At 45.3% G+C, this 57,671-nt stretch carries 57 protein-coding genes and 1 pseudogene (1 of these 58 running past the window's edge); 39 read left to right on the top strand and 19 right to left on the bottom strand.

Going from position 1 to position 57,671, the window contains the following annotated elements:
* A protein-coding gene (locus C4S60_RS10775; protein WP_103880357.1) for a class I SAM-dependent methyltransferase crosses the window boundary here: on the bottom strand, window positions 1-580 show its start. 611 nt of this gene lie to the left of the window's left edge; only the first 580 of its 1,191 coding nucleotides appear in the window; its start codon is at window positions 578-580; the stop codon falls past the left edge of the window.
* Window positions 581-729: 149 nt separating this feature from the next.
* Between C4S60_RS10775 and yccX the strand changes: the two genes are divergently transcribed.
* Complete coding sequence (gene yccX / locus C4S60_RS10770) at window positions 730-1,005, top strand: acylphosphatase (RefSeq protein WP_103880356.1); 276 nt, start codon at window positions 730-732, stop codon at window positions 1,003-1,005.
* Window positions 1,006-1,010: 5 nt separating this feature from the next.
* Here the strand turns inward: yccX and C4S60_RS10765 are convergent, their stop codons facing one another.
* From C4S60_RS10765 to C4S60_RS10740, 6 genes are all read right to left on the bottom strand, one after another.
* Entirely contained in the window at window positions 1,011-1,340 is a 330-nt protein-coding gene (locus tag C4S60_RS10765; RefSeq protein ID WP_103880355.1) for a TusE/DsrC/DsvC family sulfur relay protein, read from the bottom strand.
* A 122-nt stretch (window positions 1,341-1,462) separates the two neighbouring features.
* Entirely contained in the window at window positions 1,463-2,125 is a 663-nt protein-coding gene (locus C4S60_RS10760) for a Bax inhibitor-1/YccA family protein (RefSeq protein WP_103880354.1), read from the bottom strand.
* A gap of 214 nt (window positions 2,126-2,339) precedes the next feature.
* Window positions 2,340-3,089, bottom strand: coding sequence for an amino acid ABC transporter ATP-binding protein (locus C4S60_RS10755; protein WP_031496112.1), 750 nt, complete (start codon window positions 3,087-3,089; stop codon window positions 2,340-2,342).
* 21 nt (window positions 3,090-3,110) lie between these two features.
* Window positions 3,111-4,208, bottom strand: a complete 1,098-nt coding sequence (locus C4S60_RS10750; protein WP_103880353.1) for an amino acid ABC transporter permease — start codon at window positions 4,206-4,208, stop codon at window positions 3,111-3,113.
* Window position 4,209: 1 nt separating this feature from the next.
* Complete coding sequence (locus tag C4S60_RS10745; protein ID WP_103880352.1) at window positions 4,210-5,412, bottom strand: amino acid ABC transporter permease; 1,203 nt, start codon at window positions 5,410-5,412, stop codon at window positions 4,210-4,212.
* 70 nt (window positions 5,413-5,482) lie between these two features.
* On the bottom strand, window positions 5,483-6,511 hold the full coding sequence (locus tag C4S60_RS10740) for an amino acid ABC transporter substrate-binding protein (RefSeq protein ID WP_103880351.1): 1,029 nt from the start codon (window positions 6,509-6,511) through the stop codon (window positions 5,483-5,485).
* A 457-nt stretch (window positions 6,512-6,968) separates the two neighbouring features.
* Here C4S60_RS10740 and C4S60_RS10735 point away from each other — a divergent pair, with 457 nt between their 5' ends.
* Window positions 6,969-7,907 (top strand): NAD(P)-dependent oxidoreductase, encoded by a 939-nt coding sequence (locus tag C4S60_RS10735; RefSeq protein ID WP_103880350.1) that lies wholly within the window; start codon window positions 6,969-6,971, stop codon window positions 7,905-7,907.
* Window positions 7,908-7,959: 52 nt separating this feature from the next.
* On the opposite strand, the gene C4S60_RS10730 is transcribed toward C4S60_RS10735, so the two are convergent.
* Both C4S60_RS10730 and C4S60_RS10725 read right to left on the bottom strand, forming a co-directional pair.
* Complete coding sequence (locus C4S60_RS10730) at window positions 7,960-8,442, bottom strand: YajQ family cyclic di-GMP-binding protein (protein ID WP_103880349.1); 483 nt, start codon at window positions 8,440-8,442, stop codon at window positions 7,960-7,962.
* Between the two features lies 1 nt (window position 8,443).
* Window positions 8,444-9,508 (bottom strand): 3-deoxy-7-phosphoheptulonate synthase, encoded by a 1,065-nt coding sequence (locus tag C4S60_RS10725; protein WP_103880348.1) that lies wholly within the window; start codon window positions 9,506-9,508, stop codon window positions 8,444-8,446.
* A 262-nt stretch (window positions 9,509-9,770) separates the two neighbouring features.
* Here C4S60_RS10725 and C4S60_RS10720 point away from each other — a divergent pair, with 262 nt between their 5' ends.
* Both C4S60_RS10720 and C4S60_RS10715 read left to right on the top strand, forming a co-directional pair.
* On the top strand, window positions 9,771-10,679 hold the full coding sequence (locus tag C4S60_RS10720) for a putative PEP-binding protein (RefSeq protein WP_103880347.1): 909 nt from the start codon (window positions 9,771-9,773) through the stop codon (window positions 10,677-10,679).
* A 128-nt stretch (window positions 10,680-10,807) separates the two neighbouring features.
* Window positions 10,808-11,287 carry a PaaI family thioesterase gene (locus tag C4S60_RS10715; RefSeq protein ID WP_103880346.1) on the top strand — a complete coding sequence of 160 codons (480 nt, stop codon included), beginning with the start codon at window positions 10,808-10,810 and terminating at the stop codon, window positions 11,285-11,287.
* Here C4S60_RS10715 and C4S60_RS10710 read toward each other — a convergent pair whose 3' ends face one another.
* Window positions 11,288-12,637, bottom strand: a complete 1,350-nt coding sequence (locus tag C4S60_RS10710; protein ID WP_103880345.1) for a hypothetical protein — start codon at window positions 12,635-12,637, stop codon at window positions 11,288-11,290. It abuts the gene before it with no gap.
* Between the two features lie 112 nt (window positions 12,638-12,749).
* Between C4S60_RS10710 and C4S60_RS10705 the strand changes: the two genes are divergently transcribed.
* Window positions 12,750-13,592 carry a CvfB family protein gene (locus C4S60_RS10705; protein WP_103880344.1) on the top strand — a complete coding sequence of 281 codons (843 nt, stop codon included), beginning with the start codon at window positions 12,750-12,752 and terminating at the stop codon, window positions 13,590-13,592.
* Window positions 13,593-13,871: 279 nt separating this feature from the next.
* Here C4S60_RS10705 and rsmF read toward each other — a convergent pair whose 3' ends face one another.
* The 4 genes from rsmF to C4S60_RS10685 all read right to left on the bottom strand — a co-directional run bounded on the left by rsmF (window position 13,872) and on the right by C4S60_RS10685 (window position 21,133).
* Window positions 13,872-15,293 carry a 16S rRNA (cytosine(1407)-C(5))-methyltransferase RsmF gene (rsmF, locus tag C4S60_RS10700; protein WP_103880343.1) on the bottom strand — a complete coding sequence of 474 codons (1,422 nt, stop codon included), beginning with the start codon at window positions 15,291-15,293 and terminating at the stop codon, window positions 13,872-13,874.
* Window positions 15,294-15,404: 111 nt separating this feature from the next.
* Window positions 15,405-18,041 carry a PqiB family protein gene (locus C4S60_RS10695; RefSeq protein WP_103880342.1) on the bottom strand — a complete coding sequence of 879 codons (2,637 nt, stop codon included), beginning with the start codon at window positions 18,039-18,041 and terminating at the stop codon, window positions 15,405-15,407.
* Between the two features lie 5 nt (window positions 18,042-18,046).
* Window positions 18,047-19,300 (bottom strand): paraquat-inducible protein A, encoded by a 1,254-nt coding sequence (locus C4S60_RS10690; protein WP_103880341.1) that lies wholly within the window; start codon window positions 19,298-19,300, stop codon window positions 18,047-18,049.
* Between the two features lie 36 nt (window positions 19,301-19,336).
* On the bottom strand, window positions 19,337-21,133 hold the full coding sequence (locus C4S60_RS10685) for an ABC transporter ATP-binding protein (RefSeq protein WP_103880340.1): 1,797 nt from the start codon (window positions 21,131-21,133) through the stop codon (window positions 19,337-19,339).
* 84 nt (window positions 21,134-21,217) lie between these two features.
* Here C4S60_RS10685 and C4S60_RS10680 point away from each other — a divergent pair, with 84 nt between their 5' ends.
* The 14 genes from C4S60_RS10680 (at window position 21,218) to rmf (ending at window position 42,504) form a co-directional block, all read left to right on the top strand.
* The gene (locus tag C4S60_RS10680) at window positions 21,218-21,691 is read left to right on the top strand and encodes a GAF domain-containing protein (RefSeq protein WP_103880339.1); all 474 of its coding nucleotides are present in this window, start codon (window positions 21,218-21,220) and stop codon (window positions 21,689-21,691) included.
* Between the two features lie 98 nt (window positions 21,692-21,789).
* Entirely contained in the window at window positions 21,790-22,419 is a 630-nt protein-coding gene (gene proQ / locus C4S60_RS10675) for an RNA chaperone ProQ (RefSeq protein ID WP_103880338.1), read from the top strand.
* Window positions 22,420-22,436: 17 nt separating this feature from the next.
* Window positions 22,437-24,440 (top strand): carboxy terminal-processing peptidase, encoded by a 2,004-nt coding sequence (gene prc, locus C4S60_RS10670; protein WP_103880337.1) that lies wholly within the window; start codon window positions 22,437-22,439, stop codon window positions 24,438-24,440.
* Between the two features lie 164 nt (window positions 24,441-24,604).
* The gene (locus tag C4S60_RS10665) at window positions 24,605-25,267 is read left to right on the top strand and encodes a hypothetical protein (protein WP_103880336.1); all 663 of its coding nucleotides are present in this window, start codon (window positions 24,605-24,607) and stop codon (window positions 25,265-25,267) included.
* 141 nt (window positions 25,268-25,408) lie between these two features.
* Complete coding sequence (gene pepN / locus C4S60_RS10660; protein WP_103880335.1) at window positions 25,409-28,018, top strand: aminopeptidase N; 2,610 nt, start codon at window positions 25,409-25,411, stop codon at window positions 28,016-28,018.
* A gap of 98 nt (window positions 28,019-28,116) precedes the next feature.
* Window positions 28,117-28,335, top strand: coding sequence for a DUF2835 domain-containing protein (locus C4S60_RS10655; protein ID WP_103880334.1), 219 nt, complete (start codon window positions 28,117-28,119; stop codon window positions 28,333-28,335).
* A 178-nt stretch (window positions 28,336-28,513) separates the two neighbouring features.
* Window positions 28,514-33,358, top strand: a complete 4,845-nt coding sequence (locus C4S60_RS10650; protein WP_103880333.1) for an NAD-glutamate dehydrogenase — start codon at window positions 28,514-28,516, stop codon at window positions 33,356-33,358.
* A gap of 211 nt (window positions 33,359-33,569) precedes the next feature.
* Complete coding sequence (gene pyrD / locus C4S60_RS10645; protein ID WP_103880332.1) at window positions 33,570-34,580, top strand: quinone-dependent dihydroorotate dehydrogenase; 1,011 nt, start codon at window positions 33,570-33,572, stop codon at window positions 34,578-34,580.
* Between the two features lie 165 nt (window positions 34,581-34,745).
* Complete coding sequence (locus C4S60_RS10640) at window positions 34,746-35,291, top strand: cell division protein ZapC (protein WP_103880331.1); 546 nt, start codon at window positions 34,746-34,748, stop codon at window positions 35,289-35,291.
* Window positions 35,292-35,842: 551 nt separating this feature from the next.
* Entirely contained in the window at window positions 35,843-37,966 is a 2,124-nt protein-coding gene (gene rlmKL, locus C4S60_RS10635; RefSeq protein ID WP_103880468.1) for a bifunctional 23S rRNA (guanine(2069)-N(7))-methyltransferase RlmK/23S rRNA (guanine(2445)-N(2))-methyltransferase RlmL, read from the top strand.
* 8 nt (window positions 37,967-37,974) lie between these two features.
* Window positions 37,975-38,226, top strand: coding sequence for a glutaredoxin family protein (locus tag C4S60_RS10630; protein ID WP_103880330.1), 252 nt, complete (start codon window positions 37,975-37,977; stop codon window positions 38,224-38,226).
* Window positions 38,204-40,126, top strand: coding sequence for an ABC transporter ATP-binding protein (locus tag C4S60_RS10625; protein ID WP_103880329.1), 1,923 nt, complete (start codon window positions 38,204-38,206; stop codon window positions 40,124-40,126). The genes C4S60_RS10630 and C4S60_RS10625 overlap by 23 nt, the downstream gene beginning before the upstream one ends.
* Window positions 40,127-40,131: 5 nt before the next feature.
* Window positions 40,132-42,165 (top strand): DUF3466 family protein, encoded by a 2,034-nt coding sequence (locus tag C4S60_RS10620; protein WP_103880328.1) that lies wholly within the window; start codon window positions 40,132-40,134, stop codon window positions 42,163-42,165.
* A gap of 165 nt (window positions 42,166-42,330) precedes the next feature.
* Window positions 42,331-42,504, top strand: coding sequence for a ribosome modulation factor (rmf, locus tag C4S60_RS10615; RefSeq protein ID WP_103880327.1), 174 nt, complete (start codon window positions 42,331-42,333; stop codon window positions 42,502-42,504).
* 153 nt (window positions 42,505-42,657) lie between these two features.
* Here the strand turns inward: rmf and fabA are convergent, their stop codons facing one another.
* Window positions 42,658-43,176, bottom strand: a complete 519-nt coding sequence (fabA, locus tag C4S60_RS10610) for a bifunctional 3-hydroxydecanoyl-ACP dehydratase/trans-2-decenoyl-ACP isomerase (protein WP_103880326.1) — start codon at window positions 43,174-43,176, stop codon at window positions 42,658-42,660.
* Window positions 43,177-43,247: 71 nt separating this feature from the next.
* Window positions 43,248-44,885, bottom strand: coding sequence for a S16 family serine protease (locus C4S60_RS10605; RefSeq protein WP_103880325.1), 1,638 nt, complete (start codon window positions 44,883-44,885; stop codon window positions 43,248-43,250).
* Between the two features lie 171 nt (window positions 44,886-45,056).
* Between C4S60_RS10605 and matP the strand changes: the two genes are divergently transcribed.
* Together matP and C4S60_RS10595 are read left to right on the top strand one after the other, a co-directional pair.
* Window positions 45,057-45,506: a macrodomain Ter protein MatP gene (matP, locus tag C4S60_RS10600; protein WP_103880324.1), complete on the top strand. Its 450-nt coding sequence runs from the start codon at window positions 45,057-45,059 to the stop codon at window positions 45,504-45,506.
* Between the two features lie 20 nt (window positions 45,507-45,526).
* Window positions 45,527-45,838 (top strand): DUF3634 family protein, encoded by a 312-nt coding sequence (locus C4S60_RS10595; RefSeq protein WP_103880323.1) that lies wholly within the window; start codon window positions 45,527-45,529, stop codon window positions 45,836-45,838.
* 91 nt (window positions 45,839-45,929) lie between these two features.
* On the opposite strand, the gene C4S60_RS10590 is transcribed toward C4S60_RS10595, so the two are convergent.
* Complete coding sequence (locus C4S60_RS10590; RefSeq protein ID WP_103880322.1) at window positions 45,930-46,181, bottom strand: hypothetical protein; 252 nt, start codon at window positions 46,179-46,181, stop codon at window positions 45,930-45,932.
* A 1,292-nt stretch (window positions 46,182-47,473) separates the two neighbouring features.
* Window positions 47,474-47,737 (bottom strand): helix-turn-helix domain-containing protein, encoded by a 264-nt coding sequence (locus C4S60_RS10585; RefSeq protein ID WP_103880321.1) that lies wholly within the window; start codon window positions 47,735-47,737, stop codon window positions 47,474-47,476.
* 144 nt (window positions 47,738-47,881) lie between these two features.
* Between C4S60_RS10585 and C4S60_RS10580 the strand changes: the two genes are divergently transcribed.
* From C4S60_RS10580 to C4S60_RS10545, 10 genes are read left to right on the top strand one after another with little or no spacing between them, the layout of a single operon-like run.
* A complete protein-coding gene (locus C4S60_RS10580; RefSeq protein WP_103880467.1) occupies window positions 47,882-48,112 on the top strand; it encodes a hypothetical protein in 231 nt (76 codons plus the stop codon).
* A gap of 2 nt (window positions 48,113-48,114) precedes the next feature.
* Window positions 48,115-48,453 (top strand): hypothetical protein, encoded by a 339-nt coding sequence (locus C4S60_RS10575; RefSeq protein ID WP_103880320.1) that lies wholly within the window; start codon window positions 48,115-48,117, stop codon window positions 48,451-48,453.
* Window positions 48,450-48,764: a hypothetical protein gene (locus C4S60_RS10570; RefSeq protein ID WP_103880319.1), complete on the top strand. Its 315-nt coding sequence runs from the start codon at window positions 48,450-48,452 to the stop codon at window positions 48,762-48,764. The genes C4S60_RS10575 and C4S60_RS10570 overlap by 4 nt, the downstream gene beginning before the upstream one ends.
* A gap of 8 nt (window positions 48,765-48,772) precedes the next feature.
* The gene (locus C4S60_RS23440) at window positions 48,773-48,967 is read left to right on the top strand and encodes a hypothetical protein (RefSeq protein WP_146060859.1); all 195 of its coding nucleotides are present in this window, start codon (window positions 48,773-48,775) and stop codon (window positions 48,965-48,967) included.
* Window positions 48,964-50,949 carry a hypothetical protein gene (locus C4S60_RS10565; RefSeq protein ID WP_103880318.1) on the top strand — a complete coding sequence of 662 codons (1,986 nt, stop codon included), beginning with the start codon at window positions 48,964-48,966 and terminating at the stop codon, window positions 50,947-50,949. The genes C4S60_RS23440 and C4S60_RS10565 overlap by 4 nt, the downstream gene beginning before the upstream one ends.
* 16 nt (window positions 50,950-50,965) lie before the next feature.
* A complete protein-coding gene (locus C4S60_RS10560; protein WP_103880317.1) occupies window positions 50,966-51,205 on the top strand; it encodes a hypothetical protein in 240 nt (79 codons plus the stop codon).
* A gap of 31 nt (window positions 51,206-51,236) precedes the next feature.
* Window positions 51,237-51,404: a hypothetical protein gene (locus C4S60_RS23660; RefSeq protein WP_167390974.1), complete on the top strand. Its 168-nt coding sequence runs from the start codon at window positions 51,237-51,239 to the stop codon at window positions 51,402-51,404.
* A complete protein-coding gene (locus tag C4S60_RS10555; protein WP_103880316.1) occupies window positions 51,394-51,864 on the top strand; it encodes a hypothetical protein in 471 nt (156 codons plus the stop codon). The genes C4S60_RS23660 and C4S60_RS10555 overlap by 11 nt, the downstream gene beginning before the upstream one ends.
* Window positions 51,842-52,312 (top strand): hypothetical protein, encoded by a 471-nt coding sequence (locus tag C4S60_RS10550; RefSeq protein WP_208623263.1) that lies wholly within the window; start codon window positions 51,842-51,844, stop codon window positions 52,310-52,312. Before C4S60_RS10555 ends, C4S60_RS10550 begins: the two co-directional genes overlap by 23 nt.
* Window positions 52,287-53,006, top strand: a complete 720-nt coding sequence (locus C4S60_RS10545; RefSeq protein ID WP_103880315.1) for a hypothetical protein — start codon at window positions 52,287-52,289, stop codon at window positions 53,004-53,006. Before C4S60_RS10550 ends, C4S60_RS10545 begins: the two co-directional genes overlap by 26 nt.
* Before the next feature lie 33 nt (window positions 53,007-53,039).
* Here C4S60_RS10545 and C4S60_RS10540 read toward each other — a convergent pair whose 3' ends face one another.
* Window positions 53,040-53,807 (bottom strand): hypothetical protein, encoded by a 768-nt coding sequence (locus tag C4S60_RS10540; RefSeq protein WP_208623262.1) that lies wholly within the window; start codon window positions 53,805-53,807, stop codon window positions 53,040-53,042.
* A 135-nt stretch (window positions 53,808-53,942) separates the two neighbouring features.
* Here C4S60_RS10540 and C4S60_RS23655 point away from each other — a divergent pair, with 135 nt between their 5' ends.
* The 8 genes and pseudogenes from C4S60_RS23655 to C4S60_RS23435 form a co-directional block, all read left to right on the top strand.
* Window positions 53,943-54,080 carry a hypothetical protein gene (locus tag C4S60_RS23655; protein WP_167390973.1) on the top strand — a complete coding sequence of 46 codons (138 nt, stop codon included), beginning with the start codon at window positions 53,943-53,945 and terminating at the stop codon, window positions 54,078-54,080.
* 1 nt (window position 54,081) lies between these two features.
* The gene (locus tag C4S60_RS10535; protein WP_103880314.1) at window positions 54,082-54,912 is read left to right on the top strand and encodes a major capsid protein P2; all 831 of its coding nucleotides are present in this window, start codon (window positions 54,082-54,084) and stop codon (window positions 54,910-54,912) included.
* Window positions 54,913-54,921: 9 nt separating this feature from the next.
* Complete coding sequence (locus tag C4S60_RS10530) at window positions 54,922-55,209, top strand: hypothetical protein (protein WP_103880313.1); 288 nt, start codon at window positions 54,922-54,924, stop codon at window positions 55,207-55,209.
* Between the two features lie 144 nt (window positions 55,210-55,353).
* Entirely contained in the window at window positions 55,354-55,551 is a 198-nt protein-coding gene (locus tag C4S60_RS10525; RefSeq protein WP_103880312.1) for a hypothetical protein, read from the top strand.
* On the top strand, window positions 55,548-55,919 hold the full coding sequence (locus C4S60_RS10520; RefSeq protein ID WP_103880311.1) for a DNAase: 372 nt from the start codon (window positions 55,548-55,550) through the stop codon (window positions 55,917-55,919). The genes C4S60_RS10525 and C4S60_RS10520 overlap by 4 nt, the downstream gene beginning before the upstream one ends.
* 3 nt (window positions 55,920-55,922) lie before the next feature.
* Window positions 55,923-56,438: a chemotaxis protein gene (locus tag C4S60_RS10515; RefSeq protein ID WP_103880310.1), complete on the top strand. Its 516-nt coding sequence runs from the start codon at window positions 55,923-55,925 to the stop codon at window positions 56,436-56,438.
* The gene (locus C4S60_RS10510) at window positions 56,438-57,211 is read left to right on the top strand and encodes a hypothetical protein (RefSeq protein ID WP_103880309.1); all 774 of its coding nucleotides are present in this window, start codon (window positions 56,438-56,440) and stop codon (window positions 57,209-57,211) included. The genes C4S60_RS10515 and C4S60_RS10510 overlap by 1 nt, the downstream gene beginning before the upstream one ends.
* A 230-nt stretch (window positions 57,212-57,441) precedes the next feature.
* Window positions 57,442-57,671 (top strand): annotated as a pseudogene (locus tag C4S60_RS23435) (IS110 family transposase); the annotation flags it as partial.

Genomic DNA, 57,671 nt, shown 5'->3' with positions numbered 1-57,671 from the left:
CTACACTGATCTTGACACCGTTCTCCTCAATGACAACGGGTGCATCTGGCGCACGTCCAGACAGAACGCCGGTACGTTCTTTCAGGCCCTCTTTTTTTCTTACGGAGACATCTGAACGTTCATAAATAGAGCATTCAGGAAAGCACTGGTTGAGTGCCTTTACCAGGTTATCTTTCTGGAACTCCGCACCTGCGCTTAGCAACTGACAAACCAAAAAGTCACCATAGCGATCAATGGTTACGCCGGGTAAGCCATCAGATTCAGCTGCGACCAATCGGTAACCAGTCAACCCGTCACGTTCGATAATATCTTCTCGAAGTAGTTGGGCTTGTTGGATACGTGTTACGAAAAATTCAACGTCGATATCCTGCTTTTCAAAGCTCCAAACGCGGGCGCGTATCTGAGAGTTTGGAGAGTAGGCGGCTTTTGCCAACCATTCACCGTTGTGGGCAAAAACATCTACGGTTTCTCCCAAAGAAGGCTGGCCATCAACATGTGAGATACCACGAGAGAATATCCAGGGGTGTTTGCGTCTAAGAGATTTATCACGACCTTTGACGAGATGAATTGCAGGTGCCATGGGATGCCTTACCAAATTGATAGAGAAAAAGGTGGGATATTTTGTGTGAAGTTTCAAATAAATGCAAATCCAGATACGAGGGTTTGCCTTGCGTGAAAAGATTTGGACTAAAATCAGCTAAGCATATGGGTCTATCTGGGAGAATAGTTATGACACAATATTGTCAGAAGTTGATTGTGAAAGGGATGGTCCAGGGGGTAGGGTTTCGTTATCACACCTGCCACGAAGGGTTGAAGCTCGGGCTCACTGGATACGCAAAGAACCTCTATGACGGCTCTGTTGAAGTCGTCGCTTGTGGCAACGAAAGCCGGGTCGAGGCTTTGTGCGAGTGGTTGCTGAAAGGCCCTAGAACCGCAACGGTTGATTCGGTAACGAGAGAGCCTTGTGAACAACAAAAGCGTTATACGGGCTTTGATATCCTATAAACGCATTACAGGCATTTTGCGGGTTTTGGTAATCCCGCTAATTTTGTTGCCTGTTTAGCTGGTCCTTTCTTAAACAGTTTAAACAAGTATTTACTGTTGCCTTTTTCCGGGCCGTGCGCTTTTTCCATGGCCTTTACCAACATTCTTACTGCCGGAGAAGTATTGAATTCTTCATAGAATTCGCGAACAAACATGATGACCTCTAGATGTGAATCGGTCAGTTCAATGCCTTCTTCTTTCGCCAATACTTCAATCATTCCCTGTTCCCAATCCTGATGATTGAGAAGATACCCTTCGGCATCGGTGTCGATGGATTTCCCGTTATATTCAAACATGATATTTATCTGGTAGATGATACTCGTGGCAAGGTTAGCGCAGTTTTGTCGGATTTATCAAGTCAATAGAAATAAAAAACCCGAGAACAAGTCCCGGGCTTTTCTACAACCATTTGTACAAATTAGTCGTCGTTCATGATGCCCAAGATAGAGAGTAGGCTGATGAATAGGTTGTAAATAGAGACATAAAGGCTAACGGTTGCCGAGATGTAGTTCGTTTCACCACCGCGAACAATTTGTTGAGTTGTCAACAGAATTACACCAGTAGAGAACAGGATGAACATGCCGCTCATTGCCAGGTAAAGCATAGGCATCTGTAGGAAGATGTTCGCAACCATACCGATCAGTAGAACGACGAAACCAGCCATCAGAACGCCACCCAGGAATGAAAGGTCACGTTTAGTGGTCAATGCGTAGGCGGAAGCACCCATAAAGGCTAGGGCGGTACCACCCAGGGCTGTAACAATAACGTCGCCCATACCAGCGCCAACATACATGTTCAGAATTGGACCTGTGGTATAACCCAGGAAGCCAGTGAACAAGAATGTGAACACCAGACCCATGCTGTTATCACGGTTCTTTTCTGTCAGGAACAGTAAGCCATAGAAACCGACTAGCATCAGGATAAGACCTGGACGAGGCAGGTTCATTGCCATTGAGAATGCTGCAACGACCGCAGACCAAAGTAGCGTCATAGATAGCAGCGCGTAAGTATTTCGCAATACTTTGTTAGTTTGCAGTACACTCGCCTGAGATGAACTGCGAGATACCATAGGATCGTTCATAATCTTCCTCATAGATGATTGACTTCTTTATATGACTATTTATGGGGCTGTTCGTTCGAAAAATCAAGTCCGCCAGTGTAAGTCATAGAACAAAATCATAATAAAAATAGCTGGTTAAGTGTGCAGTAAGTTGTAACACAATATTTCTACGGCACATACAGAAAAAAAGAGGTAAAAAAAGCGACCATTTGGTCGCCTTTTTCTCGGTATTGCATCAGTGGTGCAGAATCTGACTCAGGAAGTTTTGTGTTCGGTCAGACTGAGGGTTTTCAAAGAAATCAACAGGGTTATTTTCCTCGATGATTTCCCCGGCATCCATAAATATCACGCGATCAGCCACCTCTTTTGCAAAACCCATTTCGTGTGTGACACAAAGCATAGTCATGCCTTCTTCAGCGAGCTCTACCATTACGTCCAGAACCTCACGAACCATTTCTGGGTCGAGCGCTGATGTAGGTTCATCGAACAGCATTACTTGTGGGTTCATACACAAAGAACGTGCGATCGCCACTCGTTGTTGCTGACCACCAGACAACTGGCCAGGGTATTTATCCGCCTGATCCGGAATCTTAACGCGTTCAAGGTATTTCATTGCGATAGCTTCGGCTTCCTCTTTAGGCATTTTCTTAACCCAAATAGGTGCCAGGGTGCAGTTTTCTAACACAGTTAGGTGAGGGAACAGGTTAAAGTGCTGGAAGCACATACCCACTTCACGACGAACTGCTTCGATATTTTTAAGATCTTCAGTCAACTCATTACCAGAGACAAAGATATGTCCGGCCTGATGTTCTTCCAAACGGTTGATACAACGAATCATCGTAGATTTGCCTGAACCAGAAGGGCCACAAATTACGATTTTTTCACCCTTCTTAACGTCAAGGTTGATATTTTTTAGTACGTGGAACTCGCCGTACCACTTGTTCATGTCCTTTAACTGGATCATGTAATCTTCTTGTTGCGTCATAATACGTCCTCGAATTTCCGTTTATCGTTTGTGACCGGTATGCAGTTTGTTCTCTAGCCAAATCGAATATCTCGACATGCCAAAACAGAACACCCAGAACACTAACGCGACAAATACATAACTTTCAGTTGCGAAACCAAGCCACTCAGGGTCGGTATTTGCAGCCTGACCAATACCTAGTACATCAAACATACCGATGATAAGTACCAGACTGGTATCTTTAAACAAACCAATGAAGGTATTTACAATGGATGGGATGGTGATTTTCAGTGCCTGTGGCAGAACAATCAGCCCCATTTTCTTCCAATAGGTAAGACCCAGAGCGTCAGCCGCTTCATACTGTCCTTTAGGAATGGCTTGCAGACCACCACGAATTACTTCGGCCATGTATGCGGCACTGAACATGATTACACCAATAAGGGCGCGAATCAGTTTGTCAGTTTCCACGCCTTCTGAAAAGAAGAGTGGCAGCATGACTGATGCCATGAACAGAACGGTGATCAGTGGAACACCACGCCAAACTTCGATATAGACGGTACAGATACTGCGAATAATCGGCATCTCTGAACGTCGACCAAGAGCAAGTGCAATACCGATAGGCAGAGACACAATGATACCGACAAGAGCGATAATCAGTGTAACCAGTAGACCACCCCATTTGTGAGTATCAACTACCTCTAGGCCAAACACGCCCCCATATAGCAATGCTGCTGCTATAAATGGATAGATGTTGACGAAGAAAAGCCAAATCCAAAGGCGTTTTGGTGTCCGTTCATAAGCAAGCAGTGCAACAAAAATTGCCAGTGTTGCGTAGAACAGGCGAGGACGCCAGAGTTCAGCTTGTGGATAGAATCCATACATGAACTGTTCCCAGCGCACACTGATGAATACCCAGCAGGCACCTTCACGAGAACAAGCATCTCTGGTGGTACCCACCCAGTCTGCCTTTAGAATTGCCCAGTCAAACACATACCAGACGAACGAAATAGCCAGATAGCCCAGAACGACGGTCACTGCGGAGTTGACAGGCCCATTAAATAGATTTTTACGCAGCCAGCCAACGGCACCAACTGTATTCGCTGGTGGTGGAAGGTCTGGTTGAAATTGATGCTGTGCCATATTACCTCTCCACCAACGCTACTTTCTTGTTGTACAAGTTCATCAAGGCAGAAGTTACCAAGCTCAATGTGAGGTAAACCCCCATAGTCATTGCAATGATTTCGATAGCTTGTCCTACCTGGTTGAGCGTTGTACCCGCGAATACAGAAACCAGATCCGGATAGCCGATAGCCATTGCCAGAGACGAGTTCTTAGTCAGGTTCAGATACTGACTGGTTAGCGGCGGGATGATAATACGCATTGCTTGCGGGATAACGACGAGCTTGAGTGTTCTTGACCTAGGTAAGCCAAGAGACATTGCTGCTTCGGTCTGACCGTGGTTTACAGCGTTGATACCAGAGCGTACGATTTCTGCGATAAATGATGCAGTATAAATACTTAAAGCTAGTGTCAGGGCTGCGAGTTCAGGAATGATGCTGATACCACCGCGGAAGTTAAATCCTTTCAGAACAGGGTATTCCGCAGAAATAGGCATTCCCATTACCAAATAAGCAACCAGTGGAAGTCCCACAACTAAACCCAGGCCAATACGGACCATTGGGGTTTGTTGACCGGTCAGTTTTTGCTTATTGTTGGCCCAGATCTTCACGATGATTGTTGCAATTACACCAAAGATGAAAGCACCAATAACGACGTTACTGCCTTCGCCAAACACAGGCGCCGGGAAGTACAGGCCACGAACGTTCAGGAAGATGGCTTCACCTAGGCTCATGCTCTGACGCGCAGAGGGCAGGGCCTGAAGTACGGCAAAATACCAGAAGAAAATCTGTAGTAACAATGGAATGTTTCGGAAAATTTCAATATAAACAGCAGCGAATCGACTGACCAACCAGTTAGACGATAATCTCGCGATACCGATAACGAATCCGAGCACAGTGGCTAACACAATGCCTAGTATAGAAACTAGCGCCGTGTTTAAAAGCCCCACATAGAAGGTTCTGCCGTAGGAAAAGGTTTCATCATATTCAATGAGTGTTAAACCGATGCCAAAGCCCGCTTCTTGATCAAGAAAATCGAAACCTGTTGCGATACCGCGTGCTGCCAGATTGCTTAACGCATTATCAACGATGGTATAGAAGAACAATCCGAGTGCAAAAACAGCGATGACTTGGAAAACAACAGAACGAAAGGTGGGGTTGTATAGTAGATTTGCGCTTTTCGCAGATTTGCTCTGCGGTGCGACTTGAGTCGTAGTAGGTTTCATACAGCTATAACCTCAAATCCTTAGAAAAAAAGGGCGGTCAGACCGCCCTTATTTGAGCATTGATGCGTTATTAGCGGATTGGTGGCGCGTACATGAAGCCGCCAGCGTTCCACAGTGCATTAACACCGCGGGAGATTTGCAGAGGTGAACCTTCACCTACAGTACGCTCGAAGCTTTCGCCGTAGTTACCCACTTGCTTAACGATCTGATAACCCCAGTCATCACGAATACCCAGACCTTTACCTTTAGGACCGTCAACACCCAGGATACGTTTCACGTTAGGATCGCTTGACTTAAGCATTTCGTCCGCGTTCTTAGAAGTGATGCCATATTCTTCAGCGTTAATCATTGCATTCAGTGTCCACTTAGCAATGTTGAACCACTGATCGTCACCTTGACGTACTACAGGACCTAGAGGCTCTTTAGAGATGATTTCAGGCAGTACTTCAGCAGACTTAGGATCTTGAAGGTTCAGGCGAAGTGCATACAGACCAGATTGGTCAGTTGTTAGCACGTCACAACGACCAGAGTCGAAACCTTTTGACGTTTGTGCTGCAGTATCGAATACTACAGGCTTATATTCCATGCCGCTGTTACGGAAGTAGTCAGCAAGGTTTAGCTCGGTTGTCGTACCTGACTGAACACAAACAGATGCGCCATCAAGCTCTTTTGCACTCTTGATACCTAGGTCTTTTTTGACCATGAAGCCTTGACCATCGTAGTAGTTAACACCTACAAAGTTAAGACCCAGAGCTGTATCGCGGTGTAGCGTCCAAGTTGTGTTACGGGGTAGAACATCAATTTCACCAGACTGTAGTGCAGTGAAGCGTTCTTTTGCAGTTAATGGAACGTATTTAACTTTGGTTTTGTCACCAAGTACCGCAGCAGCAAGAGCTTGGCAGTATTCTACGTCAATACCTTCCCACTCACCTTTTGAGTTAGGGTTAGAGAAACCTGGAAGACCAGTACTAACGCCACAGGTTAAGACGCCTGCTTTAGTTACTTTTTCTAGAGTACCGTCTGCAGCAGAAGCTGAAGTACTCATCATTGCAGCAGAAGCCGCTACTAAAGAAGCAATAAGAGTGAGTTTCTTTGCCATTGTGTATCCTTCCTGTTAGTTCCGTGTAAATCAGGTCCAGCCTGAATACAATGTGCTAATTATTGTTGTGTTGCATCATAAATCACTACAAATGAACCTAAATGGTGCAATTTGTAACGACCGTTTAAAGCGTAGATAATGAATTGTGATTTCTCAAATTATTAATTTAAATGGTGTTTTGAGTAGTCACATACCTCTAAACAGTTGTTAGAATGACGAAGTGTGATGATTTTGTAAATAGTGCAACTCGGCACCAAGAAAGTGCTTCAGAGCGTGGTTTGTTATTATTTCGTTAAATTGACATTATTGTTTGCATATATGATTTTAGTTCAAATTTTCACCTAAGATTACAGGTAAATTTGGTGGAAAATTGTTTTGTGACCAATGTCTCGGTGACAAAGCTGCACCAATATGGTGAGTTTGAATGAATAGTTATTTCGTTTAAAAAAGGAAATTTATGCGTTACTTTCCACTATTTATGGATTTGTTAGATAGACCGGTGTTGGTAGTTGGCGGCGGTGAAGTCGCCTGTCGGAAAGTGGAAACTCTGATTCGGGCAGGCGCCCGTGTAACCCTTGTTTCCCCTAAGCTCGAGCCGTACCTTTTGGAGATGAGCCAGTCCGGTAAGTGTATTTGGGTTCAGCGCTTCTATCAGCCAGAACTCATGAAACGGGAGTTTGTTCAGGTATGGGCAACGACCGACAATCCTGAGTTAAATCACCAGGTGCATAAAGATGCAAAAAAAATGGGTATACTTGTAAATGTTGTAGATGACACACCTTATTGTGATTTCATAACGCCCTCCATTATTAATCGTGGGCGTGTTCAAATCGCCATTTCAAGTGGGGGAGCTTCACCAGTACTCATTCGCGGTATTCGTGAAAAGCTAGAGGCGATTTTGCCAATGAATACTGCTCAGTTGGCGGATTTTGCTGCAAGTAAACGAGGGGATATAAAGAAGCACTTCGTAACAGTGGATGAGCGCAGAAAGTTTTGGGAACTGTTCTTCAAGGAACCTAAGGTCATTGAGTGTAAAAATAATCAAGAACTTGAGCAAGCATATCAGAGGCTGATTGGGAGTGAACTTGAGTTTTCGGACTCTTGCACATGGATTGAATTTGGCGATGATCCTGAGCTATTGCCCATAAAAGCATTGCGAATTATGCAGGAAGCAGAGGTCGTCTATTATGACAAGCGCTGCCCGTTTGGGTTTGTCGACTTGGTCAGGCGTGATGCAGAACGTATCGTCTATCAGGATTTAACGGAGATATCACAACAGATCATTGTCGGTAAAGAGAAGAAGCAGCGTATCGTCGTGTTTGTCGAGCGTGATTCCTCATCCCATTTGTTGCTTAAAGAAGGCGATGAAGTCATAGAATTGGCCAGGTTAAAATAAAAGGGCACAAGGCCCTTTTATCGTTAACGAGTCTGGATGTTTGAAACAGCGATCAGTCGCGGAAGTTATTAAACTGGAATGGTTGACCTAGTTCGCCATTCTTGACCAGTTGCATCGTAGCCTGAAGATCATCACGTTTCTTTCCGGTCACTCGAACTTTGTCACCCTGAATAGAAACTTGTACTTTGATTTTAGAATCTTTTACCAGCTTAACGATTTTCTTCGCAATAGGTGTCTCTATACCTTGTTTGAAAAGGACATTCTGATGCCACAGTTTGCCAGATTGCTCCGGCGTTTGTGATTCCATTGCGTTGACATCCACACCACGCTTGGTCAGATTGCCACGTAAGATGTCGCGCATCTGCTTCAATTGGAAGTCACCCTCACATGACAGTTTTACTGTTTCGTCATTCAATGCAAATGATGCTTCGACATTTCGAAAGTCAAAACGAGTAGAGATCTCGCGGTTGGCGTTGTCAACGGCGTTGCGCAGTTCAACGGTATCAATTTCAGACACTATATCAAATGATGGCATATTAACTTTCCTTTTCGTTACGCTGCTTCACAGCATCAGCAAGAATATTGAGCATCTCAGCAGTATCGTCCCAGCTCAGGCAAGGGTCAGTAATTGACTTACCGTAGGTCAGGTTATGGATATCTTCCATACTCTGGTTGCCTTCTTCAATGAAACTCTCTGCCATAATACCGGACACTTTGTGTGAGCCCGCAACAATTTGACGCGCAATCTCTTTGGCGACATCCAGCTGCTTTCTGTGTTGTTTTTGACAGTTTGCATGGCTGAAGTCTACGACCAGTCGTGCCGGGAGATCGAATGAAGCCAGTTGTTGACAGGCGTTGTCGATTGAAGCCTCATCAAAGTTAGGGCCAGTATCACCGCCACGAAGGATTACGTGAGCAAACGGGTTGCCACTAGTACGGTACACAGTCATTCGACCATGTTTGTCAGGTGAATAGAAGTAATGCTGTGCTCTGGCGGCACGAATCGCGTCAATAGCGATCTTGGTGCTACCGTTAGTGCCATTTTTAAATCCAACAGGGCAAGACAGTGCCGACGCCATTTCACGATGGATTTGCGATTCTGTCGTGCGGGCTCCGATGGCACCCCAGGTGATAAGGTCAGCGATGTATTGACCGGTAATCATATCCAGAAACTCAGTGGCGGTAGCCAGCCCAAGTTTGTTGATATCGAGAAGAAGACCGCGAGCCTTGTTTAAACCAGTCTCCAGAGCGTATGAGCCATCAAGGTTAGGGTCAGTGATCAAACCTTTCCAGCCAACAACTGTGCGCGGCTTTTCAAAATAGGTACGCATCACGATGAAAAGCTCATCTTGATACTGCTCCTGAACAGCGGCCAGGCGTTTTGCATAATCCAGAGCAGCTTCCGTGTCGTGCACAGAGCATGGACCTACAATACAAAGAAGACGATCATCGTCTCCAGTAAGAATATTTTCGATTTGACGTCGAGAATTGGCAATTCGCTCTGCCACGTCATCGGTAATTGGGTGATTAGCGCTCAACTCCAATGGTGTTGGCATTGGACCTAATGCCTGGGTTCTTAGTTCATCTGTCTTCAATGGCATGGGGCAGCCTGCTAATTTATTACGAAGCGGTAAAGATAACGGAAATGAACGTCAGAATAAACCACTAATCCTTATCTAACCCTATCATTTATCGTGTTATAGCTGTTGTCAGCCGACTAGGTGGTTACATTATTGGCAATATACCAACGATTGTTCGTGCTACAAATTTGGATACTGAATATTTTGTTCGCTTCCCCCTTGTATTCATTGGCTGGACTCGGTATTTTGCCAGTAGAACAAGTAATGACAGCACGGAGCAGCAATGGGTTACGAAAACGTCCAGTCCAATCTAAATGAAACCGAATCAGCATCAAACCTGCGAATGGGTAATGTGCTTCCAAGTTTTTCTCCTCAGTCTCCCGCTTCTCATCTTTATGTGTCGATTTCTGAGTTGATCATGGAGAAAGTTTTTTTTCATCCAAATTACGCCTCTCTGGCCGATGAACTTGATAATGTCGAACAGGAAGCGATCAATGCAATCCTTGGAGAAAACACAGCATCTCAATTCTTTGTTGATACTCTGGTAAATGAGATAAAAGCAGCAGTGACGGAAGCTCATGAAGTGATTCGTATCGAGCTTAATGATGCGAACAGTTACGAAATGAGTGCTCTGCTAGGAGGCAAGGCGGAGCCTGAAGAAATTAATCCAACGTTGGGATTAAGAGGCGTGTCCCGGTTTGCTTCTGAAAGCTATAAGGCCTGTTTTGCGCTGGAATGTGAGGTTCTGAAGCAACTCATTGCCGATGGAATTAATGTAGAAGTTATTGTTCCCTGCGTCAGAGCGCTGAGTGATGCAGCTAAAATCATCGACAGACTTGCAGAGCAAGGACTGCCTCGTGGTCTGAACGGGTTCAAGGTATTGTTTGCCTGTGACACCCCTTCTGCCGTCCTGCTATCAGAGCGACTGTTGCACTATTTCGATGGTATCGTCCTTAAAGTGGAAAACCTGACACAACTGACCTTGGGCGTGGACATTAACCAGGATGAACTGGCTCATCTGTATGATCCCCAAAATGAAGCGGTACTAAAGTTAATTAAAGAGGGTGTGGTTGCAGCCAAAAATGCCAAGAAGCCGGTACTGTTAACAGTGGGTTGTCTGGATGATTACCCTGTGCTTAAAGAGTTTATTGAAGAACTCGGGCAAATAGATGTGTATTCCACAGCCGCATAAGCAGTTTCCAGCCTGATTGTTAACTAAAGCTCCTGACCAATAAGGTAGGAGCTTTTTTGTTAACATTTCTTTGACATTTTGCTGCCTTTCTAGTTTACTGGTCGGAGGTGTTTCAAGGGAGAAGGTGTATGTTTACGCCATTACAAAAGGCTAATTTTTACCTCAAAGCGTTTGGCTTTATGAAAGTTCCACTTATTTGGTTGTGTCGTCCTAAGTTGCTGGAGTTAAACGACGAACGAGTGATCGTGAACATTCCGCTCAAACGTCGCACCAAAAATCATTTGAACAGCATGTATTTTGGGGTACTGGCGGTTGGAGCGGATGTGGCCGGAGGTTTTATGGCGATGAGTAAAGCACAACAACGCGGTAATAAAGTGTCCCTCGCTTTTAAAGAAGTGGAGGGTAAATTCCTGAAAAGACCTGAAGCAGATGTTCAGTTTGTCTGCTCCGATGGTCGCCTGATTGACGACATGCTTGATGAAACAATACGGACTGGCGAGCGAGTGAACAGACCCGTCACTATTACAGCCATCTGCCCATCCTTACATGGGGATGAGCCTATGGCCGAATTTTCATTGGTGTTGTCTCTTAAAGCGAAGTCAGCCTGATTAGAGAGGAATCTGCTCGATATCGACGATTTTTGAACGACTAAGAATAATCTTCCAACGATAGTAGACAGCGTCACTGCCCTTATTGTGCTCCTTGATGATCAGATTAAGTAGGTGACGCTTTTCAAGCGACTCTTTGACAACCTGACCATCTTTCAATTTGTAGAAACGATTATTGGATTTGTCCATCAGGCGAGTGAGAGCACGAAAGTTGATGTTAAGCGTTTCCCGTGTCTGGTCGTAGCCACTGGTAAATTTTGAGGTCGCCATTTCGGTAATTGCCCGGTAGTGAAGGATCTCTTCTTCACGTTGTACGACACGTTTCTTTCGTATGTTTTTGATCCGGTCAGGAAGTTTTTCAAAGGTGATGTAGTCCAGCCACTCTATTTTTTTTCCCACTTCCTTTTTGGTTGTTGCGTCGATGAATCGGCGACGCCACTTGGGCTTTCCTCTCTGAATCCAACGCCACATGATGTCACGTAGATCATCTTTAAAAACTTCTCGAAGCGCGTAAATCACCGACATGACCAGGATAAAGGAGGCGGTGATTTCTCCAAGGTAGTCTCTGGCCAGAATCACCGCAGAGGTCACAAACAGCATTACTAATCCGGTAGCGATGCCTTTGATGAACCGCTTAGTGTTGTTGCCCATGGATGTCATTTTCACTTGAAGGACGATGGGATGTTCTATCAAACGGCGAAGTAAGCGCATTTTGTTACTCAGCCGTGTCGCATCTTTACGCACTTGATCTGAGTTGTAGTTGTTGAGGTTTCTGTGTGCTTGTTCTTTCTCTACTATGGTAATCAAACGCTCTTTGAGAGGCGTGTAGGCCTTGCCGTTAGGGATATAGACGACGAGTTCAAGGAATTTTTGCCCGGTGTACCAGGATAGGTAATTATCAATGTTAGCGTAGTGACGTTTAAGGTTCTCTTCAAAGGGCACCGAGCGACGTAGTTTCCTAAGGATGTCGATAGCGAGTTCAATGACCTCATCGATTTCATCCGCGGTGAGTTCCTCTTTTGTGGTGTCTTTAAGCGTTGCGATGGCTTTGTCCAGCGCCATGGCATATTGATATGCAAAAAGACTCAGACTTACTCGGTATTGGGTATTAGACAGCCTTCCTCTTTTGGCTAAGCGGGAGTGCACCAAAGGCAATAAGGTTTCATTACTGAAATAGGCGCGTTTTTGCGACATTGAGTCATAATAGAAGTCGGATTCGGAAATTAAATGCGATTTCATCCCAAGTTCATTGGGAATAAATAGGAAAACATCCAAATCCAGTTTTTTTGAATTGGCCATCACATGCGCGATTTTTAAAGTGATAGCGTCTTGCTTGTCTACGGTGATCAAACAACTTCTCCGTGTACCTTGATAGTTCTAAGCATATCAGAACCATGGGAAACTAGCATCTTAAAGCGAGATAGGTATAATCGCCGCAATTACCCAAATAGAGATAAACACAATGATTAACGTAGGTCGAGTTAACCAGCTAGAAGTGATAAAAGAAGCCGAGTTTGGCTGGTTTTTGGACGGAGAAGACTATGGCTCCATTTTGCTGTCCAAAAAAAGCGCCCCGGAAGGCATCGCTATTGGTGATGTGGTTGATGTTTTTCTCTATTTTGACGCTGATAATCAAATAGCGGCCACAAAAGAAACACCAGTTGCACAAGTTGGTGAGTGGGGGTTGATGAAGATTGAGGGTATCAATAACGTTGGTGCATTTGCTAGCTGGGGCATCAAAGAGAAAGATCTATTGATTCCTTTTAGTGAGCAGCGTGGCAGATTGTCAGCGGGTCAAACCATACTTGTCTATGTGTACACGGACAAAGCTTCAGGTCGTATTGTTGGTACAACTAAGTTCAACAAGTTACTGGATAAGACGCCGGCACGTTATCAACCTAACCAACAGGTAGAATTGCTTATCGCTGAACGCAGTGATCTTGGTTATAAGGCAATCATTAACGGTGAGCACTGGGGAATGATTTTTCCGTCAGATGTCTTTGGTAAGCTGTTTATTGGCAAAAAGCTCAAAGGTTACATCAAGCAGGTTCGCGCAGACGGGAAAATTGACCTGTCGCTACAGAAAGTCGGTGTGGCAAAAATGGACGACCTCAGTGAGAAAATTCTAAGCCTGTTAGAGAAAAAGGGAGGCTTCTTGCCACTGAGTGACAAGTCTACACCCGAAGCGATTTTTGCGACATTTAAGACCAGTAAAGGCACTTATAAGAAGAGTATTGGTACTCTTTATAAGCAGGGTAAGATTACCATCAGTAAAGAGGGAATCAGCTTGGTAACCAAGGACTAATTAGTCCGGCTTTTTGAGAAAAACAAAAAGAGGCCCAAAACTGATCCTGATTTGGGCCTAGGGGAATGGCTCATGGAGAGCCTACGCTAACTGTTTTAAACAAGCTTGATTGCTAAAACTTGCCTGAGAGACTTTCTATATCAACACTTAAAACGAGCACTTAAAACGCAAGACTGAATTGTTTGTCTATGTTTTGATAACCTTTAAAGTGTAGTACAGAACAGGAAAAATGCGATGTCAGTAGCGGTTTTTGCTAGCAAAAACCGCTATCTCTCTGGACTAAAACAGGTTTTTGTCGCGTACTAACTCCCTTGGAAGGCCGTTTTTTACTCTGTTTCCCACCCATTTGCCTAAACCAATGACAAACCCTTTGTAGCTGACAAACACTTCGCCTTTGCCTGATATGCCCTCGGGCCTGACGTCACGACCCATAAACCATTCTCTGGCGTCATCGGTGTTCAGCGAAACCGCTGACACATTGCTATCTGCGAGTGCTGTTGCGACCTGGTGTTGCCATCGATAGCCTTTCTTGTGCTGCTCAGCAATCTTAATCCCCATGCGAGAGAAACGGAACTGACCCAACATTGGTTCTAGCGCGGTTGGAAATAACCAGATGTCACTGTCACGTTTCCATAGAGTGCATTCGTCTGGCAATGTAATTGCCAGTGATTGTTTAAGGTGTGTGACAACGTCACTAAATTCTTTGCGGCTAAGTGGGCTAAATGGAAACTTACCAAGACGTTTCTTGACAGTAGGTGGTGTAGATGAAGCCACCTTGTGAAACTTAGCGATGAAAAAACCCTCACTATCATAGGTTTGAGGGAACACATGAAGAAAGCCCTCGGCAGTTGTCGCTTTATCGGCTTGAGGAAACAGATTTGAAAGGCTGACAAACTCGACCGCATCACCAAATGTCTCTTTTAAGTGATGGGCGACGTTCTGGTTTTCCTCTGGGCTCAGTGCACAGGTCGAGTAGACCAGGCTTCCGCCCACTTTTAACGCATGAAATGCACTTTCGATAAGATCTTTTTGTGTTTGGGCTATCTCTTGAGTAGACGAGAGACTCCAGTTTTTCATCGCGTCCGGGTCTTTGCGTACGGTACCTTCTCCAGAACAGGGGGCGTCGAGCAGAATGGCGTCAAACTGTTCAGGCAACCATCCTCCGAATACCCGTGCATCGTAATTGCTCATTGCTACATTTCGGACCCCACAACGCTCAATGTTTGCATGGAGCACTTTAACGCGGCTAGCTGCGTATTCGTTAGCAACCAGCACCCCGTTGTTACCCATTAATGCCGCAATTTGTGTAGTTTTAGAGCCCGGTGCCGCTGCCATGTCTAATACTGCTTCATAAGATGTATCGCAGTCATCGAACAGCGCACTGGGAGGGAGCATTGAGCTGGCTTCCTGAATGTAGAATAGCCCAGCCATATGTTCGGCAGTATTTCCCAGTGGTACTCGTGACTCATCTGCATCTATCCAAAAACCTTCTTCACACCATGGAATCGGGGTTAGCTGCCACTGTTTTTGAGCGGCTTGTCGCTGAAAATCTTCAACGGTCACTTTTAGCGTATTCACGCGAATGCTCTTTCTCAGAGGTCGTTGGCAAGCAGAGATAAAATCTTCCATGTTGAGTTCGTCGGGAAGGAACGATTCGACATGGCTGAGAAACTCAGTGGGAAGGTAAACATTGGAATGCAAAGTGAAGCCTTAAACGTACTTAGTATGTGTTACCGCGAATTATATACATAGTGATGGGGTAATTAAACAAAAGCCCGCGTAATGCGGGCTTAATTCTAGGCTGTGTTGACGCTATGGCGCAGGGATGGCGGTACGCCATTCAGTCCAGCTTGGGTCAGCCGCTTTGTTTAAGTAGAAGGTTTGTCCGGGCTCAGCTTTAGGTTGCAGCTGTTTACCTTCGGGCGTAGAGAAGGTGATGCCTCCCCTGATCAGACTGTCTACCGTACCCGCTTTAATATTTGCGCCACTTAATCCAATCTGCACGTCGACACCAGAGACGTTCCAGAAAACACTGTTAGCTCGCACCAGATAGGCATATTTGGGCTCTATTTGGATAGTCGATACAACTCGATCGGCAAATGGACCCAGTTCCACTTGGGTGACGCGTCCTACTTCAATATCCCGGTAAAGCACTGGGGTACCTGCTTTGATAGAGCCACGCTGTTCACTCTGCAATATAAACTCAACCCCGTTTTCAACTTTGGCGAAGTTGTTCAGTTCGAATTGTTTGCTGTTAGGGCCCTTTCCCGGTTCCACCGCTATGTATTGAGAGACAATCGCGCCAAGGTTTTTTACGCCGCTTAGGCCTATTTCTGGTTTGACAAGCCAGTAATAGCTGTCGGAGGTTGTCACGCGATCAACAAATTCAGGTAGGATTCGTGCAATGACTTCGATACGTTGTCGCTCAAAGTCCGGCAAAGTGAGCATGACTTCACCCACTTTGACACCCTGATATTTAATCGCCATCCCTTTACTGATTTGCTGCTCCGAACCTGTGGTAAACAGAGTAATAGAACGGCCAAATTTTCGTGCAGCATTGAAGTCTTGATAGAGTTTCCAGCGCTTGCCAATCTTGTTTTCGATACCCGGCATACTGTCAAAGGCAATACCACCATCAATCAATGTCTTTAGTGGGGCAGCTTTGACACTCACCCCTGCAAGGGATGCTTCCACTTCTACACCGGATCGGTTCCAGAAAACCGATTGTGGTGTGACTAAATGTTTATATTTATTGTCAATTGAACCGTTGATATAGACGCCACCATCGGCGAGCGAATAGTCAGAAATCGAACCAACCTGCATATTTCGGTACAGGATAGGGCTGCCTTCCTGAATCGGTGGAAGCTCATTGGCGAATAAGGTAAGACGCATGGAACCATTTTGGTCATGTTTTGCTAGTTCTGCCAGTGACTTGGTCTGGAATAGCGGGAATTCGGCACGGTCAGTGTTACGTCCTTCACTTACGAAGCTGATTGAGCCCGTTAGCAATTGCTTGGCTGGAGGTACGGTAACATTGAGCCCCGATTTCGTCAGCTCTGCTGAAGCACTACCGGTAACGAAAAAACGGTTTTCTGAGCGAATAAGATGTTTGAATTCTTTTTCAATCGAGATATCCATTGCTACCTGATCGTCTACCAGTTCAACACTGTTAAGCGTACCGACTGGTATACCGCGATAGAGCACGCTGCTGCCGGGCTCGAGACCAAACGAGTTGTCTGACATTAGACGAAGAGATACTGAATTAGCCTGAACTCGATCCAGTTCATCTTGTTTGATGGCAACGAAATCGCGAACTTGGTCGCCGGTTCCGGGGACCAGAGTCAAGTAGTTACCCGTGAGGAGGTTTGAAAGGTTTTCGACACCGGATAGTGATACCTTTGCTTCTTCCAACAGAAACAGTGTCCCTTGATTAAGCATATCGCTAAAGGCTGGCTCTATGGATGCAGAGGCGATAATCGAATCTCTGTTGTCATTCAGAGCCAGATTATTAATGCGACCGATTTCCAGCCCGCGATAGACGATAGGGGAGCCGTTGGCTTTTAGGTTGTTGTTGTCTGGTACCGCAATGGTGATTGGAATCCCTCGACCAGCGGTTTTGAGATCTTTATAGAGTCTGAAATCTGTCCCTGTACTGACGGGTTCGCCACCATCAGGTGAATCGACGGCAATGGCACCACCCAGGATTGCACTCAGGCTTTCCAACCTGACATCGACTCCCTGAAAACCGACATTAGCACCAATGCCGCTGACATTCCAAAAACGGCTTTTGTTGGTGATGATATGGCGAAACTCCTCTTGTATGGAGGCGTTAATAATCACGGTTTCCGCATCGTCATCGAGCTTAAAGCTGTACACCTCACCGATAGGGATCTTCTTGTAAACAATTTTAGAACCGACAGAGATCCCACCCAGGTCTCTGGCTTTCAGGGTGACAGTCAGACCATCATTGACCGCGAGTTCTGTTGGGACGGATTCCAGAGCGGTATACTTAGTTTTTGACGTATCAGAGTCTGTAGCGGGGTAGATAGCGATGTAGTTTCCCGAAACGAGCGCATCCAGCCCGGAAATTCCTGATAGAGAGGCCGACGGTTTTACCAGCCAAAATTTCGTATCTTCACCCAATAGTTTGGTGGCTTCAGGGTAAATATCCGCATCGACGTAAATATTGGTAAGATCTTTAGATAGATTAATGTCACGAACCATGCCTACTTCGAGACCCTGATATCTTATGGTTGTTCGACCTGCAATCAATCCTTGTGCGTCTGAGAAATAGATCTGTACCCGTTGACCTGCGTCATGGACGGCTTTAACCAGTAACCACCCGGCAAGGGCAATCGTGAGAATAGGCAGAATCCAGAGCGGGGACATATGTCGGTTCTTTTTAATCTCTGGATTATAGGAAGACTGCTGTTGATAATCGTTACTCATTAAAGCTATTTCTCAACTTTGTTATTGGGTTCTACAGACGACTTGGCGTTATATCTGTCCCACAGTAAACGGGGATCAATCGTTTCTGCCGCTAACATAGTCAAAATAACGACTACACCAAACGCGACTGCACCAAAACCAGGGGTGAAATTAAGGATTTGACCTCTGTCTACCAACGTTAACATGATAGATATGACGAAGAGGTCGGTCATCGACCACTTACCAATCCATTTGACGCCACGATAAATGGTCATTTCAAATCGATGGTTTTTAACCTTATCAAACTGAATACAGAATAACAGATAGGCGAGGCCGATGATTTTCGCAACCGGGACAACAATACTGGCAATAAATATGATGATGGCGATGCCTAGCATATCATTGGTAATCAGCGAGGCGACGCCAGAAAATATAGTATCTTCCAATCGTTGACCGTTCGTAATTAAAATAGATATTGGAATCAGATTTGCTGGAAAGATTGCTATGGTGGCTGCGACTAAAAGAGCCCATGTTTTTTGAATCGAGTGGGGTTTGCGGTGGTGCAGATCTTTTCCGCACCGCAGACACTGTGTGCCCTCTGGTTGAGACAGGTGACAGTTATGGCAGTGGACTTGTTTTTTCAGAACCGGTAAGTCACTTTCTGGCTTCCAAGCTTCCCAATAGCGTCGGGTACTGACTCGCCCAATCATTACGATAGTAAGAATCTGTAAAATAACCAGGCTATAAAGTGCATGTCCAATATAGATGTCAGAGTAGTCTTGTAATTTGAAGCACGAAATGGCTACGCTGATTAAAAATACGTCTAACATCACCCAGTTTCGGCTGTGAGACAAGATACTCAGTGAGTACTTGAGGGTCTTAAACCAGCGCCGCTTCAAAGCGATATGAGCCGTGACCACCGAGCCACACATTGCTAATGGTGCAATGGTATGGCAAAAAAGCGTCAATAACGCAATAGCGGGATAGCCTTCTCTTATTAGCGCAAAAATGCCTTCGATGAGTGTTCCTTCGATCATCATTCCAACCAGTCTAATGGTAATGAAGTCGAAGAAATGGGATGGAATGAATAGCAGTAAGCAGGTAATGGCCAGCGCAAGATTGCCATTTAATGAATAGTTGTCGCTGCGATATAACTGTGTACCGCATCTTGGGCAATCGGCACTGTAACCTCGCTTAAGCTCAACGATATCCACGGGTAATTCGCAGCCCTGACAAAGACGAACTTGGGTAGGTACCGTTGGGTGAGCGTGACGACTCATCGGAGATAACCATCCGATGAGTCTATGTACGGGACATTAACTGGCGGATTGTACGGAGCCATACAAGGTTTGATACAAACCTTCTTTTTCGACCAATTCAATATGTGTGCCTGATTGAGTAACTTGTCCATCTTCCAATACATAAATAAGGTCGGCCTGTTTCACCGCAGAAAGCCTGTGAGCCACGATAAGTGTCGTCCTATCTTTGAGGAATTCACTGAGCGCAGTATGCAAGGCGGCTTCTGTGGCAGTATCAAGCGCCGAAGTTGCTTCATCCAAAATAACAAACTGTGGATCACTAAGGATCATTCTGGCAATCGCAAGCCTTTGACGTTGCCCACCAGATAAACGGATACCATTCCGACCAATCTGTGTTTCAAGACCGTCGACCAGTTTATCCGTGACGTCCTGAAGTTGAGCGACTTTGAGCGCATTCCAGAGTGAGAAGTCATCATATTCCCGGCCCAGAGTCAGATTATGCCTCAAGCTATCATTAAAGAGTATAGGTTGCTGTAAAACAACAGCAATTTTATCCCGAATAATGTCAAAACCTATGTCATCTGTACTCGCACCATTGAATTTGATAATGCCACTGCGCTGTTTATAGACACCGATAAGTAACTGAATGAGGGTGGACTTGCCACCACCACTTGCGCCAACCAGTGCCACTTTCTTACCAGCGGGTATCTCCAAACTCAAATTGTCCAGAACATCTTTATCCTGATCGTACGAGAAACATAGATGTTGGATAGATACATCTACTTGTTTTTCCGGTGTAAACGGATCGATCTTACTCAATGGTTTGGCTTCTTCTTCCAATACAAGTAGGGTGTTGATACGTCCGAGAGCGGCTTTGGCGCTATACCACGAGAACTGTATACTTAAAAGTTCCTGAACCGGACCCAACATGAACCATAGATAGCCGAAGACTGCGAAGATCTGACCAATAGTCAAATCACTGAACAGAACCATCACCATCGCAACCGCTCTGAATAACTCGAATCCAATAAGGAAGAGCAGAAAAGAGAGACGCCCGGCGGCCTCAGATTGCCAGGCATATTTGTCAGCATTATTGCGCACTTCATTTGCGTGATCTTTGAGTTGCTGGAGAAAGTCCCTTTCTCGGTTTGCCGCACGCAATTGATAGATACCATCAAGGGTTTCTACGAGACGATTTTGAAACTTCTCAAATGCCTGATTCTCTTGCTTTTTGAGGTGTTTCACCATGTTGCCAAGTTTTCTGGAGAAGTAGATGACAACCGGGTTGACTAAAAGAATGAACAATCCAAGACGCCATTCTAGCCAAAGCAGAACGATAGCAGTGCCAAGGACGGTCAAAAGGCTAATGATAAATTTGCTGAGGGTTGAACCAACAAACTGATCGATGGTTTCGATGTCGGTGATCAAATGGGCATTAATGCCGCCGCTTCCCCTTGTTTCATACTGTCTGATGCTGATCCGACCGAGTTTATCAATCATTTTGCAACGGATCTGGTAAGTGATGGTTTTCGATACGAGGGTAAATTGCCTTCCTTGCAGAATATTCAGTGCCTGACTGGCGGTACGCATTAGTACGACTAACAACAGCGTCAACGCAATGTACCCAATAGGCGTCTGCCAGTCCTCGAGCAGGACTTTATTCATATACTCCAGGCCCGCTCCTGGTTGGTTAAGCAGGACTTCATCTACCATTAATGGCATTAATAGTGGGATAGGGACGCTAATCAAGGTCGCTATAACTGCGATTACGTTCGCAACAATCAATCGCGACTTGTGATTTTTTGCTTGAGTTATTAACCAGGAACGGCTAATAGTGTCATTCGTGTCTGTCATACTTGTGAGAATAATTCCTATTACGATTGTGTGGCATTGTACGTATATCGGGACATTTTAAAAAGTATAATTATTGGAAATTTCATGAACCTAGAGAACTATGAGCGCTTGGCTAAGCAAGCTACGGCTCTCATCGAGTCCGAACGCGACTTTATTGCTAACTTATCTAATATTAGTGCACTTCTTTTCATGGAGTTGGCTGACCTCAATTGGGCAGGTTTTTACTTAATGAAAGAAGGCGAACTGGTACTGGGTCCTTTTCAAGGAAAACCAGCCTGCGTTCGAATTCCTGTTGGCCGAGGAGTGTGTGGTACCGCTGTGGCTACAAACACTGTACAACGTGTATACGATGTTCATGCGTTTGAAGGTCATATTGCCTGTGATGCGGCGAGCAACTCTGAGATAGTGATTCCATTTTCAATAAATGGTGAAGTTGCCGGGGTTTTGGATATTGATAGCCCAACTATTGGTCGATTCAGTGAAATCGATGAAATTGGACTCACGAACTTCATGAAATCCGTAGAAAAGGTGCTCAATTCCCATACAAACGTGGGCTAAAATGAAATTTGCCTGTGGTTTTTCTAGTGCAGGTCACTATAATACCAAGAATATTTTTCTTAATGCTTCGCGGATAACCGCATTAACCAGGAACCCACATGGAAAACACTGAGAAGTTGAAGAACAGCAAAGAAATTATCGCGTATATTGCTGAATGTTTCCCTAAATGCTTTACTGTAGAAGGTGAAGCGAAACCACTTAAAATTGGTATCTTTCAAGATCTTGCTGAACGTCTAAAAGATGACGAGAAGGTAAGTAAGACTCAGCTACGTGCAGCGTTAAGACAATACACTTCTTCATGGCGTTATCTTCACGGTGTTAAGCCGGGCGCAGTGCGTGTTGACCTAGACGGCAATGAGTGCGGTGAACTAGAAGCTGAACACGTTGAACATGCGCAAGCAACGTTAGCGGAAAGCAAGGCGAAAGTAGCTGCACGTCGTAAAGAGCAAGCACAAAAAGCCCGTGAAGAAGGAAAGGCGAAGCCGAAAGCGAAAAAGCCACAAGCTCGCAAGCCTCAGAACAATACAAATAAAACAACGAAAGTAAATAAGCCAGTTGAAACGCGCGCTCTGAATGCCGATGAAATGATCATTGGTAAGCAAGTAAACGTAAACATGGGCAAAGGGAACATGGCAGCGACCATTGTTGAAATCAATAAGGAAGATGTGCGCGTTCAGCTAGTAAATGGCCTACAAATGGTTGTTAAAGCGGAGCACCTGCGCGCATAAAGGAGAAATCCCTACGCATGAAGTGCCGTTCAAAACTATCGATAATTGCTGCTAGCCTCTGGCTAGCAGCGTCTTCGGCTCACGCTTTAGAAGCTAAATTTAAAAAATCGGATATTCCTTCCTTAGCTCCTGAAGTACAACATGAAACTGCAAGTAAACGTGTTACCTCCAGGTTTACCAGGTCTCACTATAAACACTTCACCCTTGATGACGAGTTTTCAAAAGCGATATTTAACCGTTATTTGGAAATGCTCGACTACAACCGCAACATTTTCACGCAGGCAGATATTGACAGTTTTCAACAATGGTCGACAAAACTTGATGATCAGCTGAAAGCCGGAAATAACCAAATTGCGTTCGACGTTTACAACCTTTCCATGCAGAAGCGTTATGACCGCTTTGCCTATGCACTTTCGTTGTTAGACAATGAAATGACTTTTGACAAGGACGAAAGCATTACGCTCGACAGATCGGAATCACCTTGGGCTGAAGATGAAGCTGAGCTTAACGAGTTGTGGCGTAAACGCGTTAAATATGACGCGCTCAATCTGAAACTTGCTGGAAAGGATTGGAAAGAGATCAAAGAAACGCTCGGTAAACGTTACAACAATGCCATCAAGCGTTTAACACAGTCTCATAATGAAGATGCATTTCAGGTCTACATGAATGCTTTCGCCAGAGAAGTGGATCCGCACACCAGTTATTTGTCACCTCGCTCAGCGGAGCAATTTCAGTCAGAGATGAACCTATCTCTGGAAGGGATTGGTGCGGTGCTTCAAATGACGGATGATTACACCGTGATTCGCTCTTTGGTTGCTGGTGGTCCTGCTTCTAACAGCAAAAAACTTGGCGAAGGGGACAGAATCATTGGCGTTGGTCAGGATGGCGAAGATATCGTCGATGTGATTGGCTGGCGATTGGATGATGTTGTGCAATTGATAAAAGGTCCGAAAGGAACGAAAGTCAAATTGCAGATTCTGCCTGAAGGCAAAGATGCGAAAGCGACAGTTGTCGAGATTGTTCGTGATAAGATCCGTTTAGAAGACCGCGCTGTTAAGTCCGAAGTGATTGAGAAAGATGGTAAGAAAGTCGGTGTTCTAGAAGTTCCAAGTTTTTATGTTGGATTATCTAAAGATACCGACAAACTGATTACCGAGCTCAAAGAAAAAGGTGTTGACGGGATCATTGTCGATTTACGTAACAATGGTGGCGGTGCACTCACTGAAGCAACGGCAATGTCAGGATTGTTTATTGAAAGTGGCCCGGTAGTACAGGTTCGAGACAGTTATGGTCGAGTCAACGTCAATAGTGATACTGATGGTAAAATCAGTTATAACGGTCCGCTAACCGTACTGGTCAATCGATACAGTGCGTCGGCTTCTGAGATTTTTGCAGCGGCAATGCAGGACTATGGTCGTGCGATTGTCCTTGGCGAAAATTCTTTCGGCAAAGGTACGGTACAACAGCATCGTTCTCTGAATCATATTTACGATCTGTTCGACAAAGAGCTTGGGTATGTTCAATACACAATCCAAAAGTTCTATCGTATCAACGGTGGCAGTACGCAAAACAAAGGTGTTGTTCCTGATATCGCATTTCCTACGCCTATCGATCCGGCAGAAACCGGAGAGAGTGTAGAAGACAATGCGCTACCTTGGGATAGTATTGATAAAGCAAAATATCAAATGTTACAACGTAACGAAGAGCTTATCAAAACACTGACAGTAAGGCATGAGAAGCGCATCGAATCAGATATGGAGTTTGGCTTCATTGCTGAAGACATTGCAAAGTACAAAACGGAAAAAGACGACAAGACTTTATCATTGAGCAAGTCTGCGCGCCAGGCTGAGAGCGACAAAAGTGATGAACTCCGACTTGAAAGAGTGAATCTTCGCCAGAAGGCCGCAGGGAAAAAACCTTACAAGACACTGGAAGACATACCGAAAGACTATGAAGTGCCGGATGCTTATCTCAATGAAGCTGTGGCTATTATGGTTGATATGGTAAATGGTCGATCTTAGTCAGATAGTTATTAATCAAAAAGCGAGCTTAAGGCTCGCTTTTTTTATGACTAAGGGTGACTCAAAGCTGATACGAAAATTTTAAAAATCGTGATTTAGATCAAAAAACTTCGCAATCTCGTATTAACCAACCTAAGCTTAATGTAATGGTGAGGGGGATACATATGAGATGGATTACACTACTTTTATGTGTTATTTCGTTCGGGGTGTTTTCGGAAACACGTAAAGATAACAATGATTTAACTCAGTTTGATCAGCCATTCTTGCTTGGTGACTGGTACCTTGTGAATCCGAATCCAACGGAATCACCGGATACCTTTCTAGCGATCAAGCTGTCACTCGGCTCAAACTATTCATTTACGATCGACATTCAAAAGCAGGATTACAGTATCGAGCATTGGGAAGGTTTGTTTACAGCCAATGACGATACCATTATTCTTGGATTGAACTCCGATGAACCTCAGGTCTATAGTTACAGCGGCAACCACAATATGTTGAACCTTAATGGAGTGGTATTCACTAAGGCGTTACCTAATGCTTTGGCTGGTATTTGGTCATCGGTGAGTGTGAGTGGTGCAGACAAACATGCACAAGATATTGCGCGAATGGATCTGATTTTGCAGCCAGACTTTGTTTTTACGTTTCGTGTAAGTTCAGCCGATGGAGATGAAGCGATTCATAGTGGCGTTTATTATACTGAAGACGACCACATCGTGTTGCTTTATAAAGATGGTGAGCATGACGCAACCTACACTCTGAATAAAGACGAACTGACGCTAGAAGTTGAAGACGGTGACATGTTTGCAGTGTTAAACCGCATCCGCTAATACCTCTCAGTTTTTTGGTGGAAAGCGCTAACTTTTGTTGGCGCTTTTTTTGGTTTCCGCTGCGCACTAGCGCATTGATCAGTATATAATCGTTCGTGACTAAGCATATATTGCTGTAAATAAAACTATAAGGACTAAAGGATGACCGAGTCAGCACCTAAAGCCAAGTATCGTAGTGATTATCAATCACCTTCTCACACTATCACAGATGTAAACCTAACTTTTGATTTACATGAGACTGCAACAAAAGTGGTCGCAGTTTCTCAAGTAAAACAGTTGGCACAATCTTCGACATTGTCGCTGGATGGAGAAGGCATTGAACTAATCAGTGTCGATATTAACGGCGTATCGTGGAATGATTATGTTATAACCGATGCCGGAATCGAGCTTCATAACCTGCCATCAGAGTTTGAACTCAAGATAGAGAACCAGATTTCACCTTCAACCAATACTGCACTTGAAGGTCTTTATATCTCAGACGGCGCATACTGTACTCAATGTGAAGCAGAAGGTTTTCGACGCATCACGTATTTCCTCGACCGTCCGGATGTTCTTGCCAAATACACAACTAAGGTCATCGCTGACAAGGATGCCTTTCCGTTTCTGTTGAGTAACGGAAACAAGGTTGCAGAAGGAAATCTGGAATCGGGTAAGCACTTTGTTACATGGGAAGATCCACACCCTAAACCTTCTTACTTATTTGCCTTGGTTGCGGGTGACTTTGATGTATTAAGGGATTCATACACAACACGCTCTGGTCGACATGTAGCGCTTGAAATATTTGTCGACAAAGGAAATCTTAATCGTGCAAACCATGCGATGGTCTCGCTAATCAATTCTATGAAGTGGGATGAAGAACGTTTTGGTTTGGAGTACGACCTGGATATTTACATGATTGTCGCTGTTGATTTCTTCAACATGGGTGCGATGGAAAACAAAGGTCTTAACGTCTTTAACTCCAAATTTGTATTGGCAAATGAGCAGACTGCGACTGACACTGATTACCTTGGGATTGAGGCAGTTATTGGACACGAGTATTTCCACAACTGGACAGGTAACCGGGTAACCTGTCGCGATTGGTTCCAACTGAGTCTAAAAGAAGGTTTGACAGTATTCCGCGACCAAGAATTTTCTTCTGACTTGGGATCTCGTTCTGTGAATCGTATTAATAACGTCAGAATAATTCGCGGGCCTCAGTTTGCAGAAGATGCAAGTCCAATGTCGCACCCAATTCGACCAGAAAAAGTGATAGAAATGAATAACTTCTATACTTTAACTGTTTACGAGAAGGGCAGCGAGGTCATTCGGATGATGCACACTTTGCTTGGGGAAGCAAAGTTTCAGGCCGGGATGAAATTATACTTCGAAAGGCACGATGGCACGGCTGCAACATGTGAAGACTTCGTTTCAGCGATGGAAGATGCATCGGGTATCGATCTGAAACAATTCCGTTTGTGGTATAGCCAGTCCGGGACACCAACGCTCACGGTGACTGATCATTATGACGAAGTGGCAAAAACTTACACTCTGACGGTAAATCAAGAAACTAAGGCGACACAAGATCAGTCTGATAAACAAGCTCTCCATATTCCTTTTGACGTGGAACTCTATGATGAACATGGAAAAATTATCGAGTTACACTGTAACGGTGTGCGTGTCGGTAATGTGCTTAATATCACAGAATCTGAGCAGGCAATTACTTTTGAGCAGGTAAACAGTAAGCCTGTTCCATCTATGCTAAGGGAATTCTCTGCGCCAGTACGTTTGGATTTCAATTACAGTGATGAGCAGTTAGCATTTCTAATGGTTCATGCTCAGAATGAATTTGCAAAATGGGATGCAGGTCAGATGCTGTTGGCGAAATACATCAAGTCCAATGTTGTATCGGTGCAAAACGGTCGAGCTGTTGAACTGCCTGAACTTGTTATTGACGCGTTCAGAGGTGTCATCCTGAATGAAAAACTTGATCACGCATTTATCTCGGAAGCGTTATCATTGCCAAGCTTTAATGAAGTCGCTGGTTGGTATGACATAGTTGATGTCGATGCAGTATGTGATGTACTTAAAGGGATCAAGTTGCTGATTGCAAATGCACTTCAAGACGAGTTCGCCGCGCTTTATCACACGTTAGCTCAATTTGAATACACGATTGAACATAACGCAATTGGTAAACGTTCACTAAGAAATCTTTGTCTACAGTATCTTGTCAATGTTAATGAGTACGCTCACCTTGCTGAAAAGCAATATCAGTCTGCGAACAACATGACGGATACGATGGCGGCAATGACTGCTGCAAATAGTGCGGCACTCAGCTACCGTCAGAATATTATGGATGACTATAGTGAGAAGTGGAGTCACGACGGACTGGTGATGGACAAATGGTTCGCATTACAGGGAATGAATCCAGCAGAAGATGCGTTGGAGAACGTTAAAAATTGCATGTCTCATTGTGCATTCAGTTTGAGTAACCCAAATCGAACTCGCAGTTTAATTGGTTCATTCCTTAACATGAATCCGAGACGATTCCATGACAAATCCGGGCAAGGCTATGAGTTTGCTGGTGAAATTCTGACTAAACTGAACGAGTCTAACCCACAGGTAGCATCAAGACTTATCGATCCACTATTGAAATTCAAAAAGTATGACGTTGAGCGTCAAGCTTTGATTAAACAAGAGCTTGAAAAGCTACGCAATCTGGATAACCTGGCGAAAGACTTGTTTGAGAAAGTAAGCAAAGCGCTAGAGTCTTAAGCGACAAATAAAAGACAACTGTATATACATACAGTTGTCTTTGAATTAAATCACTACCTTTAAAAGCGAAAAAATCGACATTAACGTCTATTCGAGTAATGAAACACTACTATTTCACGTTAAATATCCCTTATAGGGACTATCTAAATTACTATACTGGTTATGCATCCAGTATTTTGGTTTTCACCGACCAGGGGTTAAAACTGCAACTTCCGGCGGCTAAGTTTCGTCCGTTTGTTACACAAATGGGTATCAAAGGTAGATTTTGCTTGATAACTGACCAGAACAATAAGTTTGTACGGTTAGAATCACTGTAACCAGGCATTATCCTAGTGATATGAATAAGTGCATCAGTCACACAATCAAACATTTCCCTGTAAGTTCCTCTATTTTTTATTAACCCTTTCTCAATAAAACTTTTACAATATATCCAAGTGACTTGGGTATATACACAAGCCTACACCCCCCATAAAAACAAAAAAGTGGAGCGTTACCATGACCACGCGTGAACCTGTAGTTCCGGTTCTACTGGAGAAAGTTTATCAGCTGATTGAATCCAAAGTTGAAGGTGCGAATCAGCCTTTAGTAACTAAACTCGCCAAACACATTTTCAGCAATGTTTCCCCTGATGATTTGCTGCAACGAAACGAATCTGACTTATATGGTGCTGTTGTTAGTTTATGGCATCATTTGAATGAAAAGAAATACGACGAAATTTCTGTTCGCGTATTTAACCCAACTGTCAGCAGACATGGCTGGCAATCGACACATACTATTCTGGAAATCGCGGTTCCTGATTCACCATTCTTGGTTGACTCAGTGAAGATGGCACTTATTCGCTTAGATCTCACTTGTCATATTATGCTTCACGGCCCAACCCAGTGCGAACGAGATAGCGCTGGCCAGATCACTTCCGTCAATGAAGGTAAAGGGCACCTTCAGTCGATTTTTCACATCGAAGTCGATCGTTTAAGTAACAAACAAGAAATGAACGCGCTCAAACAAGAATTGGTGACCATTTTTGAGGACACAAGCTTGGTCGTCAATCAATGGGACGAGATGTCTGACAAGCTTAAACAGATCACAAAAGAATTAGTAAAAACCAAAAAGCAATTACCGACTGAGGCTGATCGTTTCGAGGAAACTAAAGCATTCCTGGAATGGGTTGTCGACCATAACTTCACGTTCATGGGTTATAAAGAATTTGACTTGGTCAATGAAGATGGTGAGTCAGTTCTAAAACCAACAGAAGAGAAGGGGTTAGGTCTTTTTGCCGATGATGCTCGCGTCCGCACTGTCAGAATTTCAGAATTCTCTGATTCAGCTCGTTTGGAAGCGAAAAAACCATTCTTGTTGATCTTAACAAAAGGTAATAAAGCGAGTCGAATCCATCGCCCGGCTTATACCGACTACATCGGCATTAAGAAGTTTGATAGTAATGGCAAAGTCGTTGGTGAACATCGATTCACGGGTTTGTACACCTCGGCAGTGTATAACCAGAGTGTGTCTACAATTCCGCTGATCCGAGAAAAAGTGCAACGTATTCTTGATGCCAGTGGCTATCGTACGGGATCTTATTCCTACAAAGCGCTTCGCAATATTCTTGAAAATTATCCAAGAGATGAACTATTGCAGGCAAGAGAAGAAGAACTGCTAGAGATTGGTATGGGTGTTGTACAAATGCAGGATCGTGACTTGATCCGTTTGTTTGTGCGCAAAGATCCTTTTGGTCGCTTCTTCAGCTGTATGGTATACGTGAGCAAAGATCGTTATAACACTGAGTTAAGAAAAGATACCCAACGGATCCTACAAAACTACTTTGGCTGTGAGCAAGAGGTTGAATTTACGACCTATTTTTCTGAAAGCCCGTTGGCGAGAACCCACTATATAGTAAGGGTTGATAACAATAATATGGACGTAGATGTGAAGGCGATAGAACGTAATCTTATGGAAGTCTCGGCCTCTTGGGATGATCGACTCTCTGATGCCATCGTGGCTAACTTTGGTGAGAGCAAAGGTCTGCCTTTATCTAAAGTGTATTCCCGAGCTTTTCCGCGCTCATATAAAGAGGCGATGATGCCAACCTCTGCCGTTGCCGACATTGAGCGCCTGGAGGCGTTAGATGAAGACAACAAACTTGGTATGTTGTTTTACAGACCTCAGGAAGCGTCGGCCAACTCAAAAGAAGTGAAGCTTAAACTTTATCACCGTGATGAGCCGATCCATCTGTCGGATGTGATGCCGATGCTTGAAAACCTTGGGTTGCGAGTGATCGGAGAGTCACCTTATGAGATCGAAAAAACTAACGGCGGGACATATTGGATCCTCGACTTTGCGATGCTTCATAAGAGTGATGCCGTGGTTGATCTTCGTGAAGCGAGAGATCGTTTCCAGCAAGCGTTCGCCGCCATTTGGTCTGGTGAGTTAGAAAGTGATGGATTCAACCGCTTGGTATTGGGTTCTGGTTTGACAGGCCGTGAAGTCTCGATTCTTCGTGCTTATGCCCGCTACATGCGCCAGGTTGGATTCCCATTTAGTCAACACTACATTGAGGACACTCTTAATCATTACCCGGATCTGGCAAAAGATTTGGTCGAACTGTTCGCTCAGCGTTTCATGCCGTCACTAAAAGGCAGCAAGAAAGGGCAGCAACGTGTCATTGATAAAATCAATAAGCAACTGGATAAAGTTGAAAGTCTTGATGACGACCGTATCATTCGCCGCTATGTGGAAATGATTTCTGCGACGCTCAGAACGAACTACTATCAAAAAGACGATCAAGGGGCGCATAAGCCGTGGTTGTCGCTAAAACTTGAACCTAAGAACATTCCTGACATTCCGGCTCCTGTACCAGCGTATGAGATTTTTGTATATGCACCAGATATTGAAGGTGTTCATTTGCGCGGTGGTAAGGTTGCACGTGGCGGCCTGCGATGGTCAGATCGCCAGGAAGATTTCCGTACGGAAATACTCGGTCTGGTTAAAGCTCAGCAAGTTAAAAACACCGTCATTGTACCAGTTGGTGCCAAAGGCGGGTTTGTATGTAAACGTCAACCACACCTAACGAATCGAGATGAGATCTTTACGGAAGGTCAGCGCTGCTATAAGCAGTTCATTCGTGCATTGCTGGATGTGTCAGATAACATCATTGAGGGTGAGGTTGTTCCGCCTAAGAGTGTTGTCCGACATGACGAAGACGACCCATACTTGGTTGTTGCTGCGGATAAGGGCACGGCAACTTTCTCAGATTTGGCTAATTCCGTTTCTGAAGAGTATAACTTCTGGTTAGGCGATGCCTTTGCATCGGGTGGATCAAATGGTTATGACCATAAGGCGATGGGTATCACGGCTAAAGGTGGTTGGGAATCGGTTAAACGTCATTTCAGAGAAATGGGAATAGACTGTCAGAACGAAGACTTTACCGCTATTGGTGTTGGTGATATGGCAGGGGATGTGTTTGGTAATGGCATGTTGTTATCCAAACACATTAAGCTTCAGGCTGCCTTTAACCACATGCATATTTTCATTGATCCAAATCCGGAATCTTCTGCAAAAAGTTGGCAAGAGCGTAAGCGTCTGTTTGATCTTCCTCGTTCTAGTTGGGAAGACTATGATCCTACATTGATCTCGAAAGGTGGTGGCGTATTCGCGCGTCGTGCAAAATCGATCACATTGACCCCAGAGATCCAAAAGATGTTGGGCACCAAGAAGGCGTCTGTTGCACCTAATGATCTCATTAAGATGCTGCTATCGATGGAAGTCGATCTTTTGTGGAATGGTGGTATCGGTACCTATGTAAAAGCAAGCACCGAAACACATACAGATGTTGGTGACCGTGCCAACGACGTGTTGCGCATCAATGGTCGCGATCTTAAAGCCAAGGTGGTCGGTGAAGGTGGTAACTTGGGAATGACCCAATTAGGCCGCATAGAATACGCGTTAAGTGGTGGACGTGTTAATACCGATTTCGTTGATAATGTTGGTGGTGTTGACTGTTCCGATAACGAGGTCAATATTAAGATCTTCCTGAACGGCTTGGTTTCCAATGGTGATCTGACTGTTAAACAGAGAAACGAAATTCTAGAGTCAATGGAAGACGAAGTGGGTGAGATTGTTCTGGATGACGCTTACTGTCAGTCTGAGTCGATTTCAGTGACCGAATTCCAGGGGATCTCTCTGGTTAAAGAGCAAATCCTGTTTATTCACACGCTTGAGAAAGCAGGCCATCTGGATCGCGCTCTGGAATACATTCCGTCCGATGAAGATCTGCTGGAACGTGAGAAGAAGGGTATTGGTATGACCCGTCCGGAGCTCTCTGTTCTCGTGGCTTACGGCAAAATGGTTCTTAAACAAGAGCTCGTTACCGATGACATAGCTAATGATCCTTATCATCAACAACAACTGACTCAATACTTTCCATCAAAGTTACGCCGTAACTACCTAGAAAGCATGCCAAATCATCCACTTAGAGCAGAAATTATCTCTACGTGTCTGGCAAACCAGATGGTAAACGAAATGGGGTGTAACTTCGTCACTAAGTTGCAGGATGAAACAGGGGCAACGGTCGTCGACATTGCGAATGCTTATGCGGCGTCTCGAGAAATCTACGGTTTTGCGTATACATTCGAGCAAATTCGTAAGCTCGACAACGTCGCCAGTTCGCAGGCGCAATATGAGTTGTTGTTCATTGTTCGCAGAACCTTGCGTCGCTTGGCTCGTTGGATTTTGAGAAACCGTCCGGGTAAACAATCGGTTGAAGATTTAGTCGCGCGCTATCGTGATGATGTGATCAAAGTAGAGCAGACACTAGAGGCTTGTTTGGTTCCTCATGAAGTTGGAGAGCATCAGACCCAGGCAGATGTATGGGTAGAACAAGGAGTCGAGAAAGATCTGGCGAATTATGTTGCCAGATTGTCTAGCTTACTTTCTGCAGTGGATATTTCTGAAATTGCAGCTGAAGCTAACTATAACGTTGAGCAAGCGTCCAAACTATATTTCCACCTTGGCGATCGCTTGTCATTGCACTGGTTCCTAAACCAAATCAACAGTCAGGGCGTAGATAACAACTGGCAGGCTCTGGCAAGAGCGGCATTCCGCGAAGATCTGGACTGGCAGCAACGATTGTTGACCGCTCAGGTTCTCAAGTGCGGTTGTGGTGGTGAGAGTGGTGATGTGATCCTGTCACTTGATAACTGGATGGAAACCAATGTTAATAGTCTTGCTCGTTGGGAGAATATTCTCAATGAGTTCAAAGTGGGGAGCGTGCATGAGTTTGCTAAGTTCTCAGTGGCCTTAAGAGAGTTGAGTCTGCTCAACCTCAATTGTGCGAACAACCTGTAGTAGATATTTTGTAACGGATATCAGTCAAGCGCCTTTCGGGGCGCTTTTTTTATGCAAAATAGCCAGTATCAAGTGACCGTGTCACGTTTGTTGGTGTATTATTGTGCTAAACGTTTGCGTTTTTGTGATTTAGGCGAAAACTTAATTGCATGTTCAGTCAAATAAGTAAATAATACCACCCCGTTTACACGGGTTTTCTATCGGAGGCACAATGCTTTACCGTCTTGCCAGAACTGGCTTTTTTCAACTTGATGCCGAAAAGGCACATGATCTCGCTATTCAAAACTTCAAACGCTTCACCGGCACCCCTCTAGATCTTTTCTATCGTCAACATCTACCAAATCGACCTGTTGAGTGCATGGGTCTTACATTTAAGAACCCGGTTGGTTTAGCTGCGGGGCTGGATAAAAACGGTGAGTGCATCGAAGCATTTGGCGCGATGGGCTTTGGCTTTGTTGAAGTAGGGACTGTAACGCCTCGACCACAACCAGGGAATGATAAGCCACGACTGTTCAGACTGGTAGAAGCAGAAGGCATCATTAATCGCATGGGTTTCAACAACCTGGGTGTTGACAACCTGGTTGAGAACGTCAAAAAAGCCAAGTATGACGGAATCATTGGCATCAATATCGGCAAAAACAAAGATACGCCGATCGAAAAAGGTGCAGAGGATTACATCATCTGTATGGAGAAGGTGTATGAGTACGCTGGCTACATTGCAGTAAACATATCGTCACCAAACACTCCGGGACTTCGCAGCCTTCAGTACGGTGAAGCGTTGGATGATCTGCTTGCAGAACTTAAAGCGAAGCAAGCAGAACTAGCTGAGAAACATAACAAATATGTTCCTCTGGCATTAAAGATCGCGCCGGATCTTAGTGATGATGAGATTGGCCAGATTTGCGACTCTTTGATCAAAAATAAGATCGATGGAGTGATCGCAACGAACACCACATTGGATCGTACGATCGTTGAGGGTATGAAGCATGCCAATGAAGCGGGTGGCCTAAGCGGTCGACCTGTACAGTCTCGTAGCACCGAAGTCGTGCGCCTGTTGGCAAAAAATTTGGATGGTAAGCTGCCTATCATTGGTGTAGGCGGTGTTGACTCTTATGTCGCGGCTAAAGAAAAACTCATGGCGGGGGCTTCTTTGGTACAGGTGTATTCTGGCTTTATTTACCATGGTCCTAAATTGGTCAAAGATATTGTGAAGAATCTATAACACTGTAACTTACTAATTTGACTAAGCTTTACGCGAAAGAGGGGAAACGAGTTTTCCCCTTTTTTTTTGTCTATTCGTTTGTAGAATTATATTCAACTGACCAAAAAGGTAATTAAGCGTTTTACCTAACAGTCTGATTATTCTTTAAATATAAGAGACGGAACGATGCTTAAACCCAGCGATACATGGATCTGGTATATGGATGAGAAGGAAGACTCTCTGATGCTGGACTTGGGAGATGAAATGGTTTTTAAAACCAATCTATCCCGAAAGCTCCTTGTCGATTGCGCGATGGGTCAGAACAACTTCACTGTCGATGACGCATCCGCGTTCCAAACCTTTAAAGACCAGATAGCCATCTTAGGCCTTTCTGAGCCAAGACAAGCAGAGCTAACGCTTTATTGCGTAGCCGCAAAGCGCTTTCACAAACCTGTTCAACCAAAAAGTTGGTTCTTTGACCATCAGAATGGCCAGTATCAGCCTGAAGAAGGGGATTTGGTGCGCCTGGTGAACCAACACTCTCAGGGATTCTTTATTGTCCTGGAGGTAGGAGAAAGCGCAAGTTTATGTGCGCTGGTTGATTTAGAGTCATTCAGCCTGACGAACAACAAAGAAGTTTTGTTCGGACAAAGCATCAAAGTTATGCACGACAGAATGACCTGTGCGCATCAGTTTATGAGAATACATCAACCCATTGCTCTTGTTGGTTAAGAGCTGGTATATGAGCGCGAGAACGCGCCAAATAGAAAAAGCAGTGGCAGCTTAGTCGTTAATACAAAATTATTCCTAAACGTTCCTCGTAGAATTTATCGGCCCTTATAGGCCGATTTTTTTTGTCTGCACCTTTAATAACCCATCCCATTGTTTGCTACCTGGATACAGTGTGTTCTAAAAAAGCTGACCATTAGCAACTTTCTTGTATTTTTTTTGCCTTTATCTAGACCTTTTTTCGGAGTAAGTAGGGGCACTTTATCACCTTTTATTCCCCGTTTGAGGTCAAATGTAGGAAACTTTCAGCGCCAAATGTGAGTTGGTATAGACCAATTTATGGGTAAATAAGTATTCACTATTGCTATGGTCAGTGAAAATAGGTTCTAAATATAAGTTTTTGCTAATTAATGTTTGATTGATTGCAAATAACTTTCCGACGGTCAAAGGTTGGGCAAATGAGCAACAAACAGAGGTAAACTGATAGGTTTATTTAGTGAGAAAGGTGATTGTCAGGTATAATCAAAAACATTTTTCACAGTCAGAAGATCACTATGAACCAATATCTTGCCGTTACCTCTAATGGATTAGAGAACTTACTTGCTCAAGAACTCGAGCAACTAGGTTTGACTTCTGTTAAGCCTGTCCAAGCGGGGGTAAAGTTTAAAGCTTCAAATGAGCAGATTTACCGTGCTTGTTTGTGGAGCAGATATGCCTCGCGCTTCGTCAAAATCCTTTCTGAGTTTACCTGCCAAGATGATATGGATTTGTATCTGGCTGCGTCTTCCATTAATTGGGTAAACCATTTCCATAGTTCTAAGAAGTTTATTGTTGATTTCAACGGCACCAACCGGGAAATCCGAAACAGTCAATATGGCGCGATGAAAGTAAAGGATGCAGTCGTCGATTGCTTCAATAAGAAGAACCTGCCCAGACCCAATATCAGTAAAGAGTCTGCTGATGTACGAGTTCATGTCCGTTTACATAGAGATAAGGCGCTCATCGGTCTAGATATGGTTGGTTCGGGTCTGCATCAGCGTGGATATCGTACTGAATCTGGTAGAGCTCCGCTTCGTGAAACGTTGGCTGCCGCTATTGTCGCCAGAAGTGGCTGGACGCAGGGCAAGAACATGCTTGATCCTATGTGTGGTTCAGGAACTTTGTTAATAGAGGCTGCGATGTTGGCCGCCAATATGGCTCCAGGTGTTAAGCGCAGCTCTTGGTGCTTTGAATCTCTCGAAGATTTTGAACCGGAAGTGTGGGCGGAAGTGAAATCTGAGGCAAATGTTCAGGCTCGTCGCGGTGTCAAAAAGACTGACAGCAGGTTCTGGGGTTATGATAATGACCCTAAAGTACTTAGAACAGCGAAAGAGAATGCAAGACGGGCCGGTGTAGAGGACTTGATTACCTTTGAACTGGGTGATGCGAGCAAAGTGACTAAGCCAGAGTCGTTTGGAGAAGGTGTCATTGTCTGTAACCCGCCTTACGGTGAGCGTTTGGGAACAGAACCCGGCCTTATTGCCTTGTACACGGAATTTGGAAACCAACTTAAGACAGAGTTTGGTGGGTGCCAGGCTTCCATCTTCTCTAGTTCTGATGACTTGCTGAGTTGTCTGCGTATGAGAGCGGACAAGCAGTTTAAATTGAATAATGGTGCGTTACAGTGTCACCAAAAAAATTATTCAATTTCACAACGTTCCGCCGACCAGATTTCGGATAACAATGACTTACAGGTTATTGCTCCTGACTTTTCAAACCGACTGAAGAAAAACATTGGTAAAATTGGAAAGTGGGCTAAAAAAGAAGCTTTGGATTGCTATCGTATCTACGATGCTGACCTCCCTGAATATAATGTCGCCGTTGATGTGTACCAAGACCATTTGGTTATACAGGAATATGCCGCGCCAAAGAGCATTCCTGAGGAAACGGCAAAGCGACGTTTGACGGATATCATTCGCGCCAGTATCAAAGTAACGGGTGTCGAAACCAACAACGTGGTTCTTAAAGTGCGCGAGAAAAAGAAAGGGGCCTCTCAATACAATAAATTGGCTACCAAATCGTCCAAGATGGTAGTTAATGAGTATGGTGCTCAGCTTATTGTCAACTTGCATGATTATCTGGACACTGGGTTGTTCCTGGATCACAAAATTACTCGTCGTAAACTCGGGCAAATGGCTCAGGGCAAAGATTTCCTTAACCTTTTCGCTTACACAGGCTCTGCAACTGTGCATGCTGCATTGGGGGGCGCTAAGTCCACTACAACGGTCGATATGTCTAACACCTATTTAGAATGGGCAAAAGAGAACATGAAGCTCAACGGCCAGGTAGGCCGCCAGCATCAATATGTTCAGGCAGATTGTTTGCAGTGGTTAGCGAAAGCGAGCGGACAGTATGATCTTATCTTTATCGATCCTCCAACGTTCTCAAACTCTAAGCGCATGGAACAGTCGTTCGACGTGCAGCGTGACCACGTAACGTTGATGCGTGACCTGAAACGTTTACTTCGCAGTGAAGGCACAATCGTATTCTCAAATAATAAACGCCACTTCAAGATGGACATGGAAGCGTTGACTGAACTCGGTTTAGAGGCAAAGAATATTTCTGATAAAACGCTGCCACTGGATTTCTCAAGAAACAAGCATATTCATAATTGCTGGCTTATTACTCATAAGAACTGATTAGAGTTATGGAAAAGGATTTGATTTTATACAGTACTGAAGGGTGTCATCTCTGTGAGATGGCGTTTGATCTTCTATGTGAAGTTGGGTTACAGCAAAGCGTTGACATAGTCGACATTGCTTTTAATGATGAGTTGTTCTCACGTTACGGGGTCACTATACCCGTGGTAAAAGTAAAGGATTCGGAACTCAACTGGCCTTTTGATATTTCTCAACTTAAACAATGGTTAACAGTTAATGGCATTACTTACCATTCATAATGGACAATTAGCATTTGGTGATCATCCGCTGCTTGATAAAGCGGATTTTGCGTTGCAGGAAAATGAACGTGTGTGTTTGGTAGGGCGAAATGGCGCCGGCAAATCGACGTTGATGAAAGTACTTGCAGGTGAAATCATCATGGATGACGGCAAGCTACAAATTACTCAGGATGTTGTGGTCTCCCGTTTGGAGCAGGATCCACCCAGAGATCAGCAGGGAACGGTTGCTGATTACGTTGCGGAAGGCTTGGCGGAAGTCGGTGAGCAACTGAAGGTTTATCACTCTTTGCTTGAGCTGGTGGCCCAGGATCCGAGTGAAAAAAATATCAACAAACTGGCGAAAGCCCAAGAAAGTCTTGAAGTGTCCGGAGCGTGGCGCTTTGAAGACAGAGTAAAGAATATTCTTGGTGCGTTGAAGTTGGACGGCAGTACACTGCTAACCGATTTATCGGGCGGCTGGCAACGTAAGGCGGCTCTGGCCCGCGCGCTTGTCTGTGATCCTGACGTTTTGCTTCTTGACGAACCCACCAACCACCTTGATGTGACAACCATCGAATGGCTGGAAACTTTCCTTAAGGATTTCAGAGGTTCGATCATTTTCATTTCTCACGACCGCGCCTTTATTCGTTCTATGGCGACGCGTATCGTCGATCTTGACCGAGGGCAGTTGGTATCGTTCCCGGGTGACTACGAAAAGTACCTGGTAGAGAAAGAGGAAGCGTTGCGTGTTGAAGAGATGCAGAACGCCGAATTTGATAAAAAACTCGCGCAGGAAGAAGTCTGGATTCGTCAGGGCATTAAAGCGCGTCGTACCCGTAATGAAGGTCGCGTTCGTGCTCTGAAAAAGCTCCGAGAAGAACGTAAAGGGCGCCGCGATGTTCAAGGCAAGGTTAACCTAAAACTCGACGACAGCGCTCGCTCGGGTAAGATTGTGTTCGAAGCCACGGACCTGAGTTATGAGATTGATGGCAAAAACATCATCAAAAACTTCTCTTTTAATATCCAACGTGGCGATCGCATCGCACTTATCGGGCCCAATGGTTGCGGTAAGAGTACACTGATTAAGCTGTTACTGGATCAGCTTCAACCTACTTCGGGGGTGCTGAAATGTGGTACCAAGCTTGAGGTTGCTTATTTTGATCAGTATCGCGAGGCACTTGATCCTGAGAAAACCGTCATAGATAACCTGGCAGATGGCAAACAGGAAGTGATGGTAGGCGGTAGAGAGCGACATGCGCTAAGCTATTTGCAAGATTTTCTTTTTGCCCCTAAACGTGCGCGTACACCGGTAAAAGCGTTATCGGGAGGCGAGAAGAACCGATTGCTGTTAGCTCGTATTTTCTTAAAAGCTAATAACTTGTTGGTACTTGACGAACCGACGAATGATTTGGATATCGAAACCCTTGAGCTTTTGGAAGAATTGTTAGCAAACTATCAGGGCACCTTACTTTTAGTGAGTCACGACCGACAATTTGTTGATAATACTGTGACCGCAAGCTGGATTTTTGAAGGTAATGGGGTTATAGAAGAGTTTGTCGGTGGTTATCATGATGCTCAGCAGCAGCGTATCCAGGTGCTGGAGGCCAGAAAAGCCTATGAGCCACCAAAAGAGAATAAAAAACAGCCAGTTGAATCAGAAAAGAAAGCAACGGCTGTGAACTCTAAACCGAAAAAGCTGTCGTATAAGCTGCAAAGGGAGTTAGAGGCGCTACCTGCTTTACTAGAGCAGTTAGAGATGGACATCGAGCATCTGCAGGAAACGGTGAACAACCCTGAATTTTTCACCAGGCCTGTCGAAGAAACTCAACCAATATTAGATAGTTTATCTGCAAAAGAGCAGGAGCTGGAAGTTGCTTTCGAGCGATGGGAAGAGCTAGAAGCAATGCAACAGGAAAGTTAGTCTTCATGAGTCGTATTAATTTCAAAATTTCATTACTTGCAGCCAGTGTGATGGCTGCCACATCAAGTCAGGCAGCGCTTTATAAGGTTGTTGAGGTAGACCCTAGTAGCGATATGAGTGCTAATGGCATTTATGACGCACAGTTTACTGAGTTTTATGGCTCGGCGATCGAGCAGACTACCCGTGATTTAACAGCTGAACCTAAAGGGTGTTTTCAACAGGGTACAAGCTGCCCTGCATACATACTGGCCGGTGATTCTCGCAATGGCTCTGAAGGTCACTCGTATCGCCAGGAAGTGCCATTCAATTACGATTCGAGTTTTTATTACACCGATTGGGGACGCAACCGAGACTACTGCCGTTCAGAGCTCGGCTATCAGACATGCGACCCTGCGTGGACTGACAAAATGTGGAGGAGTTTCAGTCAATATGGCGGCCTTCAAAGAGAGCGCGATGCTTTCTTAACATCATCACAAACGGGTTGGGGTAATCAGCCTGGAGAAGATGATTATTTCTCTAATGCACTTGCATTTGAAGAACTGTCTGCTTCTTCAGATGCTACTTCGCCATCAGCAGGTGGTCGTCTTATGGTATCTCCGACCTCTGATTATAAACCAGCAGGAGTCGGTGCTGCCGAACTGAAGTCAGAGAATGTCGTCATCAATAATCTAGCTGAGAATCGCGCGGTGCTGGGTAATACCAGTTCAGGTTATTACAAAACCAGTGCTGGTAACCTGGCGACGGCATATCGTCATAGAGGGTTTGTCTATGATGGTAATACAACAACGATGCTGCTACCGCTTGCAAATGACGGCACAGATGCAGAGAAGTTAATTACGACTCAAATGGGCCGTACTATGGCCTGGGGTTCGTTTAATGATGGCTCTAAGACCTATTTTGTCGGAAGTGCTGCTGTTGGGCCTTTTGATTACAACGATGACAATAAAAACTGGGGTGGTGACCTCAACAACTGTTTAGGAAAGGACGACCCAGCGGCTTTGCGTGAGTGTCAGAATTTCGCTTTTGCTACTAAGGCTGCGGTCTGGAGTGATGGTAATGCTATTCAGGCGTCTAACTGGACTAATGGCACATCACGCAATGTGGACAAAAAAGCCATGCAAGGCAGTGCACGTGCAGCAGTCATGAGCCAGGTGGCCGGTGATATGAATGGTAAACCTGTGCTCGTTGGCCTGAACAGTTTTCAAGATGGCAGTAACGTGTTTATGGAGGCAACGGTCTTCAAACCGTCAACTGATGGTTCTACCATTGAGGATGGCAACTATTGGTCACCTGTACGTATTAGTCGCTCGACAGTAAAAAGTGGTGATGATTTTGTTTACAGCAACTCTGTTGCTACTGATATAAATAATAACCTTATCTTAATCGGTGAAGCGAAGCGTCGCGGAGATAAGCGCGAGAATGGTGCTGCGCCGAACAGAATGTTCTTGGCGTCCGTTAACCCTTCATCTGGCGCTGCCGAAGCTCGTTATTTCGATGAGCTGAACGGCAACAGTGGTATCTTCTTCCGTGGTGTCGGTGGTGAAACCGGAGCTATAAACAACTTCAACGAGATCGTTGGTGCTGTTGACGCTGAGCAGTCGACGGAATACTTCGGCAAAAAGCGTCGCCAACGTGGCTTTATCTATCCTTACAATACCGCGGGTACTGATGCAGACCGCTTTGCGATTTTCCAGGGGAAACCGTGGCTATTAGATGATCTCACTAATGATGGTAACAAAGGCGGTAACAACCAGTTCCGTATTGTTGACGCAGCGGACATCAATGACGATGGCGTGATTGCTGCTACCGCGCTTAAATGTGACGGCGGCTATGACACGACGGGCCATAACTCTTATTGTGGCAATGGGCAGCAACGAGAGAAAGTGGTTGCAGTTAAGTTGATCCCGATCGCAAATGCGACATCAGCCGATATTCAGCCTCGTGGGATTGAAGCGCCACCAGTTGAGCGTAAAGGGGGGAGTCTGGGTTGGATGGCTCTGATTTTCCTTGGTTTCTTTGGGTTACGTCGTAACAAGTAGTCACAAGTGACAAAAATCCCAGGTTCACAGTTCCGAATCTGGGATTTTTTTGTGCCTTGAGATCGTGTCAATAATGCGTAATTATTAAAGAGGAGTCACAAAAGCTCCATCAATCTTTAATGATAGAAAGTCGGGAAACTGACTTTGTATAGCGAGGACCGTACTATGAAGAGACAAAAACGAGATCGTCTAGAAAGAGCTCAATCACAGGGTTACAAAGCTGGATTGAATGGCCGATCTATGGAAACCTGTCCCTATCAACAAATGGATGCTAAGTCATATTGGCTAGGCGGTTGGCGTGACGCGAGAGATGATAAAAATTCAGGACTCTTCAAGTAGTCGGGAGCACATTGAAGTAGCGAAAAAGGCCTCTTAATGAGGTCTTTTTTGTTGCTGGTCATATTGGCTGACGCACTATAACTAAGTGAATAGAGAGAAAAAAAGCGACTCTGAAGAGTCGCTCGACAATACGCTTAGCAAACCAATAGAGGCTTAGAACGTAGAAGTGTCCTTGAACAGGCCTACCTTTAGATCTTTAGCAACGTAGATTTCTTTGCCATCAACCAGTACTCGGCCATCAGCAATACCCATAACTAGCTTACGGTTTACTACGCGCTTCATGTGCAGTTCATACGTTACTTTTTTAGCAGTCGGGAGTACCTGACCAGTAAATTTCAGTTCACCCACACCAAGTGCGCGGCCTTTGCCTTCGCCGCCAATCCAGCCCAGGTAGAAGCCAACAAGTTGCCACATAGCATCTAGGCCAAGGCAGCCTGGCATTACTGGGTCGCCAATAAAGTGGCAGTCGAAAAACCACAGGTCAGGGGTGATATCTAATTCTGCAACAATCAAACCTTTACCAAAGTCACCCTCGGTTTCAGACATTTTAGTTACACGGTCCATCATCAGCATATTAGGTGCTGGTAACTGAGGGTAGCCTTCGCCAAATAATTCACCGCGGCCAGAGGCTAGTAGATCTTCACGAGTATATGATTCACGTCTGTTTTGCATTATTAAATTACTCCAATTTTTGGTATGAGCATCTTAGTGAACAGGTGTACGCTAGACAAGTCCGACCACGACTAGACAAACCAGTTTTTAATCCTTTCTAACAAAGTTTCCGGCATTTCGTGTTTCTCAAAGTTTTCAATACGTTCAGCTATCTTACCGATCACGCTGTCTTCGGTTTCACTCTTAAACGGTTTGTCCATAAGAAGCGGGATGACTTCATCTACATGCGTCGCCGACCAGATATGGAATTCACCTTGTTTAATACTTTCCAACACCTCTGTACTTAGCGCCAAATGTTGGATATTAGTTTTGGGCAATACAACACCTTGTTTACCAGTGAGTCCCTGGTGCTTACAGACACTGTAAAAGCCTTCGACTTTCTCATTTAATCCGCCAACGGCCTGCACTCGGCCAAACTGGTCAACTGCACCAGTCACCGCAATTTGTTGATCAATCGGATAACCCGATAGCGCACTGACTAAAGAACATAATTCCGCAAGTGAAGCACTGTCTCCGTCAACTTCACAATAAGATTGCTCGAACACGATGGACGCAGAGTAAGGCAGTGGGGCGTCTAGATCCAGTTCTGACGAAACAAATGCCTGCATGATCATCATTCCTTTGGCATGAATGTTCCCTCCAAGATCGACCTTGCGCTCAACGTCGGATACGTCTCCGTCACCAAAATGAACCACACAGGAGATTCGTGCAGGCTCGCCATAAGTGACAGGGTGACCTGGAATATCAATGACTGTCAGACCGTTAACCTGACCGACTTGTTTGCCTTGTGTTTCAATGACCACCTGACCTTCGAGTATGTCGTCTATTGCGCGTTCAGGTAGGTAAGCCTCTCTGCTTCGTTTTGCCTGGATAGCCGCTTCGATATCTGCGGCCGTAATCGTATTGTCTTGACTAAATGATGAGGCTTCACCAAGCAGAGCTAAGTGCCATTCGATTGATAAAGGCAGGTACTGCTTATCTTCCGTGTCTCTCGCACCTGCCTGAAGAAGACGCAAGTACCCGGAATTATCGATACGGTAAGTGGGTAGATATTGTGCAAGCAATCCATTGATGTAACCAAAGTAGAGTTCAACATTGTCCAGAGACAGTTTTAGATCGCTTTCTAACTCAGTGTATTGCATGAACCCGCTTCGGAATTCGCTGTCGGCGTAATCCAATTCGGCAAGTTGATCTCTTTCTCCCATGACAATCATTTTGAAGTCTGACATGAACTTTGGTGGCTCAAGAACACGTTGTTTGGTTTCGAGCGGGAGGCTATCTAGTTTCGAACCGAGTAGTAGCGTCTTGATGTTTGACCACAAATCAAAAGAGTTTAATGAAGCCTGTGTCGAAGCCACTAACACGCCCCCTTGTGCTTGTGTTATCAAACCAGGAGAAACATGTACCTCATTATTGAGCGCTTGATAGCGGTCAAACAAAAGGTCAGGGTTGGTATCTGTGGTTACTACCGCCACTTTACCCAGGGAGGACAGTTCATTAGCAATGAGTTGGCGATACTTGAGGCTATCGCCGTCTTTGATGACCAGTACCTTAGATTGACAGGCATCAGAAACGAAAAACCTCAAGGCAGAACGTAAACGAGGTTGCAACTCCAGTAAAGAAACGGGAGGTAAAGTATGCGCAGTGTTTATGATGGTTTGATAGTCATTATATTGTGGGCATACGTCTTGCCAGTGGACTTGATTCATTGCTAACTAACTTCTTCAAAATTTGCATGGAGTATACAACGAAATGGGACCTAACGTTAGCAATTGCCTGAGGTTAATCGGGAGCAAATTCTCAGAATTGGCGTTCGGTTGTTGAGTTAACAAACAACTTGGGTTACGCTGTCACTGTAAACGGAGTAGGGATGCAAACCAATGAAATACCAACAACTTGAAAACCTTGAATGCGGTTGGAAGTGGCAGTATTTATCAAAAAAATGGCGTGAAGGTGAAAATATCACACGCTATATCGATAACAGTGAAATTGATCAAGCAGTTGCTAAGCTCAAGTCATTAGAGCATGAACCTACTCTGGTTTTGGAGTGGATTGATGAACATATGTCTGCCGAACTGGACAATAAGCTTAAGCAAGCGATTCGAGCCAAGCGAAAACGACATTATAACGCTGAACAAGTCCACACTAAAAAGAAGTCCATTGATTTGGATTTTCGCGTCTGGGAAAAGTTGTCACATCGTGCGAACGAATTAGGCTGTACGCTTTCCGAAGCGATCGAGTATCTGTTGAGTGAAGCATCACGAAGTGAAAAAGCGACTCAAACGGTAAGCAGTTTAAAAGAGGATTTGAGCAAGTTGCTGTCTGACTAAGCGTTCAAAAAGGAGAGGTCATGCTGTACGTAGTTCTTATTGGTGCAATCATCATTTTTTGGCTTGTTGCAGTAGACAGGCCTGTTCTAACGGTTAAGTTTGAGAGTGGGGAGCTGGCTACCGTTAAAGGGCACATGCCACCTTCATTTCGCCACAACTTAAAAGACATTGTCGAACGTGACAAAACAACTGGCATGCTAAAGGTCTACCAAACCCGAAGCGGCATGAAGCTGAAGTTTAGTAGCAACGTAAGTAAAAATAGCCAGCAGCGTATCAGAAATGTTTTCCCACATCAGAGTTTCAAGTCCAAGGGTAAGAAGAAAACCCGCTAATTTGAGAGTTAAAGGGCGTTAAGGAGCCCTTTAATCTTACCCATCTAACGCACTATAACTAAAAGGGTTGGTAGTGATTCCTTTATTCGGGTTAAGCTATAGCGGTGATTTCTCTCTCATCCCAGATTTTCATTAGAGTGCGTCGAGATTCGGCATCCAGCATTTGAACTCTTCTTCCAGTCCAGTTCTCTGCAATATAGTCAGCCATTTCCAGGGAAATAGGGTTGTTGTCAGTCAAATAAGTTTCCAAAGCTATTTCTGCCTCTATAAGTGATAAGCCTTGAATATCCCATCTCTGAATGCGTGAATAACTGGATTGAAACCATTCTATTGGTAGTGCCATTGAAATAATCCTTTTCTGATTTATATAAGAAGAAATTTGTCTTGAATTTGATTTAAGGATTCAACATTACGTAAGGTTTGTAAAGTTAAAATATCAATCTTTCACAATAAAAATAACTAAAAATATAAAATCATCCACAGAAGAAATAATAGAAGCTCCAGCCATTATCGAGCGGGGCGTCGCGGTTTATGGTTTCGGTCCGAATGCTAAGGCCTGTGTATGAATCTCATTGGTAGTGTGAAGCTAACCACATCTAGTGTTTTTATGTTTGATTTGGCCTGTTTATTAGATGTGAGAGATGGATACCTGTGACAGATGATGAATATAAAGCCAGTGCGAATACTCTCACTTTGTGTGTTTCAAGTGGTAAATAATAGTAGATAATTGTATATTTCATATTGACGATATATCGTATTGTTATTTTCCTGGAGTATTTATATGACGCATTATGAAGGGGATGTATTTCTGTGGGTGATGAGTTTTTGTCGCAACAATAATTTGTATTAACAATATGTCAGATAAGCTTGCTGGAGTGAGAAAAGTATATTTACTGAATTCAATGTTATGATTAGTAAATGAATTATTAATGTTATGAGTAAAAGTTAGCGCCTGAACTTACTACAAATGACCGGTAAATAAGTAGGCTACGCATACAGAGTGCTTGTTTGTGTCTGACAGATGCCGATAGACAGTTGTAGCCCAAAACTAGCCCTTAATAGCGCGACATACTGTAATCACCATTTTAAGGTGATTGACGCAACTATCCAGAGCGAAACGGCAAAGGTGATGACAACTAAGACTGTACGTCAGATTTGTTTCAAACAGTTCGAAAACGGTACTTGGTTTTTTAGTACGTTTATGAGCATCTGCCTGAAATGATTTGGCATGCGCTCATCGCGAACAAATACCAGTCAATTGGGTTGAAGTGACCAACTTTAGCGACGGCAGTGTGCGGTGAAATGACTGATAGTGGACACTGAATACAAAATGTTGTTCCTCAACCACGACGGTGGTACCACGCAGAAACAATTTGCTTGCTCCTGATTAGGATGCTTGGTTAGCATTGGGAGTTTTCAGAACCAGGAATTTCTGCGTGGAATCCGCAACATACTCAAGTAAATACGTAAAAGTAGAAATAGTTTTCGCTGTGGATAGCCACAAAAACGACTTAGGTGGATAGATCTGGAGATTTCTGATGATTTTGAAGATCGCACAAGGAGCAAAGCGCGAAAAGAAATGATGTTAAAAACGCACACCTAAGTGCGCATTATGTATAAACGGGTCAATTTAAGTTATACGGCTTCGCCTTGGCGCAACGCATTGACCAGGCGAGGGTTTTTGTACTTATCTTCGAGTAAACCGTATACCACATATTGATCATCAACCTGTAGCATATCAGCTAATTTAAACGCCATGTCCCAATCGAGAACACTGCGCTCAGAGCGGTAGTTACCAATGCGACTTGAGGATACGCCTAACTTCTTACAAAGTTGATAGTCTGAGGTTAGGCCATATCTGCGTTTTACGCTATCCAAAAGTTCATTTGTGAAGTTCATTTCTAGCTCACCCTGATTTCCGTCATTTGTTAAATTCTACCGCGACATTATGCAACTTTCATCAGGGCAACTCGTTTGCCTTGTAAAGTTAATTGACCTACTGTGGTTACGACCACTATGAAACAGCTTGCGGAGGCAAAATTCATGGACGTAACCTACACACCGTCACAATCCATTGTTGATCTACCCATTACCGATCCCATTCACGCACCGTGTCCCGATATGGCCGGATGTGGTGAGTTTGATGCCACCAAAACCCAGCGCTCGCTTCAAAGAGTAGCAGAATTGCGCAAACAGGTGGCGGCAGCGCTCCCGAAAAAATCTCAAACCTTGGTTCCGGCACGGTTTCGCCAGGCATGTTACGGGAGGGCGTAAAGATGAAAACCATTAAGCAAAGAGTGTCCTTAATTCGTTCGGCAGCTCGCCGTGGCGATTTCACGGCGGTCTATCTTCAGTCGGATGGCCTGTATCGCTCCTTGGGTGTTAACCGCACCTGTGATCTGCTCGACTCGCTCGATAAGCTGAATCCTTGGTTTCCGTTTGAAGCGCGAAGTGTGTATTTGATCGCCAAACTTCAAAGCCAACATCTGCGCGTAGCCGCTCTTGAGAATACGCTTCGTCAACGACTAAAAGAATCCGAGCCGCAAAGCACCTATTGTTTCTCTCGTGGTATGGGCAGAAACGTGAATTCTTTCTCTTTGGAGGGCGCAGCATGAGCGTATTGTTCTGGAAGTCCCAAATAGAAGATAGTTTTATAGCCAACTGCGGCGAAGCCAACGTGCGATTTGATGCGTTTGAACTGGAAACCATCGAAGGCAACCTTTGGTTGTATCGTAAAGACGTGGTTGTGTGTTGCATCCGAAGTGATGGCGGCAGCGACAAACTGCACCGCTACGCGGCCAGGTTAAACAAGATAGGCGCTACCAATTATGGCGAGCCTGTCTATCCCTGTGCTACCCAAATCCGCAAGCAAGATGAAGCGCCGGAGGTTTTAACCGTTGATGGCGCGGATTCTTCCACGAATTAGGGGGTAACATGGCTACTGTCCAGATATTTTCCAATGAAGCCTGTATGCCAACAGGTGAAACACTGCCTTTTGAAGCACCCCGTAACTTTTATTCAGCGGTTGCGGTATGTGAGGACTACGCCAAGAACAGTGTCACGTTTATGGCGACATGTATTGCCATCGTGCCACTGGAGGGCGATAAGCGCCTGGTGGTGATGGCATGACAGAACTCATCGCAAAATTTGCCGGGTGCGAGTCACCCGCTCAGGAAAAAGCTACTCTCTACGCACTTGGGGCGCTCCGGCAATCGTCCCAAGCGAGAAACCAATTTACCGCATCCACGTGCGGTTTTTTTGGTTCCAATTTCTTGGAATGGGAGTCTGAGCAAGCCGAAAAACTCAAGTTGGCCGAGCAACTAACCCCATACCGTGTCAAAACGATCTCGGAACACCTCCGCGAAGCGGCGGCGCAAGCCGGAAATAATAGCCTAGTCAAAGGGCGCAAAAGTCGGACAGAGGGAAAGAAGCAATTTTATGCCGCCTCACGCTTTCGCAACCGCATGAAATCACTAGAAAAGTCGTTAAGCGTCCCGTTAGTATTCAATCCTGAGAAGTATCACAGAGCGCCGTACAGCGCCACATTTGCCGATGTTGCCAAAGGCGAGGTGCGAAACAGCAACAACAAACGTTCATTGGCTGACAAAAAACCGTTGGTAAAAGTCCAGCTGCAGCGCCGCGACTGGTCACAGCAGACACGTGTTCAGCAAATCGTAGAGACGCCCGCTGGTAACGCACCAGACCAAAACAGTGGTGATCGGTTTACCGAAAAACTCACCAGTCGTGCGGTGAAAAACATCTTTGAAAGCGGGGCGTATGTTGCCATCAAGCATGGCGGTTTCAAAACCTTTTTAACGCTCACTTTTGACAGTGCCAGGCGCCGCCGTGTCCTCGATGGTACAGACTTCACCTCCGAAGGACTGCCGTATTCGCCTGTAGAGTTTAAACAGAATTTTGCTGATCCGGTCAAAGACATTGCCGGACCCTATACCGCCTTTGAGTGGTACAAGGGCAAAGCGCGAAAACCCAAGCTGATGAACCAGAACGGTGACATTGCCGGGGATTACTGCCCGACATTCGCCAGGCCGGAAAAACTGTGGCAGGTCATTGGCGCTAAAACCACGATTGGCGCCGAAGTGTCTAAGCTGGTTAATGCCCTTAAGAAGCTGCGCCGCCGTGGGTTTAAAGCCAACATAACCGAGCGTGACAGCCAAAGCGGGCGTTTGTATTGTCCAATTCCACGAATCGAAGCCTCGGTATTGGCAGATCCGAGTGACTTTCACTATTTGTGGGTTGCCGAGTGTCCTGCTAATGACGATGGCGAACCCAATCCACACGTTCATTTGCTAATGGATTGGGACATGGCGCCAGAACTGTTCATTCCCTGGGCAGAACGTATCGAAAAGTTGTGGGGTAACGGATTTGCCAAGCTAGAACGTATCAGGCAACCCAAGGCAGCCGGAACCTACATCATCAAAGCGGTGGGCTATGCCGCAAAAGGCAGCAACGCAGACCAGGGCATCATCAGAGGGAATCGCTACAACATGGCGGCATGTTCCAGAGCACCAAGTTGGGAGACATTAGCCAGCTTCGAAGCCGGAAACATGGCAGGCATTATCAGCGAGTTGGGTTACAAGCTCGACCAATGGAAAAAGCCAATTAAGCGCTGCATTAAACGCCATCAAAAGCGCCTGGAAAATAGCATTGCAGGCATGGCCGTAGCGAAAAACAAAGGCGACATAACGACTAAAAACAAGCTACAGCGAAAAATCAAATGGCTTGAGTCTGAAATCAAGCAGGCGAGCAACTCGCTCAAGAATCAGCGAATGCACGTTAGCGCCAATAATCGGTTTTCCATTACCTTTGATGACAATGCCAACCTTCGTGTTGACCAGTTCCTTAGATGGGCGGCGGGTGCGCGGGGTTGGTCTATGCGTCCTCTATACGCTGAGGATGATCTTGCAGATATTCGGCTACAAGCCCAAGAGCTATACCAGGATGACTATCAAACCTTTTTAGAGCGGCAGGCGTATTGGTCGGCCTTGCTCAACGATGACAACGCTAAGAACTGCGTACATCCCCATTATATCGAGCAGCAACAATCGCTGGCGTGGGATTTGTGGGAACGAGCGGCCACGTTTTATCACTAACGAAAGGAGCATCACAATGTCAAAACTCGTCAACACAGAAACACTGTTAGCTAGCGTCGATTCTAAAGCGGTATTTGTTTACATGAATATGGGTGTGATGGGTGATTACATCGCCGTTCTAGCGCCCAATGCAGAGCATGCTACCACGCCAAGTGCAACGGAAATTGACCGCGAACAAGCAAAGCTGTTCATCAATGAAGGAACTGTGGGCGTAGTGTTATCTACCGACACATTTAAAGAGCAGTTACAGGCATAACGTTCAATCAATCACTAGAAGGATACTCACATTGGAAAAAGCACAGCAAATTACCGAGCAGCTAGAGCAGGAAGTCAACAAAGCGTCATCCAATCCCTTTACCAAAAAGCTGATGGCGCCACTTCGATTGTGCCTGGTCTGGATGAGGCTCACCAATGAACGTTTGCAGGAACTCGAAGGGGTATTGAATGGCAAGTAAGAATCCGATCAAAGGGTATTTGCGTTGCCACATGCCCGATTGTCATCATGTGGCATCGGTTCATGCAGTGGGAGAACACCGCATCATGCAGGATGGACAGCCACCCAAGAACAAACGCAATACAGGGCGGCTGTATTACAACTGCCCAAGCTGCGGCTTTCAGCAAGGCAAAGGTCAGGCGTTTCAGGACTGGATTACTAACTATATGAAGCCTAACAAAACGGACTTTGAAACATTACCTGACGAAACCGTTGAAACCGAGGCAAAGCCAGTACCAAAACCATTAATCCAAACGGTTTTCGAGCCTGATTTGACCGAGCTTGAAAGCGAAATTCAACCCAAAGAAGCAATAAGCCAACGCACTATAACTTATTTGTTAGGGGCGGTTGGCCTTATCACGTTTATCTATTTGCTATTGAAAACAGGGAGCAAAACCAATGAACAACGAGCACGAAGCTAACCAGGATATTGAAGCGGCGAACGATGCCGAGTTTCAGACCGGATTGGATGATCTTGCCCAGCTCGACAACGAGCTAAGTGGCGAACCGTTAGAGCCATCCGAACCAGAGCAATCCGGTATGGACAGCGCTGCCGTGGTAGGAATGACGGAAATGGGCTTGTTTATGTCTGAACAGTACATTTCCAGCGCTGCGGGTGTGGAGTTTGCGTTTGATGAAACCGCCAAACAAAAATTCCTAGAAGCCACGGCGCCATTGGTTGAAAAGTATGGGCTAACCTGGCTTGGCTGGTTTGATGCGTACAAAGAGGAAATCCTGTTTGGCCTGGCAACATTTGGCCTCGGATACTCCGGCTTTACTACTATCAAACGGCTTCAATCTGAAAAAGCCGCCAATGACGCTGCACTCAAACAAGGGGGTAAGGATGGCGAAGAAGCCAAAGCCGCTTAGGTTGCCAGAGCCGAAAAACAGCAACGTTTCTCTGCCGCCCAAACATACCTTGTATGTTGCGACTACGGGCGGCGGTAAAACAACCGCCGTTAAGAAACTCGATACCGTACCAAAGGGGGCGCAAGTCGCCTTCTTTGATCCATATCGAAACTACGCGGGCAAAAAGTTCAAAGGGCAAATGGTTCAGACCTTCACCGAGTTTGCGCCGTTCGCCAGGGCATTAGTGACGGCCAGAAAGAAAAAGGCAGCGTTCAAAATAGCCCTGGTCAAAGACGCCAATGTACAAAACCTCGAAACCTTCGCGGCCATCATTTGGAGCCTGGGCGATGGCAACAAACCAGAGTTTCATGTGGTGATCGAAGAACTGGCATCAGCGGTGGAGACCTCCGGCAAACTCAAAGGCAAAGCCGGGGAACTTTGGCGTGGTGGTCGCCAGTTCGGACTTGTGATGCACTCGCTTTTTCAGAGGATGCAGGAGGTTCCCAAAACTGTAGTGACTCAATCGGTGAATTGGTGGGTTGGGGGATTAGCGTCTGCTAGCGATGCCGAATACGTATCTAAGGCAAAGGGACACGATGTACGCAACATTAGTGCTCTGAAAACCGCCGAGCACAACCACGGTGTTGCTCAGTATCTTTTGTTTGGCAATGGAATAGGTAATGTTGAGTGGGGTTCGGTGGACTGTCGAAGTTAATAAAAAAGGTCGCTCAGCGACCTTTTTTAATTGCTACTGCAGAGAAAAATCTGACCTAAAGTGCTTTAGCACTTTAAACTTGATAGAAGTATTATCGTAATTCAATACTTTAAGTTGTGCACCCTTGTAACTTATGAGATTTGACTTGTCCATATCGTATTCGACGTTGTTAGTAAAAGCATTTCTAGCCGTACCGTCTGAAAACTCTCGATAGGAAATATTGATTTTGTTGCCAACGGAGCCATTGTAAATAAGGGTCTGTTGAAATGATTGACTATTGGTGACAGTTCTATAGTCAATCTTATAACTTGCTGGATAACATGAGGCTTGTTGGTAAGACTGAGAAGTAACGCAGATTTCACCTTTGTCGTTGGCGTGCAGAGCTATTGGTCTATCAATAAGACCAGCGACATAGCCAATGGCTTGGCCTGAACTATTTGTGGCGGCAAAATAGGGTGTTCCTTTATAGCTGCCAATTCTTGCATAAAGCCCTTTTGGGATGTCATAAGCGACGCCGTCGATAAAGTGATTAATCGTAAGGTACTCCATAGTAGTAGCCTTACCTTGATCAATCATGTAGTCACCCACATACGCTTCAACTACATCACCGACAGGAGGCTTTGAAAAAAAGTCTGTCTTCGCATCTACATGATAATCGATAGTCGAACAACCTGTAGCCAAAACGCCAATAGCAGTAATTATACTAAGCCTACACACACTCAAAATTGACTCCAATTTCTTTTTGTTATTAATCGAATCATCGTATACCACCAATTGAACTAATGCTGAGATTGAGATCATATATGTACTTAATTGCTTAATAGGTATAACGGGTAACCTATTAGGTATGACCATATTTCATTTAATAACATTCCCTTTTAAAACAGTAAGCACCTTCTAACGGTTCATATCGTTCACTAAGCAAAAGGGCTTACTATGACACTTAACAAGAAAACGCTTGTTCCCATGCTGACGACAGCGGCTATCACTCTGGGTCTGCTTGCGGCTATCAACAACATTTCTGCGCTGGAAGGCGTGAAAGATACCGTAAACGGCAAGTCAGGGTGGTTCTAATATGGAAATGATTCAGACTCCGTTTAACCCACGTCCACGCGAGCTTGATCCGGTTGAAGGTGTCAACTGGGGCAACCAGGCAACATTGCGTTTGGTCAGTGGTCCCACTTACCAGAACCTCGAACTGGTCACGAACATTACAGACCCTGCCGACATTGAGCGCGTGCGCTTAACCTTGAACGGTAAAGAGATCATCAGCGTATCCGCACAGGACTTGGTGGACTTCCAGGAACACCGCAAACAGTACACGCAGCCTGGACGCTATGTGATTCCGTTTGGTGATCTGACACTGCGTACCAAAGTGGGCGTCCGTACTGGCGAACTGGTGACACTGAAAGGTGAAATCTGGATGCTCTATATCCAGCTGAAACCAAAAAATGGCCTTGCTGCACCTTCTATTCGTGCTCGCGCGCAAACCACCGCCGCGCAATCGGTGCGTTACTACCTGCCACGTATGTACAGCCTTACCTGGTTTGCGGCCGCAGCTGGCCGAACGCCTTTCGATTTTGCCGAGCGTTCACCGTTCTATTCCATCAAGCGTATGCACTTCAAAGATGCCTCCATTGATCGCGTTCGTGTACTTCGTGATGGCCGCGAAGAAATGAATGTCAACAAAGCGGATAACGCTTATGACCTGGCGGTGGCCGGACTGGAACAAAATGCAGGTTGGTTCTCACTCGATTTCATTCGTACCGGCTTTGGTGTTGAAGGGCGCTTGTCTACCAACGCACTGCAACAACTGACGTTTGAGCTTGAGAAGTCACAAGCTGGCAGCGTCACGGTACTGATTGAAGGCATCGAGCAGGTTCAAGCATTGCAGCAACCCAAGTAAGGGGGCGCTATGGAATGGTTTAACGACATTCTGGAAACGGGCGGCGAAATCCTTGGGGGTGCAATGGATACCGTAGGTGATTTTTCGGATGAATGGCTTGGCGTCAAACTTGGCAACGAGTTGGACCGAGCCGAATCGAGCAACCCAGACGAGCAGCGCAAGTACCAAAACGACTATCAGGAGCGTGACGGTAATGTGATCGCTCAAGCTAATCCAATGCAGAACTATCTGCTTATTGGTGCGGGGATGCTGATTGTTGGCGGTGCGGTTTATCTAGCTCTCAAGAAGGGAGGTTAACGTGCCTGTTTTACCTCTTATGGTGTTAGCGGGTGGTGTTGGGCTTATCGGCGGCTTCACTCTCAGCAAGGGAGTGAGCCGCTCCGCTTGGCTCTTACTCATCCTTGGCGGTTTGTTTCTTATCTATTCAAAGAGGGCCAATTAATGTTTCCAGGTCTAGGAACCTTAACCAATAACGGCACGATGCCTATCAGTGGTGGCCATGCGGGGCCTGCGACGTCCGGCAACCAACAACGCAATAGTTACAGCGTTGGTGGCATTAATATGGGCGGCGGTGTGAACCCTTGGCTAATAGGCATAGTGTTGGTGATTCTGGTCTATCTGATGGTGAAAAAGAAATGATCGAATACCTGCATCAATGCCCGGACGCGATTCAACGTTTAAAGCCAGCCTTTCGCGCCTGCAGGCAGGACTTTGACTTACTCAAACGTGAAGTGATGGCAGGGCGTGTCGGCTTGTACGAACTCATTGGTGAGAACTACAAAATCACCATTGCGGGCGAGATAGTCGGACATTCGTATTTTCTTTGGGGCGTATCGGGTAAAGGCGTGGTGCCAGCAATGCGTGAGCTTAAACGCTACGTAAAAGAGGCCGGACTGAAAACCATCTCTGCCGATACACACTTTCCGTTGGTGGCACGGTTATGTCGCCGCCTCAACACCACAGAAAGCGCAAGCGGGAACGCCACGCGCATGGAAATGGGAGTTTAATCAATGGGTGGCAGCTCCAGCTCAAGCAGTAGCAGTAATACAACCAATGTCAGCGGTCAAAATGCCATTGAAGGTGACAACCTTGGCACCGCAATCAGTGGAGTAAACAACTCCACCATCAACGTGACCGCCACCGACCACGGTGCGGTAGAAAAGTCGTTTGAAATGGGGGAAAAGGCACTCAGTTTTGCCGATAACGCCTTGGACGAAACCTTGGGGTTTGCCGATGGGGTGTTTGACGATGCCCTTGGTGCGGTGGCCGCCAACAGCGAAAAAACCATCATGTTTGCGGAGAACGCCCTGGATGAATTCAGTGCTACCAACAGCGAAAACCTGCAAATGGTCGCCGGGCTGGCAGGCAATCAGGCGGCGCAAAACTCTAAGAACCTGAACGCCATGATGGAGTTGGCCAAGTTCAACAAAGATGGCGGGCAAAGTCAGCTTAACAAACAGCAGTTGATCCTCGTTGGCATCATCATAGTGGTGATGGGCGTCGTGGCAGCTAAGGCGGTGAAATAATGCAACTCGACTTTAAAGAAGGGATGACCATTCCCGTCACGCTGTCTTCGGAATGGGTATTCATCGAAACCTCCCAGGGCAAAGTAGAGCTACAGATTGAATCGACAGGCGAGCGCGTCAATCTGGCTCAGAAATCACTTTATAAGTCCAATTCCGGCTTGTTGGGGCGCGTTTTGATTACCGCCATTGGAGTGGTCGAACTGGAACACGGGATTGGCGATTATACGCCGCCCATTGAAGGGCAAAAATTGGCGGTGGAGTCGATGCCACCTGTGGATGTTGCCAAGATGCCCGCCGTTCAGGTCGCAAGCCTACCACCAGTCGAACTCGCGGAGGGACAGCAAGTGATCGTGACACAACTGCCAGCCATTCAGGTGGCGCAAGGTCAGCAAATTGGGGTTAGTACCTTGCCGGATGTGGTTCTTGCTGGCGGTCAGCAAGTCGGTGTGGCGTCTATGCCTGCGTTGACCATTGCTGACAAACAATATGTGCGTATTGAGTCTATGCCAGTGTTGAAAGTGGCAGCGAATCAAGAGATTGGTATCAGGCGCAGCAACACACTGACGACCAGTGAAGTCTCTCTCTTTCCGCATGAAATACCTGCCAATGAAGCCAGGTTAAAACTGCTCTTAAAAGCGCCCTTAATGAACACGGCCGCCGTTATGGTCGGTACTTTCAGCCTGGATGCAGGTGAAAAACTGGAAATCGACTCGACTGCAAGCTTTACCCTAACTGGGCAAGCGGGCGACAAAGTACAATTGATGGAGTGGTAGCAATGAGCGTTCGTGACAATCTACCTACGGGTAGCAGCCGCAACAAAATAGAATACCTGGCGGATCGTATCGACCAATCGGGAAAGTCGATCCCAAACTTGTTGGTGAACCCTGATTTTACCCATTGTCCTAGCGATTTTCGCTATGAAGTTTCACGATGTATGGACTCCCTCCCTCAAGAGGGAGCTAAAATTACTGGTGACCAAACCATAATCTTTAGGAGTCCATACATGAATAAGTCTACGACCATTGCTATTGATTTAGCAAAAAGCTCATTCCAGGTTTGTAAGCTGGTTGGCAATCATGTCGCTACAGAGAAACCATTCAGCAAAGCCAAACTAAAATCCTGGTTACTCAAACAACCGCCTTGCACCGTCGTAATGGAGTCCTGTGCTACTTCCCACTTTTGGGGGCGTTTTTGCCAATCCATAGGACATGAAGTTATCTTGATCGCACCAAA

It is taken from the genome of Vibrio hangzhouensis, from assembly GCF_900107935.1.
Classification (GTDB): domain Bacteria; phylum Pseudomonadota; class Gammaproteobacteria; order Enterobacterales; family Vibrionaceae; genus Vibrio; species Vibrio hangzhouensis.
Note: the sequence above shows the minus strand (reverse complement) of the source record. Positions and strands in the feature narration are given on the sequence as shown.

Bases quoted from the DNA above. Each gene is read 5' to 3' on its own strand.
- C4S60_RS10690 (WP_103880341.1), bottom strand. From the start codon at position 19,300: ATGAGTCGTCACGCTCACCCAACGGTACCTACCCAAGTTCGTCTTTGT.
- C4S60_RS10510 (WP_103880309.1), top strand. From the start codon at position 56,438: ATGCAACTCGACTTTAAAGAAGGGATGACCATTCCCGTCACGCTGTCT.
- C4S60_RS10640 (WP_103880331.1), top strand. From the start codon at position 34,746: ATGCTTAAACCCAGCGATACATGGATCTGGTATATGGATGAGAAGGAA.
- C4S60_RS10535 (WP_103880314.1), top strand. From the start codon at position 54,082: ATGGAAATGATTCAGACTCCGTTTAACCCACGTCCACGCGAGCTTGAT.
- C4S60_RS10705 (WP_103880344.1), top strand. From the start codon at position 12,750: ATGATTAACGTAGGTCGAGTTAACCAGCTAGAAGTGATAAAAGAAGCC.
- C4S60_RS10575 (WP_103880320.1), top strand. From the start codon at position 48,115: ATGAAAACCATTAAGCAAAGAGTGTCCTTAATTCGTTCGGCAGCTCGC.
- C4S60_RS10650 (WP_103880333.1), top strand. From the start codon at position 28,514: ATGACCACGCGTGAACCTGTAGTTCCGGTTCTACTGGAGAAAGTTTAT.
- C4S60_RS10540 (WP_208623262.1), bottom strand. From the start codon at position 53,807: ATGATCTCAATCTCAGCATTAGTTCAATTGGTGGTATACGATGATTCG.
- C4S60_RS10765 (WP_103880355.1), bottom strand. From the start codon at position 1,340: ATGTTTGAATATAACGGGAAATCCATCGACACCGATGCCGAAGGGTAT.
- C4S60_RS10685 (WP_103880340.1), bottom strand. From the start codon at position 21,133: ATGACAGACACGAATGACACTATTAGCCGTTCCTGGTTAATAACTCAA.
- C4S60_RS10520 (WP_103880311.1), top strand. From the start codon at position 55,548: ATGATCGAATACCTGCATCAATGCCCGGACGCGATTCAACGTTTAAAG.
- C4S60_RS10595 (WP_103880323.1), top strand. From the start codon at position 45,527: ATGCTGTACGTAGTTCTTATTGGTGCAATCATCATTTTTTGGCTTGTT.
- C4S60_RS10735 (WP_103880350.1), top strand. From the start codon at position 6,969: ATGCGTTACTTTCCACTATTTATGGATTTGTTAGATAGACCGGTGTTG.
- C4S60_RS10630 (WP_103880330.1), top strand. From the start codon at position 37,975: ATGGAAAAGGATTTGATTTTATACAGTACTGAAGGGTGTCATCTCTGT.
- pyrD (WP_103880332.1), top strand. From the start codon at position 33,570: ATGCTTTACCGTCTTGCCAGAACTGGCTTTTTTCAACTTGATGCCGAA.
- fabA (WP_103880326.1), bottom strand. From the start codon at position 43,176: ATGCAAAACAGACGTGAATCATATACTCGTGAAGATCTACTAGCCTCT.
- matP (WP_103880324.1), top strand. From the start codon at position 45,057: ATGAAATACCAACAACTTGAAAACCTTGAATGCGGTTGGAAGTGGCAG.
- C4S60_RS10655 (WP_103880334.1), top strand. From the start codon at position 28,117: ATGAAACACTACTATTTCACGTTAAATATCCCTTATAGGGACTATCTA.
- C4S60_RS10620 (WP_103880328.1), top strand. From the start codon at position 40,132: ATGAGTCGTATTAATTTCAAAATTTCATTACTTGCAGCCAGTGTGATG.
- rlmKL (WP_103880468.1), top strand. From the start codon at position 35,843: ATGAACCAATATCTTGCCGTTACCTCTAATGGATTAGAGAACTTACTT.
- C4S60_RS10725 (WP_103880348.1), bottom strand. From the start codon at position 9,508: ATGCCATTGAAGACAGATGAACTAAGAACCCAGGCATTAGGTCCAATG.
- C4S60_RS10745 (WP_103880352.1), bottom strand. From the start codon at position 5,412: ATGAAACCTACTACGACTCAAGTCGCACCGCAGAGCAAATCTGCGAAA.
- C4S60_RS10720 (WP_103880347.1), top strand. From the start codon at position 9,771: ATGGGTTACGAAAACGTCCAGTCCAATCTAAATGAAACCGAATCAGCA.
- C4S60_RS10515 (WP_103880310.1), top strand. From the start codon at position 55,923: ATGGGTGGCAGCTCCAGCTCAAGCAGTAGCAGTAATACAACCAATGTC.
- C4S60_RS10750 (WP_103880353.1), bottom strand. From the start codon at position 4,208: ATGGCACAGCATCAATTTCAACCAGACCTTCCACCACCAGCGAATACA.
- proQ (WP_103880338.1), top strand. From the start codon at position 21,790: ATGGAAAACACTGAGAAGTTGAAGAACAGCAAAGAAATTATCGCGTAT.
- C4S60_RS10590 (WP_103880322.1), bottom strand. From the start codon at position 46,181: ATGGCACTACCAATAGAATGGTTTCAATCCAGTTATTCACGCATTCAG.
- C4S60_RS10530 (WP_103880313.1), top strand. From the start codon at position 54,922: ATGGAATGGTTTAACGACATTCTGGAAACGGGCGGCGAAATCCTTGGG.
- C4S60_RS10625 (WP_103880329.1), top strand. From the start codon at position 38,204: ATGGCATTACTTACCATTCATAATGGACAATTAGCATTTGGTGATCAT.
- C4S60_RS10580 (WP_103880467.1), top strand. From the start codon at position 47,882: ATGGACGTAACCTACACACCGTCACAATCCATTGTTGATCTACCCATT.
- C4S60_RS10760 (WP_103880354.1), bottom strand. From the start codon at position 2,125: ATGAACGATCCTATGGTATCTCGCAGTTCATCTCAGGCGAGTGTACTG.
- C4S60_RS10715 (WP_103880346.1), top strand. From the start codon at position 10,808: ATGTTTACGCCATTACAAAAGGCTAATTTTTACCTCAAAGCGTTTGGC.
- C4S60_RS10605 (WP_103880325.1), bottom strand. From the start codon at position 44,885: ATGAATCAAGTCCACTGGCAAGACGTATGCCCACAATATAATGACTAT.
- yccX (WP_103880356.1), top strand. From the start codon at position 730: ATGACACAATATTGTCAGAAGTTGATTGTGAAAGGGATGGTCCAGGGG.
- C4S60_RS10680 (WP_103880339.1), top strand. From the start codon at position 21,218: ATGAACCTAGAGAACTATGAGCGCTTGGCTAAGCAAGCTACGGCTCTC.
- C4S60_RS10755 (WP_031496112.1), bottom strand. From the start codon at position 3,089: ATGACGCAACAAGAAGATTACATGATCCAGTTAAAGGACATGAACAAG.
- pepN (WP_103880335.1), top strand. From the start codon at position 25,409: ATGACCGAGTCAGCACCTAAAGCCAAGTATCGTAGTGATTATCAATCA.
- C4S60_RS10525 (WP_103880312.1), top strand. From the start codon at position 55,354: ATGTTTCCAGGTCTAGGAACCTTAACCAATAACGGCACGATGCCTATC.
- C4S60_RS23440 (WP_146060859.1), top strand. From the start codon at position 48,773: ATGGCTACTGTCCAGATATTTTCCAATGAAGCCTGTATGCCAACAGGT.
- C4S60_RS10665 (WP_103880336.1), top strand. From the start codon at position 24,605: ATGAGATGGATTACACTACTTTTATGTGTTATTTCGTTCGGGGTGTTT.
- C4S60_RS10730 (WP_103880349.1), bottom strand. From the start codon at position 8,442: ATGCCATCATTTGATATAGTGTCTGAAATTGATACCGTTGAACTGCGC.
- rmf (WP_103880327.1), top strand. From the start codon at position 42,331: ATGAAGAGACAAAAACGAGATCGTCTAGAAAGAGCTCAATCACAGGGT.
- C4S60_RS23655 (WP_167390973.1), top strand. From the start codon at position 53,943: ATGACACTTAACAAGAAAACGCTTGTTCCCATGCTGACGACAGCGGCT.
- C4S60_RS10560 (WP_103880317.1), top strand. From the start codon at position 50,966: ATGTCAAAACTCGTCAACACAGAAACACTGTTAGCTAGCGTCGATTCT.
- C4S60_RS10555 (WP_103880316.1), top strand. From the start codon at position 51,394: ATGGCAAGTAAGAATCCGATCAAAGGGTATTTGCGTTGCCACATGCCC.
- C4S60_RS10565 (WP_103880318.1), top strand. From the start codon at position 48,964: ATGACAGAACTCATCGCAAAATTTGCCGGGTGCGAGTCACCCGCTCAG.
- C4S60_RS10570 (WP_103880319.1), top strand. From the start codon at position 48,450: ATGAGCGTATTGTTCTGGAAGTCCCAAATAGAAGATAGTTTTATAGCC.
- C4S60_RS10695 (WP_103880342.1), bottom strand. From the start codon at position 18,041: ATGAGTAACGATTATCAACAGCAGTCTTCCTATAATCCAGAGATTAAA.
- C4S60_RS10550 (WP_208623263.1), top strand. From the start codon at position 51,842: ATGAACAACGAGCACGAAGCTAACCAGGATATTGAAGCGGCGAACGAT.
- C4S60_RS10585 (WP_103880321.1), bottom strand. From the start codon at position 47,737: ATGAACTTCACAAATGAACTTTTGGATAGCGTAAAACGCAGATATGGC.
- C4S60_RS10545 (WP_103880315.1), top strand. From the start codon at position 52,287: ATGGCGAAGAAGCCAAAGCCGCTTAGGTTGCCAGAGCCGAAAAACAGC.
- C4S60_RS10740 (WP_103880351.1), bottom strand. From the start codon at position 6,511: ATGGCAAAGAAACTCACTCTTATTGCTTCTTTAGTAGCGGCTTCTGCT.
- prc (WP_103880337.1), top strand. From the start codon at position 22,437: ATGAAGTGCCGTTCAAAACTATCGATAATTGCTGCTAGCCTCTGGCTA.